The organism is Saliphagus sp. LR7 (genome assembly GCF_003344565.1).
In the GTDB taxonomy this organism is placed as follows: domain Archaea; phylum Halobacteriota; class Halobacteria; order Halobacteriales; family Natrialbaceae; genus Saliphagus; species Saliphagus infecundisoli.
In genome coordinates this window covers 166,535-222,297 of record NZ_QPND01000004.1, presented here as the reverse complement: position 1 = coordinate 222,297, position 55,763 = coordinate 166,535, and the positions used below count along the sequence as shown (strand labels likewise).

51 protein-coding genes and 2 pseudogenes (1 of these 53 cut by a window edge) are annotated in these 55,763 nt (G+C 68.9%); 20 read left to right on the top strand and 33 right to left on the bottom strand.

The window, feature by feature from the left end; genetic code table 11:
• On the bottom strand, positions 1 to 502 hold the 5' end (the start) of the coding sequence (gene hisS, locus DVH23_RS08210) for a histidine--tRNA ligase (RefSeq protein ID WP_114576952.1). Its footprint begins 797 nt before the window's first position; only the first 502 of its 1,299 coding nucleotides appear in the window; the start codon lies at positions 500 to 502; its stop codon lies beyond the left edge, outside the window.
• A 209-nt stretch (positions 503 to 711) separates the two neighbouring features.
• Here hisS and DVH23_RS08205 point away from each other — a divergent pair.
• Positions 712 to 990, top strand: a pseudogene (locus DVH23_RS08205) (PadR family transcriptional regulator); the annotation flags it as partial.
• A gap of 87 nt (positions 991 to 1,077) precedes the next feature.
• Here the strand turns inward: DVH23_RS08205 and DVH23_RS08200 are convergent.
• Genes DVH23_RS08200 through DVH23_RS08190 form a run of 3 tightly spaced genes read right to left on the bottom strand, consistent with a single transcriptional unit; the run spans position 1,078 to position 2,529 of the window.
• Positions 1,078 to 1,662, bottom strand: coding sequence for an alpha hydrolase (locus DVH23_RS08200; protein WP_114576951.1), 585 nt, complete (start codon positions 1,660 to 1,662; stop codon positions 1,078 to 1,080).
• 1 nt (position 1,663) lies between these two features.
• A complete protein-coding gene (locus DVH23_RS08195) occupies positions 1,664 to 2,020 on the bottom strand; it encodes a DNA-binding protein (RefSeq protein WP_114576950.1) in 357 nt (118 codons plus the stop codon).
• A gap of 53 nt (positions 2,021 to 2,073) precedes the next feature.
• Positions 2,074 to 2,529 (bottom strand): 30S ribosomal protein S19e, encoded by a 456-nt coding sequence (locus DVH23_RS08190; protein WP_114576949.1) that lies wholly within the window; start codon positions 2,527 to 2,529, stop codon positions 2,074 to 2,076.
• Positions 2,530 to 2,624: 95 nt separating this feature from the next.
• On the opposite strand from DVH23_RS08190, the gene thiL reads away from it, so the two are divergent.
• Complete coding sequence (thiL, locus tag DVH23_RS08185) at positions 2,625 to 3,500, top strand: thiamine-phosphate kinase (protein WP_114576948.1); 876 nt, start codon at positions 2,625 to 2,627, stop codon at positions 3,498 to 3,500.
• Here thiL and DVH23_RS08180 read toward each other — a convergent pair.
• The 3 genes from DVH23_RS08180 to DVH23_RS08170 form a co-directional block, all read right to left on the bottom strand.
• The gene (locus DVH23_RS08180; protein ID WP_114576947.1) at positions 3,497 to 4,621 is read right to left on the bottom strand and encodes a site-2 protease family protein; all 1,125 of its coding nucleotides are present in this window, start codon (positions 4,619 to 4,621) and stop codon (positions 3,497 to 3,499) included. The genes thiL and DVH23_RS08180 overlap by 4 nt on opposite strands.
• A gap of 74 nt (positions 4,622 to 4,695) precedes the next feature.
• A complete protein-coding gene (locus tag DVH23_RS08175) occupies positions 4,696 to 5,658 on the bottom strand; it encodes an electron transfer flavoprotein subunit alpha/FixB family protein (RefSeq protein ID WP_114576946.1) in 963 nt (320 codons plus the stop codon).
• A complete protein-coding gene (locus tag DVH23_RS08170; protein WP_114577062.1) occupies positions 5,655 to 6,452 on the bottom strand; it encodes an electron transfer flavoprotein subunit beta/FixA family protein in 798 nt (265 codons plus the stop codon). Before DVH23_RS08170 ends, DVH23_RS08175 begins: the two co-directional genes overlap by 4 nt.
• Positions 6,453 to 6,602: 150 nt before the next feature.
• Here DVH23_RS08170 and DVH23_RS08165 point away from each other — a divergent pair, with 150 nt between their 5' ends.
• From DVH23_RS08165 to aspS, 6 genes are all read left to right on the top strand, one after another.
• Positions 6,603 to 7,070, top strand: a complete 468-nt coding sequence (locus DVH23_RS08165; RefSeq protein ID WP_114576945.1) for a TRAM domain-containing protein — start codon at positions 6,603 to 6,605, stop codon at positions 7,068 to 7,070.
• A gap of 67 nt (positions 7,071 to 7,137) precedes the next feature.
• Complete coding sequence (locus tag DVH23_RS08160) at positions 7,138 to 8,460, top strand: DUF4129 domain-containing protein (protein WP_114576944.1); 1,323 nt, start codon at positions 7,138 to 7,140, stop codon at positions 8,458 to 8,460.
• Complete coding sequence (locus tag DVH23_RS08155; protein WP_157972361.1) at positions 8,457 to 9,185, top strand: hypothetical protein; 729 nt, start codon at positions 8,457 to 8,459, stop codon at positions 9,183 to 9,185. The genes DVH23_RS08160 and DVH23_RS08155 overlap by 4 nt, the downstream gene beginning before the upstream one ends.
• Entirely contained in the window at positions 9,179 to 10,531 is a 1,353-nt protein-coding gene (locus DVH23_RS08150) for a DUF58 domain-containing protein (RefSeq protein WP_114576942.1), read from the top strand. Before DVH23_RS08155 ends, DVH23_RS08150 begins: the two co-directional genes overlap by 7 nt.
• Entirely contained in the window at positions 10,528 to 12,174 is a 1,647-nt protein-coding gene (locus tag DVH23_RS08145) for a hypothetical protein (RefSeq protein ID WP_114576941.1), read from the top strand. Before DVH23_RS08150 ends, DVH23_RS08145 begins: the two co-directional genes overlap by 4 nt.
• A gap of 55 nt (positions 12,175 to 12,229) precedes the next feature.
• A complete protein-coding gene (gene aspS, locus DVH23_RS08140) occupies positions 12,230 to 13,540 on the top strand; it encodes an aspartate--tRNA(Asn) ligase (protein ID WP_114576940.1) in 1,311 nt (436 codons plus the stop codon).
• Positions 13,541 to 13,713: 173 nt separating this feature from the next.
• Here aspS and DVH23_RS08135 read toward each other — a convergent pair whose 3' ends face one another.
• On the bottom strand, positions 13,714 to 14,979 hold the full coding sequence (locus tag DVH23_RS08135) for an MFS transporter (protein WP_114576939.1): 1,266 nt from the start codon (positions 14,977 to 14,979) through the stop codon (positions 13,714 to 13,716).
• 142 nt (positions 14,980 to 15,121) lie between these two features.
• On the opposite strand from DVH23_RS08135, the gene DVH23_RS08130 reads away from it, so the two are divergent.
• Together DVH23_RS08130 and metX are read left to right on the top strand one after the other, a co-directional pair.
• Entirely contained in the window at positions 15,122 to 16,423 is a 1,302-nt protein-coding gene (locus tag DVH23_RS08130; RefSeq protein WP_114576938.1) for an O-acetylhomoserine aminocarboxypropyltransferase/cysteine synthase family protein, read from the top strand.
• A 117-nt stretch (positions 16,424 to 16,540) separates the two neighbouring features.
• Positions 16,541 to 17,737: a homoserine O-acetyltransferase gene (gene metX / locus DVH23_RS08125; RefSeq protein ID WP_114577061.1), complete on the top strand. Its 1,197-nt coding sequence runs from the start codon at positions 16,541 to 16,543 to the stop codon at positions 17,735 to 17,737.
• Positions 17,738 to 17,890: 153 nt separating this feature from the next.
• Here metX and DVH23_RS08120 read toward each other — a convergent pair whose 3' ends face one another.
• Positions 17,891 to 18,196, bottom strand: a complete 306-nt coding sequence (locus DVH23_RS08120; protein ID WP_114576937.1) for a non-histone chromosomal MC1 family protein — start codon at positions 18,194 to 18,196, stop codon at positions 17,891 to 17,893.
• 231 nt (positions 18,197 to 18,427) lie between these two features.
• Here DVH23_RS08120 and DVH23_RS08115 point away from each other — a divergent pair, with 231 nt between their 5' ends.
• Complete coding sequence (locus DVH23_RS08115) at positions 18,428 to 18,625, top strand: hypothetical protein (RefSeq protein WP_114576936.1); 198 nt, start codon at positions 18,428 to 18,430, stop codon at positions 18,623 to 18,625.
• Positions 18,626 to 18,640: 15 nt separating this feature from the next.
• Here DVH23_RS08115 and DVH23_RS08110 read toward each other — a convergent pair whose 3' ends face one another.
• The 3 genes from DVH23_RS08110 to DVH23_RS08100 form a co-directional block, all read right to left on the bottom strand.
• A complete protein-coding gene (locus DVH23_RS08110) occupies positions 18,641 to 20,626 on the bottom strand; it encodes a S9 family peptidase (protein WP_114576935.1) in 1,986 nt (661 codons plus the stop codon).
• Between the two features lie 73 nt (positions 20,627 to 20,699).
• The gene (locus tag DVH23_RS08105) at positions 20,700 to 21,797 is read right to left on the bottom strand and encodes a DUF373 family protein (protein ID WP_114576934.1); all 1,098 of its coding nucleotides are present in this window, start codon (positions 21,795 to 21,797) and stop codon (positions 20,700 to 20,702) included.
• Between the two features lie 92 nt (positions 21,798 to 21,889).
• The gene (locus DVH23_RS08100) at positions 21,890 to 22,105 is read right to left on the bottom strand and encodes a hypothetical protein (RefSeq protein WP_114576933.1); all 216 of its coding nucleotides are present in this window, start codon (positions 22,103 to 22,105) and stop codon (positions 21,890 to 21,892) included.
• A gap of 152 nt (positions 22,106 to 22,257) precedes the next feature.
• Between DVH23_RS08100 and DVH23_RS08095 the strand changes: the two genes are divergently transcribed.
• Positions 22,258 to 23,253, top strand: a complete 996-nt coding sequence (locus tag DVH23_RS08095) for a radical SAM protein (protein ID WP_114576932.1) — start codon at positions 22,258 to 22,260, stop codon at positions 23,251 to 23,253.
• A gap of 12 nt (positions 23,254 to 23,265) precedes the next feature.
• Here DVH23_RS08095 and DVH23_RS08090 read toward each other — a convergent pair whose 3' ends face one another.
• Both DVH23_RS08090 and DVH23_RS08085 read right to left on the bottom strand, forming a co-directional pair.
• Positions 23,266 to 25,653 carry a cation-translocating P-type ATPase gene (locus tag DVH23_RS08090; protein ID WP_114576931.1) on the bottom strand — a complete coding sequence of 796 codons (2,388 nt, stop codon included), beginning with the start codon at positions 25,651 to 25,653 and terminating at the stop codon, positions 23,266 to 23,268.
• Positions 25,654 to 25,820: 167 nt separating this feature from the next.
• Positions 25,821 to 26,576, bottom strand: coding sequence for a bifunctional 2-polyprenyl-6-hydroxyphenol methylase/3-demethylubiquinol 3-O-methyltransferase UbiG (locus tag DVH23_RS08085; protein WP_114576930.1), 756 nt, complete (start codon positions 26,574 to 26,576; stop codon positions 25,821 to 25,823).
• A 157-nt stretch (positions 26,577 to 26,733) separates the two neighbouring features.
• On the opposite strand from DVH23_RS08085, the gene DVH23_RS08080 reads away from it, so the two are divergent.
• Together DVH23_RS08080 and DVH23_RS08075 are read left to right on the top strand one after the other, a co-directional pair.
• Entirely contained in the window at positions 26,734 to 27,348 is a 615-nt protein-coding gene (locus DVH23_RS08080) for an HAD family hydrolase (protein WP_114576929.1), read from the top strand.
• Positions 27,349 to 27,424: 76 nt separating this feature from the next.
• Complete coding sequence (locus tag DVH23_RS08075) at positions 27,425 to 27,670, top strand: ferredoxin (RefSeq protein ID WP_114576928.1); 246 nt, start codon at positions 27,425 to 27,427, stop codon at positions 27,668 to 27,670.
• Here DVH23_RS08075 and DVH23_RS08070 read toward each other — a convergent pair.
• From DVH23_RS08070 to mdh, 3 genes are all read right to left on the bottom strand, one after another.
• Entirely contained in the window at positions 27,667 to 28,167 is a 501-nt protein-coding gene (locus tag DVH23_RS08070) for a GNAT family N-acetyltransferase (RefSeq protein WP_114576927.1), read from the bottom strand. The two genes, DVH23_RS08075 and DVH23_RS08070, sit on opposite strands and share 4 nt — an antisense overlap.
• A gap of 93 nt (positions 28,168 to 28,260) precedes the next feature.
• Positions 28,261 to 28,692: a GNAT family N-acetyltransferase gene (locus tag DVH23_RS08065; protein WP_114576926.1), complete on the bottom strand. Its 432-nt coding sequence runs from the start codon at positions 28,690 to 28,692 to the stop codon at positions 28,261 to 28,263.
• 129 nt (positions 28,693 to 28,821) lie between these two features.
• Positions 28,822 to 29,736 (bottom strand): malate dehydrogenase, encoded by a 915-nt coding sequence (gene mdh / locus DVH23_RS08060; RefSeq protein ID WP_114576925.1) that lies wholly within the window; start codon positions 29,734 to 29,736, stop codon positions 28,822 to 28,824.
• A gap of 166 nt (positions 29,737 to 29,902) precedes the next feature.
• Between mdh and DVH23_RS08055 the strand changes: the two genes are divergently transcribed.
• Positions 29,903 to 30,331, top strand: a complete 429-nt coding sequence (locus DVH23_RS08055) for a GNAT family N-acetyltransferase (RefSeq protein WP_114577060.1) — start codon at positions 29,903 to 29,905, stop codon at positions 30,329 to 30,331.
• Positions 30,332 to 30,453: 122 nt separating this feature from the next.
• Here DVH23_RS08055 and DVH23_RS08050 read toward each other — a convergent pair whose 3' ends face one another.
• From DVH23_RS08050 to DVH23_RS08040, 3 genes and pseudogenes are all read right to left on the bottom strand, one after another.
• Entirely contained in the window at positions 30,454 to 30,933 is a 480-nt protein-coding gene (locus DVH23_RS08050; RefSeq protein WP_114576924.1) for an RNA-binding protein, read from the bottom strand.
• Between the two features lie 446 nt (positions 30,934 to 31,379).
• Positions 31,380 to 31,790: pseudogene (locus DVH23_RS24545) on the bottom strand (AI-2E family transporter); the annotation flags it as partial.
• A gap of 429 nt (positions 31,791 to 32,219) precedes the next feature.
• On the bottom strand, positions 32,220 to 32,624 hold the full coding sequence (locus DVH23_RS08040; RefSeq protein ID WP_157972360.1) for a DUF5518 domain-containing protein: 405 nt from the start codon (positions 32,622 to 32,624) through the stop codon (positions 32,220 to 32,222).
• Between the two features lie 57 nt (positions 32,625 to 32,681).
• Between DVH23_RS08040 and DVH23_RS24980 the strand changes: the two genes are divergently transcribed.
• From DVH23_RS24980 to DVH23_RS08030, 3 genes are read left to right on the top strand one after another with little or no spacing between them, the layout of a single operon-like run.
• On the top strand, positions 32,682 to 32,816 hold the full coding sequence (locus DVH23_RS24980) for a hypothetical protein (protein WP_255565232.1): 135 nt from the start codon (positions 32,682 to 32,684) through the stop codon (positions 32,814 to 32,816).
• Positions 32,817 to 32,850: 34 nt separating this feature from the next.
• Complete coding sequence (locus DVH23_RS08035) at positions 32,851 to 33,153, top strand: hypothetical protein (RefSeq protein ID WP_114576923.1); 303 nt, start codon at positions 32,851 to 32,853, stop codon at positions 33,151 to 33,153.
• Between the two features lie 39 nt (positions 33,154 to 33,192).
• The gene (locus DVH23_RS08030; protein WP_114576922.1) at positions 33,193 to 34,479 is read left to right on the top strand and encodes a ribonuclease R family protein; all 1,287 of its coding nucleotides are present in this window, start codon (positions 33,193 to 33,195) and stop codon (positions 34,477 to 34,479) included.
• Between the two features lie 156 nt (positions 34,480 to 34,635).
• On the opposite strand, the gene DVH23_RS08025 is transcribed toward DVH23_RS08030, so the two are convergent.
• The 12 genes from DVH23_RS08025 to DVH23_RS07965 all read right to left on the bottom strand — a co-directional run bounded on the left by DVH23_RS08025 (position 34,636) and on the right by DVH23_RS07965 (position 50,224).
• Positions 34,636 to 35,076, bottom strand: coding sequence for an Hsp20/alpha crystallin family protein (locus tag DVH23_RS08025; RefSeq protein ID WP_114576921.1), 441 nt, complete (start codon positions 35,074 to 35,076; stop codon positions 34,636 to 34,638).
• A gap of 107 nt (positions 35,077 to 35,183) precedes the next feature.
• Positions 35,184 to 36,602: an NAD(P)/FAD-dependent oxidoreductase gene (locus tag DVH23_RS08020; RefSeq protein WP_114576920.1), complete on the bottom strand. Its 1,419-nt coding sequence runs from the start codon at positions 36,600 to 36,602 to the stop codon at positions 35,184 to 35,186.
• A gap of 66 nt (positions 36,603 to 36,668) precedes the next feature.
• On the bottom strand, positions 36,669 to 37,619 hold the full coding sequence (kdgK1, locus tag DVH23_RS08015; RefSeq protein ID WP_114576919.1) for a bifunctional 2-dehydro-3-deoxygluconokinase/2-dehydro-3-deoxygalactonokinase: 951 nt from the start codon (positions 37,617 to 37,619) through the stop codon (positions 36,669 to 36,671).
• Positions 37,620 to 37,707: 88 nt separating this feature from the next.
• Positions 37,708 to 38,793, bottom strand: coding sequence for an RNA 3'-terminal phosphate cyclase (gene rtcA / locus DVH23_RS08010; RefSeq protein ID WP_232833720.1), 1,086 nt, complete (start codon positions 38,791 to 38,793; stop codon positions 37,708 to 37,710).
• Entirely contained in the window at positions 38,790 to 40,931 is a 2,142-nt protein-coding gene (gene mutL, locus DVH23_RS08005; protein WP_114576917.1) for a DNA mismatch repair endonuclease MutL, read from the bottom strand. Before mutL ends, rtcA begins: the two co-directional genes overlap by 4 nt.
• A 125-nt stretch (positions 40,932 to 41,056) precedes the next feature.
• Positions 41,057 to 41,686, bottom strand: coding sequence for a heme-binding protein (locus DVH23_RS08000; RefSeq protein WP_114576916.1), 630 nt, complete (start codon positions 41,684 to 41,686; stop codon positions 41,057 to 41,059).
• 347 nt (positions 41,687 to 42,033) lie between these two features.
• A complete protein-coding gene (mutS, locus tag DVH23_RS07990; RefSeq protein ID WP_114576914.1) occupies positions 42,034 to 44,691 on the bottom strand; it encodes a DNA mismatch repair protein MutS in 2,658 nt (885 codons plus the stop codon).
• Between the two features lie 39 nt (positions 44,692 to 44,730).
• Positions 44,731 to 45,054 (bottom strand): tRNA-binding protein, encoded by a 324-nt coding sequence (locus tag DVH23_RS07985; protein ID WP_114576913.1) that lies wholly within the window; start codon positions 45,052 to 45,054, stop codon positions 44,731 to 44,733.
• Between the two features lie 473 nt (positions 45,055 to 45,527).
• On the bottom strand, positions 45,528 to 46,655 hold the full coding sequence (locus tag DVH23_RS07980; RefSeq protein WP_114576912.1) for an ABC transporter ATP-binding protein: 1,128 nt from the start codon (positions 46,653 to 46,655) through the stop codon (positions 45,528 to 45,530).
• A 10-nt stretch (positions 46,656 to 46,665) separates the two neighbouring features.
• The gene (locus DVH23_RS07975; RefSeq protein ID WP_114576911.1) at positions 46,666 to 47,502 is read right to left on the bottom strand and encodes a carbohydrate ABC transporter permease; all 837 of its coding nucleotides are present in this window, start codon (positions 47,500 to 47,502) and stop codon (positions 46,666 to 46,668) included.
• On the bottom strand, positions 47,502 to 48,689 hold the full coding sequence (locus DVH23_RS07970; protein ID WP_198667875.1) for a carbohydrate ABC transporter permease: 1,188 nt from the start codon (positions 48,687 to 48,689) through the stop codon (positions 47,502 to 47,504). Before DVH23_RS07970 ends, DVH23_RS07975 begins: the two co-directional genes overlap by 1 nt.
• 68 nt (positions 48,690 to 48,757) lie before the next feature.
• Entirely contained in the window at positions 48,758 to 50,224 is a 1,467-nt protein-coding gene (locus DVH23_RS07965; RefSeq protein WP_198667874.1) for a sugar ABC transporter substrate-binding protein, read from the bottom strand.
• A gap of 211 nt (positions 50,225 to 50,435) precedes the next feature.
• Here DVH23_RS07965 and DVH23_RS07960 point away from each other — a divergent pair, with 211 nt between their 5' ends.
• Entirely contained in the window at positions 50,436 to 53,582 is a 3,147-nt protein-coding gene (locus DVH23_RS07960; protein ID WP_114576909.1) for a glycoside hydrolase family 2 TIM barrel-domain containing protein, read from the top strand.
• 4 nt (positions 53,583 to 53,586) lie between these two features.
• On the opposite strand, the gene dgoD is transcribed toward DVH23_RS07960, so the two are convergent.
• Positions 53,587 to 54,771, bottom strand: a complete 1,185-nt coding sequence (gene dgoD / locus DVH23_RS07955) for a galactonate dehydratase (protein ID WP_114577057.1) — start codon at positions 54,769 to 54,771, stop codon at positions 53,587 to 53,589.
• A gap of 147 nt (positions 54,772 to 54,918) precedes the next feature.
• Between dgoD and DVH23_RS07950 the strand changes: the two genes are divergently transcribed.
• The gene (locus tag DVH23_RS07950; protein WP_198667873.1) at positions 54,919 to 55,677 is read left to right on the top strand and encodes an IclR family transcriptional regulator; all 759 of its coding nucleotides are present in this window, start codon (positions 54,919 to 54,921) and stop codon (positions 55,675 to 55,677) included.
• Positions 55,678 to 55,763 lie beyond the last annotated feature (86 nt).

Sequence of the window (55,763 nt, the reverse complement as noted above, 5' to 3'; positions counted from 1 at the left end):
CGCCCAGGACGTCGCGGTGGGAGACCCGGAACTCGAAGTCCTCGCCCGTCAGGCCGAGCCCGGTGAGGGCGTCGGCCGCCCAGGCGAGGATCTCGGCGTCGGCCTCGGGTTCCGCGGAGCCGAAGACGTCGACGTTAGTCTGGTAGAACTCGCGCTGGCGGCCCTGCTGGACCTGCTCGTAGCGCCAGAACGGCCGGGTCGAATACCACTTGATCGGCTTCGAGAGCTCCTGCTGTTTGGCGACGACCATCCGGGCGACCGTCGGCGTCAGCTCGGGGGTCAAAGCGACGTGGCGGCCACCCTGGTCCTCGAAGGAGTACAGCTCCTCGACGATCTCGTCGCCGCTCTTGTCGGTCCATAGCTCGGCGCGTTCGAGGGCGGGCGTGGCGATCTCCCGGAACCCGTAACGTCCGGCCGTCCCTTCCAGGACCTCGATCGCCTCCCGGCGGGCGGCCATCTCGCCGGGGTAGACGTCCCGAAAGCCCTTGATCCGGTCGTACATGCCCGCCCGTTCGGTCACGGGTCACTTCTGGCTTCCGTTCGCCCCCTCGGCGGGTTCGTCCCCGACGCCATCGCCCCACGGTCGCGCGATCCTCGCCCGATCAATCAGATACTCAGCTATCTACGATTTCGAATATGAACGGGCGAAAATCGGCGTGCCGAGCGCGTTGATCCAGTATCTTTAACGTGCTCATTGTCGTAGATGGTCCCATGTACGACCTGACCGGATTCCAGCGCGACCTGTTGTACGTGGCCGCCGGACTCACCGAGCCCCACGGGCTCGCGATCAAGGACGAACTCGAGGACTACTACGAAAAGGAGATCCATCACGGGCGGCTCTATCCCAACCTCGACACCCTGGTCGACAAGGGGCTTCTCGAAAAGGGGGAGGCGGACCGCCGGACGAACGTCTACTCGGTGACCCGCCGGGGTCGCCGCGAGATCGAGGCCCGCCGGGAGTGGGAGGCCCAGTACGTCAGCGACCTGCTCGGAGAGGACGACCTCGAAGCCGAAAGCGAGAGTGCGGACGGAAGCAGCGAGGAGGGGGAGGCGACGAGCGACGCCGGCGAGGAGTAGCTACCGGACGCCGGTGACGTGGGTCTGTTCGTGGTCGGGGAAGTACTCCCCGATCGCTCCGCCATCGTCGGCGACCAGCGCCCGGAGCTCCGCCTCGTAATCCGCGCGCGTGATTTCCGCACTCGGGCCGACGGTGACGTCCAGGTGGGCGTCGACGAGGTCGTCGACGGCGCTCCGGCCGAAGCCCGACAGCGGCGCGATGTAGTCGACGTCGTGGTGGTCCTCCAAGCTCTGGGCCTGGGCCCGCGAGACCGTCGGCACGCGGTCGTCCCGGCGGGTTCCGTCAGCGACGGCGTCGAACCCCTCCCGCGCCACGGCTTCCAGGGCGTGGCGGTGGACGTGCTCGATGCCGTGTCTGGGGAAGCCGTCCTCGCGGATCCGGTCTGCGGCCTCGCGGGCGACGTCGCGGTCGAGTTCGATCCGCTCGAAGGGGAAGTCGAGCTCGCGGGCGGTCGCCCGCGCGTGTTTCCAGTCGTCGGTCACCCCGAAGTGGGCGGTCGCGAGCGTGACGTCGTAGAACTCCGCGAGGAGCAACGCCGCCAGCGTCGAGTCCTTGCCGCCGCTGTAGAGCAGGCCCAGCCGCATCCTACCGCCGGCGGATGTCGAAGCTCTTCTCCTCGGGTTTCAGTTCGTTCAGGATCTGGCGCATCTTCTCGTCGTCGATCTTGCCCTGGATCCGCCCGCTCTGGGCTAAGGCGACGACCTGCTGTTCGACCTTCTCGCCGAAGTCGGGCTTGCTCATCTTGACCGTGTTGAGCCGCTTTCTGGCGTCGTCGGAGAGATACTGGCGCAACAGGGCCTTCTTCTGGGCCTCGGCTTGCTGCTGGGCGGCCTCGCGCTGAGCTGCGGCCTCCTCGCCGCCCTCGCCGCCGGCCTGGTCCTGGAGCTCTTCGAGTCGTTCCTCGCGGAGTTGCTCGAGTTCGTCGTCGGAGTTCTCGCTCATACGTCGGGGTTGCGCCGCCGGAGAGAAAATGATTACGGCTACCGGCGACCGGCCTACGCGTAGCGCTCGAGTTCCGGACGGTCGAGTTCCTCCAGGACCTCGCCCGCGGTGTCGTCGAGGAGGCTGCGGCCCTCGGCGGTGACCCGCCGGCCCTCGCCCTCGCCGATCTCGACCAAGCCCTCCTCCTCTAGCTGCTGGAGGATCGTCCGGATCAGGCTCCGGGAGCCGTCGGCCCGTTTGGCGGGCGCGACCTGGTAGCGGTTCGAGCCGCGTTTGGCGTTGCCGTACTCCGTCGAGAGCCGTTCGACGCCGATCGGCTCGCGGTCGGCGACCTTCCGGAGCAGGCTCGCCGCCCGGGTCGCCCAGAAGTCGGGCTGTTCGGGGGGGAGCTCGCGGCCGGCGCCGGTCTTTGCGAACTGCGCCCAGTCGGGTTCCTCGAGTCGGTCCGCAAAGTCCTCGGCGAGGGCCTCGATGAGGTCCTCGGCCGGGACGTCGTACATCGTAGCCATTGGGGTTTTCTTTCCCGTCGCGGCATTTAAGGACGTCGTTGTCGCCTCGTCTGCGGTTCCACACCGCTTTTCGCCTCCGGCCCGAAACGCCCGCCATGGACGAACGCGCCGCACTCGCGATGCTCGCGGGCGAACTCGATCCCGCGGGCGACGACGCCGCGGTCGTCGACGGGCTGGTCGTGACGACCGACATGCTCCACGAGACGACCGACTTCCCCGACGCGACCACCAGATACACCGCGGGCTGGCGGGCCGTCGGCGCTTCGCTGTCCGATATCGGCGCGATGGGAGCGGAGGCCGTCGCCGCGGTGGCGGTCTACGCCGATCGCGAGTTCGAGGAGGGGGAGCTCCGGGCGTTCGTCGGCGGCGCGAGCGACGTCTGCGAGGCGGTCGGCGCGGAGTACGTCGGCGGCGACCTCGATTCACACACCGAGTTCACGACCGCGACGACCGCCATCGGCCGCGTCCCCGAGACTGGATCGGTCCGCCGTGCGGGCGCCCGCCCCGGCGACGCCGTCTGTGTCACCGGCGAACTCGGACGGAGCGCCGCCGCCCTCGAGCTGTTCGGCCGAGGGGAGACCGAGAGAGCGAACGAGCTCTTCCGCTTCACGCCTCGAGTGGCGGCCGGCCGGGCGCTCGCCCCCCACGCGACCGCGATGATGGACGTAAGCGACGGGCTCGCCCGGTCGCTCCACCAGCTCGCCGAGGCCGGCGACTGCGGCTTCGCGGTCGACTCCGGGGCGATCCCGGTCGCCGGGGCGCTGGCGGAGGTCGCCGGGGGTCGAAAGGAGGCGCTCGAGCCGGCGACGACGTTCGGCGAGGACTTCGAGCTCGTCTTCGCGGTTCCCGAGGACCGTCTCCGGGAGCTCGAGGCGGCCACCGAGGTCGCGATCGCGAGGATCGGGACGGTCCGCGAGGAGGGAGTGGTGATGGACGGCGAGACCCTCGCCGACGAGGGGTACACCCATTAGCCGACGATCTCGACGGGTACCGGCATGAAACAGAGCGCCCCGAGGGCGAACGTGAGGAGCCCGAGGGCGATCCGGCCGGGGCCCAGCCGCTGGTCGTCGACCGGGTGGGCCGGTCCGACGCGGGCGAGCACGAGCGCGAACAGTCCCCAGAACACCCAGACGAACACCGAGTTGCCGCTGTAGTTCTCGACGTAGTAGAGGTAGCCCGCGAGGCCGAACAGCGCCAGGGGGACTAGCCCCGCGATCGTCTCCTGGTACTCGCCGGCGACCGCCCGCAGGATGTGGCCGCCGTCTAACTGGCCGACCGGAATCAGGTTGAGGAAGGTGACGAGCATCCCGACCCAGCCGCCGACGACGACGGGGTTGACGCCCGTCGCGGGATCGCCGCCGTACAGGGGCCGGTCGACCGCGGCCGCGAGCAGCTCGAGCAGCGGCGGGTAGCCCAGCTGGATCGCGATCGCGTTCGGGTCGCTTGCCAATCCCGGGGGGGCGGTCACCGGATCGAGGTGAAGCCCGATCACCGTCACGATCACGGTGGCGACCAGGCCGGCGAGCGGGCCGGCGACGCCGATGTCGAACAGCGCCTTCCGGTCGGGCATCCGGCTCTTGATCCGGATCACCGCGCCCATCGTCCCGATCAGCGTCGGCACCGGGAGGAAGTAGGGCAAGGAGGCGTCCACATCGTGATAGCGGCTCATCACGTAGTGACCCATCTCGTGGACCCCCAGGACGCCCATGATCGCGACGGTGAACGGCCAGGCCGTTAGCGCCGCTTCGGCGGGGTTCGCGATCGGATCGACGTAGTACCACTGTGATCCCACGAGCAGCGTCGAAACCACCGTCGCGAGGAAGAGGACGACGTTCGTCCACGGGATCCCCTCGATCCCCGAACTCGCCGGCTCGGCGACGATGACGTACTCGCCGTGGCGGGTCGTCAACCGCGCCTCGTAGCCCGCCTCGCGGAACTGGGGCCAGAGCCGGCGCATCAGCGGCTCAGGGGGAACCTGGGGGTCGCCGTAGTAGACCAAGGTGTCGCCCTCGGCCCGGGTCTCGTAGACCGCAAACAGCGGGTCGATCGTCTCGGGAGGGAGGCCAGCGTCGGGGACGTCCGCATCGGCCATCGTGGGCGATTGGCGCTTGCCACGTATAAATCGACTGTCCGATGGCGTCGACCGGGACCCTCGGAACTCCGGGGCTACTCGAACGCCTCGATCAGCGCGGGGACGACCTCGAACAGGTCGTCGTGGATCGCGTAGTCGGCGATGTCCATGATCGGCGCCGACGGATCGGTGTTGATCGCGACGATCGTCTCGGAGCCTTTCATTCCGGCGACGTGCTGGACGGCCCCCGAGATGCCGACGGCGATGTAGACGTCGGGGGTCACGACCTTGCCGGACTGGCCGACCTGGCGCCCCTTCTCGAGCCAGCCGGCGTCGACGATCGGCCGGGAGGCCGAGACAGTCGCACCGAGCGCGTCGGCCAGATCGTGGATCAGCTCCAGGTTCTCCTCGTCGTCGATCCCCCGACCCACGCTGACCAGCACGTCGGCTTCGGTGATGTCGACGTCGCCACCTCCGACCTCCTCGAAGCCGTTGACCGAGGAGCCGACCCGCGACTCGTCGATCTCGAGTTCGAACGGTTCGACGCTCGCGTCGCCGGTGTCGGTCGTGGCGGGCCACTCGCCGGCCCGGATCGTCAGGACGGCCCGGTCGTCCGCGACCTCGATTTCGGTTTCGACTTTCCCGCCGTACATCTCGCGGGTCGCCACCAGCTGCTCGGCCTTGATATCGACGACGTCCGTGACGAGCGGGAGGGCCAGCCGCCGGGCGACCGCGGGGACGTAGTCGAGTCCGTTGACGCTGTTGGGCGCGAGCAGGTATCGCGGGTCGACTTCCTCGACGAGGGCCTCGACGGCCTGGACGTAGACGTCGTGGTTGAACTCCTCGCCGTCGGCGACGGTGTGGACGACGTCGACGCCCTCGCGGTTTGCCTTCCGGCCGAACTCCTCGACGTCGCCGCTGACGACGGCGACGTGGAGGTCGCCGCCGGTCGCCCCCGCGAGTTCGCTACCGGCGGTCACCAGCTGGTCGCTTACGTCCCGCAGGTCCCCGCGGCGGTGTTCGGCGATCGCCAGGACGTCCGGGCTCGGGGCGCTCATCCCTCCACCCCCACGCCCCGCTCGCGGAGGACGGCGGCGAGTTCGGCGGCGCTCTCCTCGGCGCTCCCCTCGAGAACCGTCGCCTCGGACTCGACGTCGGGCTCGGCCATCCCGATCAGCCGGAGCGCCCCCTCGATCGTCGCCGGCTCGATCCCGAGTTCGCCGGGGGTCACGTGCTCTAGCTCCTTGCTCTGGGCCGAGCGGATCCCCCGAAGGCTCGCGTATCGAGGCTCGTTGATCCCGGTCTGGATCGTGAGCACGGCCGGCAGCTCCACCGTCGTGAGTTCCTCGACGCCGCCTTCCAGTTCGCGGCGGACGTCGGCCGTTCCCTCTTCGGGAGAGAGCTCGAGGTCGTTGACGACGGCGGCCCACTGGAAGCCGACGTCGGCGGCCAGCGAGACGCCGGTGGCCATGAAGCCGGCGTCGCCCGACTGGACCCCCGTGAGGACGAGGTCGGGCTCCTCGCGGGCGACGACGCCCGCGAGGAGGGCGGTCTTCGCGCCGACGTCGAGCAGGTCGGCCGCCGCGCAGTCGTCGTTCCAGACCCGTATCGCACGGTCGGCGCCTTTCGCCAGCGCCTGCCGGATCGTCTCCTCTGCCTCCTCGGGACCGACCGTCGCCGTCACGACCTCGTCGGCGACGCCGTCCTCTGCGAGCTGGACCGCCTCCTCGACGGCGTACTCGTCCCACTCGTTCATGTCGGCGCCGAGATAGCGGTCGTCGATCGCGAGCCCGTCGATCTCGAACTCGTCGTCGACGGTCGTCACCTCCGTCACCGCAACGAGAACCTTCATCATCGAACGTTCCCCTCGCCGTGCCGTAAACGTTTTCGAAAGCGTGCGCCCAGGGGTCGAGTCGGGGGTTTTCCGGCGCCTGCGAGCACAGCGATTCCGACGCCTATCCGAGTCGCAAGCTGTTTAACGCTACTCTGGCTACTGAACCCCATGGCGGACTGTCCACTCGCCGACGACTGCCCGAGCTTCGACGAGCAGATACACGGGATGGGGTGTCGCCACTACGGCGACCGGGGCGGCAAGGAGTGGTGTAACCACTACAGCCAGCCGATTCAGGACCTGAAAACCCAGCCCGTCAAGCCCGGCGAGGAGGTCGTCATCGACGTCGAGGACATGCACGAGAGCGGCGCCGGCGTCGGCCGGACCGACGACGGCTTCATCGTGATGGTCGACGGCCTCCTCCCGGAGGTTCGCGCTCGAGTCGAGATCACCCGGGTCCACAGCAACCACGCCCGCGCCGAGGAAGTAGAGCGCCTCCCGATGGAGGGCGACCTGGAGGACGCCGGCGAGGAGGGCGAGGACGCCGAGGGGAGCGAGGAAACCGAATCGGACGACGGGGGCAGGAGCGGACCGGATCGCGAGCGGCTGGGCAGCCGCGAGAACTTCTGGGGCTCGTAGAGCCCCGCCGAGTGGACTCCGCGGGCGACGACAAACTGTAAGTAGCGACTGACAGTATACCCTGGCAATGCCGAGAGACTCCCGTGCCGGGAGCCGGCTGCTCCCGGCCGTCGCCCTCCTGGTCGCCATCGGCGGACTCGCCCTCGCGGCGACGGCCCTGCCGATGCTGACGGGCGAGGCGCCGGCCGGCGGCAGCTTAGAGGACAGCGCCGACGCCGGCGGAGCCGGCGAGGAGGCGATCGAACGGACCGATCCCGAAACCGCGGGCGCGGCCGGCGGCGCCGCCGCCAGTGCCGTGGCCGACGACCCCGGCGCCGCGCCCGCGGGCGCCGACCCCGACGAGGAGAGCGTCGAGGCGATCCGCGAGGGGATCGGCGACAGCGAGGCCGGCACGGCGCTGCTGGGCGTCGCCGCGGTGTTCGCGACCGTCGGCGGCGCCGGCGAGGAGCTTCCCGCCGACGCCATCCGCGAGGAGGACGTCGAGGGCGTCGAGGACCTTGAGGGCTACGGCCAGGGCCAGCGGCGAGCCGGGGAACGCGAGGGCGACCTCGGCGTCCCGCCCGGATTGGGCTCGCTGGGCGGCGAGCTCGGCGATCTCGCGTCCGAATCCGCACCGGAGGGCGAGGGGAGCTCGGGGACCGCCCCCGACGCGGAGGATCTCGAGGGGATCGACGGCGAACTCGACGAGGGGGCGACCGAGCCAGGCGAGGACCCCGACGTCGGGGACGAGTCAGAGAGCGAGGCCGGCGACGCCGCCAGCGGGGCGGGCGCGGGCAGTTCGGGGTCCGAATCGGGCCTCTTCGAGGCGATCCCCGGTGGAGGGACGACCGTCGCCGCGGCGTTCGCCGCGCTCCTCGCGCTCGCCGTCGGGGCCGCCCTCCAGGGGGGAGCCGACGCCCGGTCGCTCCCCGGGCTGGTCGTCTCCGCCCTGCTGGGCGCGGTGGTCGCGGCCTCGCGGCGGCTCGAGGCACTGGTGGCGACCGTCGGCGACCTCCCGCTTAGGGAGCTTCCCGCCGCCCTCGCAGGGGCGGTCGCCGGGGCGCTCGCCGCGATCCGGACCCGGCTTGGCGGGCCGGGCGACTCCGGAGGCGAGTCCCCCGGAGCCCCAGCCGGGGACACCCCTGCCGGCGACGAGGCGCCCTCGGCCGCCCGCGGGCGGATCCGGGAGGCTTTCGCGGCCGTCGTCGCGGCCTCGTCGCTGTCCCGGACGCGGATCGCGACGCCGGGCGACGTCGCCCGGCGGGCGGTCGAGTCGGGGGCCCCCCGCGAGCCGGTCGCGACGATCACCGACGCCTTCCGGGACGTCGAGTACGGCGGCGGGGACGCCGAGGAGCGCGTCGAGCGGGTGAGCGAGGCGAGCGAGGAACTCGAGGGGCGAGGCGAGGAGTGACCCGGACCACGATACGTCTCGGGGCGGTGACGGTCGCGGGCCTCCTCTTGCTCGCGGCCGGGATCTTCGTCGCGACCCGCCCGGACACGGTGACCGACGAGTTCCCGGCGCTGGTCGCCGTGGGAAAGCGGGTCGATCCCGGACGGGCGCTGCTCGCCCTGATCGGGACGCTCACCGTCCTTGTTCCCCTGCTCGTCGCCGTCGGCCGGTATCGCGCGGAGAGCGCGGCGCCCCTCGGCCGGTCGGCCGTCCCGGCGGACGAGGCCGACGGCGAACACCCGGGCGACCGGGAAGGAGAGCGTCCGGTCGTCGGGGGCGGCCTCGAGGTCGCGGTCCGGCGGGCGACCGACTACGAGGCGAGGGGGGGCGCGGCGCGGTCGGCCGCCCGGGAGACGGTCGTCGAGCGCCTCCGGCCGGTCGCGGCCGACGCCTACGCCCGCCGGGAGGGCATCGGCGAGGCGGGCGCCCGGGAGGCCGTCGAACGGGGCGAGTGGACCGACGAGCCGCGGGCCGCGGCCTTCCTCGGGGAGCCCTCGCTCCCGCTTTCGGTCTGGCTCTACGACCTGTTCACCGCCGAGGACCCCTACCGGCGGAGCCTCCGGGCGACGGTGGAGGCGATCGAGGCGGTCCAGACCGAGCCGGCGGCGTTCGGGGTCCCCGAACCCGAGCCCAGTTCCCGGCCCGACCGGGAGGACGCCGACGGTGAGGGGGTATCGGCGTGGTAGTCGAGCGCGTCGGCAGACACCGGATCGGGCTCGTCGCCGCGCTGGTCGCCTGCGGGCTCGCCGTCGCCTTCGGGCGTCCCGGCTTCTTCGCGCTCGCGACGGTTTCGCTCGGGGTCGTCCTCCTGTCCTCGCTGGGTGGCGAACCCGCCGGAGAGATAGAACTCGAACGGACGCTCTCGACCGACCGGCCCAGGCCAGGCAAGCCCGTGGAGGTCACCCTCGAGATCCGGAACGCGGGCGAGCGGACCCACCCCGACGTCAGGATCGCCGACGAGCCGCCCGCTGGCGCGGCGGTCGTCTCCGGGACCCCCGCGCTCGCGACGGCGATCCGCCCCGACGAGGAGGCCGTCCACAGCTACGAGATCGCGCCCCCGCGGGGTCGTCACGCCTTCGGCGAGGCGACGGTCCGGACGCGAAACGCCGTCGCGAGCGTTCGGACGACCGAAACCGTCGAGACCGCGGGCGACGACGCCGTCACCTGCGAGACGCTGCTGGACTCGTTTCCGTTCCGCGAGCGAACCGTCCGCTTCGTCGGCCGGACGCCGACCGACGGCGGGGGCAGCGGCGTCGAGTTCTACACGACCAGGGAGTACCGCCCGGGCGACCCGATCAACCGGATCGACTGGCATCGCTTGGCCCGCACCGGCGAGCTCGCGACCGTCGAGTACCGCGAGGAGCGGGGGGTGACGACCGTCTTCGTCGTGGACGACCGGCCGGGCGTCCACCGGCGGGGGCCACGGGGCGGCCCCGACTCCTTCGATCTCTGCCTCTACGCCGCCTCTCGGGGGATCGTCGCCTCCCTCGAGGAGGGCAACCGGACCGGGTTCGCCGCCCTCGCGGGCGACCTCGCGGTCGAGCCGGGGACCGGCGGCGGGCTCCGGGAACGGACGGACGAGGCCATGGCGGACCTGGATCGGCCGGCTGCCGTCGCCGACGGCGCCGGGGAGGGAGCCAGTGCCGGCGGCAGCGACACGGACGGCCGGGACGATGGCGACGGGGACGACGACCCATCGGTGGCCGCCCTCGTCTCCGATCTCGCCGCCCGGCTCCCGGCCGACGCCCAGGTCGTCCTCTGTACCCCGCTTTCCGACGCGGGGAGCGTCGAGGTCGTCCGCCGGCTCCGCTCGCACGGGCGGGTCGTCACCGTCGTCGCGCCCGACATGACGACCGCGGTGGCCGGAATCGGCTCCGCAAGCCGAAAGGGGCTGGGCGCGAGAGTCGCCGGGCTCGAGCGCGAAAACCGGATGGCGGCCTGTCGCGCCCGCGGGGCGACCGTCGTGGACTGGGATCTCGCGGATCCCCTCGCGGTCGATCTGGCGCGGGCGCTCCGCGGGGGTGGGCGATGAGCTCCGAGCACCCGGCGGGAGGCGACGACGGCGGCCGGTCAGCGGAGGTCACGGAGCGCGTCGAGAGCGGGGCACGGGCGGGCGCGGCCGCCGGGCGACGGGCGCTCGACCGAGTGCTCGAAACGACGACGGCGAGCGAGCGCGCCGCCGCGATCCTCGCGCTCGCGGTCGCGGTCGCCGCCGGGAGCGCGCTCGTCGGCCCCCGGCTGGGCGTCGTCGCGGCCCTCTCGGGGGTCGCCTGCGTCGTCGCGGCGGTGCCCCTCGCGAGCCGGCGGCCGGTCGTCAGGGCCGTGGGCGGGGTGCTCGCGGTTCCCGCGGCGACCCTCGTCGGGATCCCGGCGACGGTCGCGCTCGCGTTCGGCGTCGGGCTCGCGGGATCCGGACTGTTCGCGGCGGTCGCGCTCTGGGCGCTGGTCTACGCGGGGTTCGGGGCGGCGGCCGTCGCCTGGCCGGCGGCGGGGAACGGCGGCGTCCGCCGGGCGGCGGTCGGTTCCGTGCTGGTGGGCGTCGGAGTTGCAGGCATCGTCGCCCTCCGGATCCTCCCGGACCCGGCGGTCCGCGAGCAGGGCTGGGTGGCCGCCCGTGCGATGCTCTCGGCGCTCTACGGCGTCCTCGTCGCGCCGACGGGGTCGTGGGCGACGCTTACCTTCCTCGCCCTCGCCGTCGTCACTGCGGTCGTCGTCGGCCGGGCGCTCGCCGCGTTCCCTCCCGAACGCGTTCTCCCGCCCGACCGCCGTGGCGCCCTCTCGGCGACCGGGGGCTCCCTCCGGACGCTCCTGCGCGCCGGCGCCTGGCTCGCGGCGCTGGCCGCGCTCGCGACCCTGCTGGTTCCCTCCGCCCTCGCCGGCGGGTTCGCCTCCCCGACTCGGCTCCAGGCCTACCTCCCGCCGGGGGTCGCCGCCGCGATCGTCGCCCTCGTCAGGGCACCCGCGCTCCGGGCGCTCCTGCTCGCGACGATCGTCCTGGGGCTGGCCGCCCTCGCGATCGCCCGGCTTCGGTCGGCGTTTCGACGGGGGCCGGCGGTCTCGCTGGCGGGGGCACTCGCCCCCGTCGCCGGCGGCGCGGCCGTGACGCTGGCGCTGGCCCGGGCGCTCGCGGACCCGGGGACCGTCGCCCGGCTCCGCGAGGCCGGAAGCGATCTGTTCCCCGCCTGGATCGTGGATGTCCTGCTCGCGATGGCGCCGTTCGCGCTCGTCTCCTTCGCCCTCGGGGTCGCATTGGTCACGCTCGTCGCGACCCTCGCGCTCGCGAGCGGGCTCCGGGCGGCCCGGGTGCTCCCCCCGCGGGCGATCGGCGCCGCCCTCGCCGCGGGTTCGGTCTTCGCGCTCGCGGCCGCCCTTATCGTCGTCTCCCGGCTCGAGGCGGCGGTGCTGACCGCCACAGCGGCGTTCGTCGTCTGGGACGCCGGGGAGTACGGGAGCGAACTCCGGACCGAACTCGGTGCGGGCGCCGCGACGCTCCGGGCGGAGCTCGTCCACGGCGGGGCGACGCTGCTGGGCGCGGGCGCGGTCGCCGGGGCGGCGATCGCGCTCCACCGGTACGCCGTCGTCGAGGCGACGCTGGGCGGCCCCCGCTTCGCGGCGGTCGCCGTCGGGATCGGCGTCGGCGCGGTCGTCCTCGTCGCCGTCGCGCTCCGCGGGTGAGAGGCCCTGACGGAGAACGGCTGCCCTTAAGTTCCGGCTGCGAGAACCGTGGGGTATGCAGGACAGAACCCATACTGCAGAGGCCGAGCCGGGCGACGAGGTCACCGTCGCCGGCTGGGTCCACGAGGTCCGCGACCTGGGCGGGATCGCCTTCCTGATCCTCCGGGACGCCACCGGGCGGATCCAGATCAAGTTCGAGAAAGACGAGATGGACGACGAGCTCGTCGAGACCGGCCTCGAGGCCGCCCGCGAGAGCGTCATCAGCGTCTCGGGAGCCGTCGAGGAGGAACCGCGCGCGCCGACGGGCGTCGAGATCACCCCCGACTCGGTCGAAGTCATCGCGCCCGCAGACCCCGAACTCCCCCTCGACCCCTCGGGGAAGGTGGACGCCGAACTCCCGACCCGGCTGGACAACCGCACGCTCGACCTCCGGAAGGCGGAGGTCCAGGCGATCTTCGAGATCCGCTCAACGATGCTTCGAGCCGTGCGCGAGGAGTTCCACGAGGTCGGCTGTACGGAGATCAACACGCCGAAGATCGTCGCCACCGGGACCGAAGGTGGGACCGAGCTGTTCCCGATCACCTACTTCGGCCGCGAGGCCTTCATGAACCAGAGCCCCCAGCTGTTCAAACAGCTGACCGCGGGCTCGAACCTGGAGCGGGTGTTCGAGATCGGCCCGATCTTCCGGGCCGAGGAGCACAACACGCCCCGCCATCTCAACGAGGCGACCTCGATCGACTTCGAGGGTGCCTTCTGTGACCACCACGACGCGATGGACGTCGTCGAGGGCGTCGTGAAGGCCGCCTACGAGGCCGTGAGCGAGGAGTCGGCCGACGAACTCGAGACGCTCGGGCTCGGCGAGGAGGGCGACAGCGAGTTTTCGGTTCCCGACGGCGAGTTCCCCCGCCTCTCCTACGAGGAGGCGATCGAGCGGGTCAACGCGACGGGCGAACTCGACGACCAGCTGGTGTGGGGCGACGACCTCTCGACGGAGGCCGAGAAGGCGCTAGGGAGCGACGTCGGCGGCCACTACTTCGTCACCGACTGGCCCAGCGAGATCAAGCCCTTCTACATCATGGACCAGGACGACGACCTCTCGACGGGGTTCGACCTGATGCACCCCCGGATGGAGCTCGTTTCCGGTGGACAGCGCGAACACCGCTACGAGAACTTAGTGGAGGGGTTCGAACAGCAGGGCCTCGACCCCGCCCAGTTCGAGTACTACACGAAGATGTTCAAGTACGGGATGCCCCCCCACGCCGGCTGGGGCCTCGGTGGCGAGCGCCTGCTGATGACGATGCTCGACCTCGACAACATCCGGGAGGCCGTTCTCTTCCCGCGAGACCGGCAGAGACTGAGTCCGTAGGACGAGGTCTCTGAGAGCCAGCGAGGCGAGTGAAACGAGTCTCGCCGGACCGGCAGCGTTTGTCGCCGTAGGCGAGGACGCGACCGGTTGGAGCGTCCTCAAAACTGCGAGCGGGAGCGAAGCGACACGCGAGCGGCGACGACTCGTCCGTCGAGTGGGAGCCAGAGACCCTTTCAAGAGTCGTCGGCCCGCGAGAGAAAGCGGCTCCCGTCCTCGATCGAGAGTCGGAGCAGGACCGGGGCGGCGATGACCGCGATGGCAACCTCTAAGCCGCCGACGACGAGGAAAGCCAGCCCGTAGCCGTAGGCCTCGGCGACGGTCCCCCCGATCAGGAAGCCCGCGAGGAAGCCGAGGCTGCCGGCGACGTTGAAGCCGGCCATCGCGATCCCCCGTTCGTCGTTGGCCGCGAGATCGGTGACCAGCGCCATCGTCGCGGGAGAGACCATCGCGCCGAGGACGCCGACGACGACCATCGCCGCGGCTGCGAGCCCGACCGTGGGCGCGGCGCCGACCGCGAGGATGCCGACGCCGTAGCAGACCGAGCCGACGACGATCGGGGGCACCCGTCCGATCCGATCGGAGAGGGCTCCCATCGGGTACTGGAGCAGGGCGAAGGGGGCGAAAAAACAGGCGAGCAAGAGCCCCGTCGTCGCGGGGCCGACGTCGAACGTGGCCTGGAAGTAGAGGGTGCCGACGAGCGCGAAAAAGCCCGCGGTGAGTCGGTCGATCAGACCGAAGGCGTAGGGAAGGAGGAGCTGAGGGGTTCGCCGGACCCCCGCGACGACCGCCTGCGGGGTGCGCCGGGAACCGGGTGATCGGTCGGGGACGCGGGTGACGAGCCCGCCCACGCAGACGAGCAGGGCGGCGGCGACCGCGAGCGGGGCGATCGGATCGACCTCCGTGAGCGCGCCGCCCATCGGCGCGCCGAGGGCGGCGCCCAGTCCGATGGCGATCCCCGCCGCACCCATGTTCCGGCCGTGACCGCCCTCTAGGTCCATCAGCATCGTCATCGTCAGCGAGAACGGGCCGATGGTCATCGCACCCTGGCAGATTCGCAGGAGGAGGACGGCCTCGAAGGGGAGAGATCCGACCGCGGGGACGGCTGCGAGCGCGGCGTAGCCGGCCGCGCCCGCGAGCGCCCCGGCGACGATGAAGGGGGTCCGGCGGCCGGCGGCGTCGCTCGCGACGCCCCAGACGCCGACGAACGCGACGTAGCCGACGAACTCCGCGACGACGAACCACATGCTCGCCTCGAGGGCCGTCCCCATCAAGGCCGAGGCGCCGGGATCCGCGCCGAGGGCCTCGACGAGCGTCGAGACGCCGGGATACAACAGGAGCTGGGAGAAGAGGACGGCGAAGACGACCGCCGCCAGCAGGGCACGGTCGCGGTCGTTTCGTTCCCTCGAGTACACGTCCGTCGGTTGGGCTCGGAGCGACATGAAGGCGTCCGTTCATCTTCGGCGCGGCCGTGGTCCGCGTCGGTCCGAGGACACACCGGGCGGCGTGAAGGATCGACCCGCGGCCGGTCAACGTTGCCGTTACTGGCAGTCATATGAGTGTCCGGGAGTATGCGTCCAAAACATGAGCGACGACCCGGAGGACGACGGCGATTCCGATCGGTTCGGTACTCGAAGCGTCCACGCCGGCCAACGGCCGGATCCGGCGACCGGCGCGGTGGCGCCGCCGATCCACCAGACGACCTCCTACCGCTTCGAGGACGCCGCGAGCGCCGCGGAACTCTACGCCCTCGAGGGCGAGGGCCACATCTACTCGCGGATCTCGAACCCGACCGTCGAAGTCCTGGAGGACCGACTGGCCTCCCTCGAGGGTGCTCCGGGGGCGGTCGCGACCGCCTCGGGGATGGCCGCCCTCGACTCGGCGACGCTGATCCTCGCCGCCGGCGGCGACAACGTCGTCTGCTCGACGGACACCTACGGCGGAACGACCGCCTACTTCGCGAAGACCGCCACCCGCCGGGAGATCGAGACGCGGTTCGTCCCGACCCTCGAGTACGACGCCTACGAGGCGGCGATCGATGCGGATACGGCGTTCGTCCACGTCGAAACGGTGGGAAACCCCTCGCTCGTGACGCCGGACTTCGAACGGGTCGCCGAGATCGCCCACAGCCACGGGGTTCCCCTCGTCGTGGACAACACGTTCGCGACGCCCGCGCTCTGTCGCCCCCTAGAGCACGGTGCGGACGTCGTCTGGGAATCGACGACGAAGTGGATCCACGGTTCCGGCACGACGGTCGGCGGCATCCTCGTCGACGGCGGCTCCTTTCCCTGGGGCGATCACGGCTACGGGGAGATCGCGGGCCAGAACCCCGCCTACCACGACGTCGACTTCTCGCGGGACTTCGCGGAGGCACCCTTCGCCGCCGCGGTCCGTTTCCGGTCGCTCCGCAGTCTCGGCAACCAGCAGTCGCCGTTCGACGCCTGGCAGACCCTCCAGGGGCTGGAAACCCTCCCGCTCAGAATGCGCCAGCACTGCGAGAACGCCGCAGTCGTCGCCGACTACCTCGCCGACCACGACGAGGTGGCGTGGGTGACCTATCCCGGACTCGAGGGTCACCCGACCCACGACAATGCCACGGAGTACCTCGCCGACTACGGCGGGATGATCGCGTTCGGTCTCGACGGCGGGTACGATGCCGGCAAGCGGTTCTGCGAGGAGGTCGAGGTCGCCCAGTTCCTCGCGAACATCGGCGACGCGAAAACGCTCGTGATCCACCCCGCGAGCACGACCCACGGCCAGCTCACCCCCGAGGAACAGGAGGAAGCGGGGGTCACACCCGACCTCGTCAGACTCTCGGTCGGGATCGAGGACCCGGCGGATATTCTGGCCGACTTGGAGCGGGCGATCTCGGCGGCGACGGAGTGACGGTCGGAGCAGAACTTACCGTAACTACGGGTTATATTGTCACCGAGTTCTATGCACATCACGTATGAGTGTGCGGGACCAGCGACGCGCGGGGCGGTCCGGGGAGCGGGGGGAACCGTGACGACGCGGGACGCCGTCTCCCTCGGCGCGTTCACCTTCGAGTGTGGGGAGTCGATCCCCGAACTCGAGGTCGCCTACGAGAGCTACGGCGAGTTCGACGGCGAGAACGCGGTGCTTGCCTGTCACGCCCTCACGGGGAGTGCCCACGTCGCGCGCCGTCCCGACGCGGGCGACGAAACCGCGGGCCAGGCCCGCGCCTGGTGGGGCGACGTCGTCGGCCCCGGGAAGGCCATCGACACGACCGAGTACTACGTCGTCTGTGCGAACGTTCCCGGCTCCTGTTACGGCACGACGGGGCCCGCAAGCGAGAACCCCGAGACGGGCGAACCGTACGGCACCGACTTCCCGCCCGTCACCGTCGGCGACTGGACCCGCGCCCAGCGAAAGCTGCTCGACGAGCTCGGCGTCGGCCGGCTCCACGCCGTCGTCGGCGGGAGCGTCGGCGCGATGAACGTCTTAGACTGGCTCCGGCGGTATCCCGACGACGTCGAGCGAGCGGCGTCGGTGGCGGGGGCCGCCCGACTCGACGCCCAGTGTCTCGGTCTCGACGCCATCGCCCGGCGGGCGATCACGAGCGACCCCGACTGGAACGGCGGCCACTATTATGGGGGCCCGGAACCCGAGGCGGGACTGGCGCGGGCCCGCCAGATCGGCCACCTGATGTACCTCTCGAAGGCCTCGATGGACCGGAAGTTCGGCCGCCGGTCGGCGGGCAGGGACGCCACGCGCGAGGACCCCCCCGACCCCGCGGCGGCCTTCTTTCCCTACCGTGAGGTCGAGTCCTATCTCGACTATCAGGCCGAGAGCTTCACGGATCGGTTCGACGCCAACAGCTACCTCTACCTGACGCGGGCGATGGACGACTTCGACCTCTCGGCGGGCTACGAGTCGGATGCCGACGCGCTGGCGGCGTTCGACGGCGAACTGCTCTGTCTGTCCTTTACCGGCGACTGGCACTTTACGGTCGCCCAATCGGACGCCCTGGCCGACGCCTGTCGCGAGGCCGGCGTCTCGGTCGCCCACCACGTGGTCGACTCCGACCACGGTCACGACGCCTTCCTCGTCGAACCCGAGAAGGTCGGCCCGCCGCTTTCGGCGTTGCTCGCCGAGGGACTGGCCGGCCGGGCGATCACGGACGTCCGCGACCCCGACGACGAGTTCGCGCCCGTCCACACGAGTCTCTTTTCGGACTGATAGGGTCGGAGACCAGTCAGTGCGCCGTCCGTCGCGACACGGTACCACGACCGAACGATAAATCGTCGTCTCCGACCCTATGATAGAAGACGGCACTGTCGCGAGCCGAGGGCTCGCGAGCCGGGCACCGCACCCGACCGACGACGGGACGGGCTACTCCTCTAGGTGTTCGATTCCCTTCTTCGAGACGTTGGCCTCGGTGATGTCCTCGGGCATCCAGTCGGGTTTGTCGTCGGGAGCCGTCTCCTCCCAGGCCCAGCCGTCGTAGATGTGGACCTTGTCGGTGCCTTTCTCCCGGAGCCGCAGTTCGGTCCGGTCGGCGGCGTCCTCGCTCGAGCCGGGCTCGAGCCGCCGGGCCGCCTTGAGGGCGGCCTGTCGGGGCGTGTTCCCGGAGAACACGCTCGATTCGTCGTCGGACTCGCGCAGCGCGAAGTTTCGCTTGCCGTCTTCTCGTACCATGGTTTTGCCTCCGTGCCAATTCAGCACACGATATGACATAAAGATATCCCCGGAAACCGGCCGCCGGCGCCGGTATCTTTAAGTATATCGTGCCGCCGGTCCTTGCCGGAGACGCGCCGGTCGAACCGCGACACCCGTCGGTGATCGGACCGGTACGTGATCGAGTCAGTCGCCAGTGGGTAGAAAACACTTAAGTGTATCCTACGGCGAGGGTCGGGATAGAACACCGCGATGGTACGGAAAAAGAAGTTGAGCCCGAGCGGGGCGAAAGACGAGGACGGCGACTACCACAACGTCCACCTCAACCTCCACGAGGACGAACTTGCCGTCGCGGGGATGGACATCGGCGACGAGGTCTTCGTTCGCGTCCGGGAGGACAAGATCATCATCCAGAAAGCCGACAAGGACCAGGTCGAACACGAGTTCTAGGCGTTCTCCCGATTCCTACGCCGATGGCTCGCCGCTCTCGACGGCTACGTTTCGACGGGCGAGCGCGGCGAGTGTCCGCTCTCGGTCGCACGTCCTGACGACGTCAAACGCGGTGAGCTCCGGTCGGAACGGGGGGTTTCGATCAGTCGCCATCTCAGCGAAGCTCGGGCCCATGTCTCGAAGGGCGACCCGGTCTACGTCCCGGGCAGCGGCCGCAGCGTACAGCGCGTGGGTCGCGCCGGTCCCCTCGCCGACGAAGGAGACGCGGTCGCCGCCGGTTTCTTGGCAGAGGAACTCTGCGGCCCGGATGACGTCGTAGACCCGCATCCCGAGCAGGGAGGTCCCGAGCAGCAAGGCGTCGTAGGCGAGTTTGAACTCGGTGCCGTAGATCCCGTAGTAGTCCTCGACCCAGGTCGGGATCGGAATCTCTCGGTTCCGAACCGCGCCGACCCCACGAGGATCGAAGACCAGAACCGCCCCGTACTCCGCCGCGAGAGCCGCGACGTCGTCGCTCCGGGCGGGGAGTTCCTCCGTCCCACCCTCGTAGAGGACCACTGCGGGACCGTCGGCCGCCGATCGCGGATCGGAGACGAGGACACCCGCCACGACGGCGTCTGGATCACGCTCGGTCTTGAACCAGAGCCGTTCGACGTCCAGCCCCTTGACGGTGGTTCGCTCGACGACCCGCGGCGAGAGTTCACAGCCCTCGCGGTCGAGGTCGAACGTCTCGATCACGGCGTCTCGCATCCCCGAGGGATCCGATTCGACGCCGTCGTCCGATCCCGTTCCACCCGGCGTCGTTTCCGCGACGTACTCCCGGATCAGGTCGTCGATCATCCGCTCGTCGGGGTAGGCCTCGCGGACGCTTCCCGCAGGCGTACACCGCAGTTCGGTCCGGTCGGCGATAGGGACGTCCTCGTGGGGGGTGTACTCGTCGTCGCCCAGACGTTCACAGAGCCACTCGAGGACGCCGTCGCCGAGTTCGTACACCGAGCAGTGGGGACGGTCGGCGACGACGAAGTTCACCCGTTCCCCGGCGCCGTACAGGTCGTAGATCCGGCGGGTGCGATCGACCGCTTCCCGGCTGCCCTCGATCGGAAAATACTCGTCCGAGGCGGCGGCGCCAACGCAGACCGGCCGTGGTGCCATCCTCGTGAGCAGGTCGTCGTAGTCGATTCCTCGGGGGATCGCGGCGGGGATCGACTGTTCGGCGTCGATCCGCTTGCCCGTCTTCAGCCACTCCCTGCGCGTGGTGACCGAACAACACGGCGCAGCAGCGGCGACCCGGTCGTCGAGGGCGGCGAGGTACAGCGTCTGGATCCCGCCGCCGGAGGAACCGGTGGCGCCGATCCGGTCGCCGTCGACGTCGGCTCGCGCCTCGAGGTAGTCGAGCCCGCACCGGGCATCATGGATCATGTACCGGGCGAGGTTTGCCCCGGCGTAGAAACACTTCTGGCCCACATAGCAGTGGGCGAACACCCCGCCGCCGCCCGCGACAATAGCCTCGCCGGTCTCTGGATCGCGGTACTGGAGGCGCTCGCCCTGAGCGATTGGGTCGACGATGAGAACGACGAACCCGTTGCGCGCCAGTTCGATGCAGGCCCGCTGGTTGTACGGATCCGCCTTCGGGTCGTCGACGTGGCCACAGAGAAAGAGAACTGCGGGATGTGGCCCCCGGCCGTCGGGAACGTAACAGTTTGCAGTCACGTGAAAGTCCGGCCGACTCTCGAAGACGACCGATTCGATCGCGTACCCTGTCCGGTCGAGCCGGCCCGTCGTCTCGATCGACGGGTCCGCCATCCGGTCGGGGAGCCCGCCGATGCTTGAGCGAAAGGCCGCTCGGACGTCCTCGCGGCGCCGTTCGAACTCCTCGCGGCTATCGATCGAGCGCTTTTCGGCCCGCGCGTCCGCGAACTGCTCTTCCGCCCGGGCCAGGACGTATCGCGCCATTCCGTCCTCAACGTCGACGTAGCCGTCGATGGCGTCGCCGAACCCCTCCATACCCCCGGAAGAGTCGACAGCGATCCATAAGTACTGTGGACGCCGGAGTCCGTGATCGGGTCTCTGCGACCGTTCAGGCGCCCTCGACGCGCCGCCCCCCCTCCGAGAGCCGGGACTCGGCGACGGCGAAGGCGAGCGTGCTCACGATTCCGAGTACGGTGCCCGCCGTGAGCGCCGTCGCCAGGTACGACGTCGAGGCCAGATCGAGGAAGTACGCGCTCACCGCGTGGAGGACGACCGCGATCGCGATCACGTAGAAGGGCGCGTTGAGGTAGCGCCACTCGAGGCGGTCGGCGATGTACTCGTCGGTGATCTGGCCCAGGCTGGTCGTGACGCCGGCGGCGGCGACCCACTGGACGGCGCCGTAGACGAACGCCGCGAGCGCCACCGGGGCGTCGGCGGCGCCTGCCGACGCCCCCACGTCCGAGACCGCGTTCATCCCGTTTACGCCCCCCAGAATCAGCAGGGCGACGGCGACGACGTAGGCGATCAGGGTCATCCGACCGGCGTACAGCGACCGGCGGGCGCCCTCGGCGGCCTCGTCGATCCGGTCGCCGAGCGCGAGGCCCCGCGAGATGAGGTACAGTCCCAGGAGGGCGGCCGTCGATCCGATCACGAGCCCCGGGAGGCTGAAGACGGCGCCGACGAGCGCGAGCGGGTAGATCAAGAGGAGGATGCCCATCGGGATCAGGATCGTCCCCCGGGTCTCGGGGTCCGCGAGGACCTGCTTCATCGTGTAGTAGATCGACTCCAGGTTCTGGGCCTGGCGGACGACGACGCGGCGGACGCCGTCGATGGGCACCCGAGAACGGATCACCGGCAGGACGGACTCGTCCTGGGCGCCGTCGGTGATGACGAGCGCGGTGACGTCCTCCCCGGTTTGGAGGCTCGCGAGGACGGTGTCTACCTCGTCGCCGACCTCGCGGTTGGCGGCGACGTCGCCCTCCTCGTTGCCGGTGACGGCGGCGACCTCGACGCTCTCGCCCTCGCTCGCGAGGTCGTCGTAGACGTGGACCCCCTGGAAGAGGACGTTGACGTCGCTGTCCTCGGGGTCCTCGGTCGCGAGCGCGACCGCGGCCTCCTCGACTGCCTCGCGGCCGATGACCGGCGTCGAGAAGCCGGTCTTGCGGCCGAGGTCGTCGTCGAGGTCGACACAGAGGATCAGCAGCATCGGTCGGGGGTAGACGACGGACGGATAAGGACCTTCGGGCGCGTCGGGCGGGTGTCAGTTCCGGTCGGGCGCGGCCTGAGCGAGTGCTCGGGTTACGACGCCGATCGGCTCTCGACGGCCGAGAGGACGAGCAGGTAACCCACGAGCAACGGGAGAGCCACGAACCCGCCGACCGTACCCCCCGAAAGGAGTGACGCCCCGATCGGAGTCCCCGAGAGGGCCATCCCGCCGGTACCGAGGAGAACGGGGCCAAAAAACAGCACTCGAAGAGTCCAGAGCTCCGATTGGGAGAGCGGGAACAACGCCATACGTCAGCGTATAATGCGTATCAACTTATGTTTTTAGGCGGTATCGGTTCGTGCGGAGGCACGACGCCGACCCCTCGATCCGCGCCGGCGGGCGCTCCGGGGATCGACCGGGATCGGTCGGCTTTTGTGGACGGGGACGGTATAACCCGTGAATGATCTCGGAGGGCTGTGAGCAGTGCGCCAAAGGTGGGAAGATGGTCATGTTCGTCTACGGCTACTGCGACCAGCGCGACTGCTTTTACTGTCCCCTCGGCGAGAACCGAAAGAACGTCACCGACGTCTACGCCAACGAGCGCCTCGTCGAGGACGACGAGGACGTGCTCACGGAGGCCCACCGGATGGACGCGCTGGGAACCTCCATTACGGGCGGGGAGCCCCAGGAGGCCCTCGATCGGACCTGTCACTATCTCTCTCTCCTCAAAGACGAGTTCGGGGAGGACCACCACACCCACCTCTACACCGGAATCACGGGCGGCCGCGAGAACATGCGCCGGCTCTCCGAAGCAGGGTTGGACGAGATCCGCTTTCACCCGCCCCTCGAGCTCTGGGGGGAGATGCACGGCACCGAGTGGGAGGAAATTCTGTACATCGCCCGCGAGGAGGGGCTGACGCCGGCCTTCGAGATCCCCGGCATCCGCCCCGAGGAGGAGTTCCTCGACTTTCTGGACGAGGGCGCCGCCGACTTCTGTAACGTCAACGAGTTCGAGATGAGCGACGGAAACTATCGGAGGATGCAGGAGGCGGGCTTCGAACTTCAGGAGGGCCACATGAGCGCCGTCGAGGGCTCCCGCGAGGGGATCCTCGAGGTCATGGGCGACCACGAGAAGGTCTACTTCTGCACCTCGGTGTTCAAGGACGCCGCCCAGCACCGCCGCCGCCTGAAGCGGATGGCCCGCAACGTCCGCCGGGAGTTCGACGACGTCACCGACGACGGCACCCTCGTCTACGGAAAGACCTGGATCGATCCCGACCGGCTCGAGTACCTGGGGGTTCCCGAGGAGTTCTACACCGTCAAGTCCGACCACGTCGAGGTCGCCTGGTGGCTCCTAGAGGAGATGGTAGCGGAAGGCGACCTCGCCGAGGGCGAGATCGTCGAGCAGTATCCGACCTACGACGGCCAGGTCGTCGAGCGGACGCCGCTGGCCTGAACGTGGCGCCGGTCAGTCGCGCGGGTCGGCGTCGGGAAGTTCCGGCGCGATCCGCGAGAGGCGCATCGCGTTGCCGGTGACGCCGACGGTCATCCCGGCGTCGCCCGCGAGGACTGCCAGCCAGATGGGGACGTAGCCGAAGGGGACGGCGAGCGAGAGGCCGGCCTTGACGGCGAGGCTTGCCCAGACGTTCTGGCGGATGACCCCGTTTGCGTCGGCCGCGAGTTCGTACAGGTACGGGAGCTTCGCGAGGTCGTCGCCCATCAAGGCGATGTCGGCCGTCTCCAGTGCGGTGTCGGTTCCGGCCGCGCCCATCGCCACGCCGACGGTCGCCGTGGCGAGGGCGGGCGCGTCGTTGATCCCGTCGCCGACCATCGCGACGCCGTCGGAGGTAGCGACGAGGCCGTCGATGGCGTCGACTTTCTCCTCGGGGAGCAGTTCCGCCCGGAACTCGTCGACCCCGACGCGGTCGGCGATTGCGCGTGCGGTCCGCTCGTTGTCGCCCGTGAGCATCACCGTCCGCTCGACGCCGAGATCCTTCAGGCGCTTGACGGCCCGCTTCGCCTCGGGTCTGACCTCGTCGGCGACGGCGATGACCCCCTCGAGTGCGTCGTCGGTCCCGACGAGGACGACGGTCTTGCCCTCCGACTGGAGGGCGGGCACCGTCTCCTCGAGCAGGTCGAGACAGTCGTTTCGCTCACAGAGGTCCCGTGCGGTAGAGGTGACGGCCCCGCCATCGGTCGTCGCGTGGACGTGCGAGAGGTCGAAGCCGAGTTCCTCGAAGAACGCGGGCTTGCCCGCGAAGTGGGGGGTCCCGTCGAGCTCCGCCCGGACGCCCTTGCCGGTGATGGCCTCGAAGCCGTCGATCTCGCGGCCGGCGACGCCCGCGGCGCTGGCCTCCGCGACGATCGCCTCCCCGATGGGGTGTTCGCTGCGCGTCTCGAGCCCGCGGGCACACCGGAGGACGTCGTCCTCGCTGTTCCCGTTCACCGCGACGACGTCGGTAACGACGAGTTCGCCCCCCGTGAGTGTGCCCGTCTTGTCGAAGGCGACGACGTCGACCGCGCCCATCGCCTCGAGATGGGTGCCGCCCTTGACGAGGACCCCGTTTCTCGCAGCGCTCGTGATCCCCGAGACGACCGAGACGGGCGTCGAGATGACGAACGCACAGGGACAGGCGAGCACGAGCAGCGTCAGGCCGTAGACGACGGCCGTGGGCCACGTCGTCCCGAGAACCGAGGGGCTAGCGATCGTGACGAGGACGGCGAAGGCGACGACGACCGGGGTGTAGTAGGCCGCGAAACGGTCGACGAACTGCTCGCGTTCGGTCCTGTCGGCCCGGGCGTCCTCGACCATCCCGACGATCCGCGAGAGGGTGTCGTCGCCCGCCGCCGAGGTGACCTCCACCTCGAGGTAGCCCTCCTCGTTGATCGTGCCGGCGTACACTTCGTCCCCGGTCGTTTTGTCGACGGGCACGCTCTCGCCGGTGATCGGGGCCTGGTTCACCGCGCTCTCGCCGTCGACGACCGTCCCATCGGTCGGGACCTTCTCGCCGGGCCGGACGACGACGACGTCGCCGACAGCGACCTCCTCGACCGAAACCGTCTCCTCGCCGTCCTCTCGCTTGACGGTGGCCTCCTCGGGCGAGAGTTCCATCAGCTCTCGGAGCGAGTTGCGGGCGCGATCCATCGAGTAGCGCTCGAGGAGTTCGGCGACGCTGAAGAGGACGGCGAGGGTGGCGGCCTCGAAGTAGAGGGCCTCGCCGAAGGCGAGACTCGCCGTCAGCGCGCCGAGGATCGCCGTCGACATCAGGAAGTCGATGTCGAGAGAGCGGTTTCGCGCCGAGTAGTAGCCGTTCCGGAGGATCTCCTGGCCGCCGACGGCGACGGCGACGACGAACAGGACGTCCGCGACGAACAGCTCGCTCCCGACGACGGTCGCCGCCCGGACGTTCCAGCCCCCGAGGACGAACTCGAGGAGGAGCCCGAGCGAGACGACCCCGCCGCCGAGCCACGTCTTGATCGCCCGCGGGCTCGTCCAGATGTCGTCCTGGCCGTCGACACCACCGCCGCTGTTCCCGTCGGTGGCGCCCGTGACCTCGTAGCCCGCGCGCTCGATGGCGCCGACGAGTGCGCCCTCGGAAACGGCCGACGGGTCGTATCCGACGGAGACGGTCCCGGTCGTCGGCCGGGGATTGACCGTCGAGACGCCGTTGACGCCGCCGACGGCGGTCTCGACCTTGCCGGCACACGAGGGACAGTCCATGTCGGGGACCGAGAACCGCACGACGTTGCCGGCGTCGTGCTCGGACCGATCGCCGTGGCCGTGGCTGTGACCGAGATCGGCACGGTCGTTGGCGTGCGTGCCGGACCCATCGGCCGATGGGTCGGTGGAAGTCATCGAGGGACGCTACGCCCCCCCGGATTATTAAACTAGCTGCTATATATCGGGGTTTAAGCGGTTATCATTGATAAAATTCTCTGCTTTGTCTAGTAACTTCGGCTCGAGGCGGGCGCGCCATCCTTCGCTCGGCGATCGCCCCCCGGAACGGAAATCGCCGCCGGCGGCTACTCCTTTTCGAGGAGGGCGACGTACGTGTTCCCCCCGGCATAGACGTCGGCCACCGTCCACGGCGTGCCGCCGGCGGCGTCGGCCAGCCTGTCGGGGCCAAAGAGGAGGAACTGGAGCGTCCGGCCCACTACTCGGCCCCCCGATCCGGGCGGCTCGTACTCGAAGTGAAACGAGCGGTGGGCGATTCCCTTCCTGGGGTCCGAGCGGTAGCCGAGCAGGTCGCCCTCCAGGGTATCGGGATCGTAGTTGTGGATAGCGGCCAGCCCGTTCTCGTCGGTGACCCGGGCGAACTCGGCGAGGAGTTCGCCGACGCCCGCGAGCGACCGGCCGAGCCCGATCTGGGTCCCTAGGGCGTAGAGGGTCCGGAACCGATCGGGATGGAAGGCGAGATCGAACATGTCCATCGTGGAGGCGTCCGCGACGCCGCGCGCACTGGCGGCCCGGACGGCCCCGGGACTGACGTCGACCGCAGTGACCGCCAGGCCCCGGTGCTGAAACCACAGCGCGTGCTGGCCCGCGCCACAGCCGACGTCCAGAAACGGGCCGCCGTGGGCGGCGAGGCGCTCGAGTAGCCCCACGGTACCGTCGTCCCACTCCGAGCGGGGCTCGAAGTAGTAGTCGGCGACGTGGCCCTCGCGCGTTCGCTCGCCGTCGCGGTAGACGAGCGAGCCCGGCTCGCCGCGCTGGTGGTCGAACATCGCCCGCCCGAGCGGGTCCGGTCGCCCGCCGATTTCTCGTGGCTCATCGGCCATATCGGCTCCGACGCGCTCCGGGGTAATTACTGTGTGTTGAGATATGATCTCGAGTAACGTGTGACACGGCAACAAGAGTTAGAAGACCAGTCCCGACGCGCGCGGTAGACCCACACGGCGGGGAAACGGCTTTCTCCGAACCCGCCCTCCGAGAGGTATGCAGGCCGTCTACGTCGATCTCGACGGGACGCTGATCGAGTACGCCGAACCCTTCCCGCGGATCTACGCCGATGCCCTCTGCTCTCTCGGCGTCGAACCTCGGGAACTGGAGGCCTATAGCGAGGCGTTCTTCGACCTCCTGGGCGAGGCCGACGACCCGTTTTCGGCCGCGATCGCGAAAACCGACGTTCCAGTCGATCCCGACGCGTTCAGCGATGCGATGGTCGACCGGGAGGTCGAGGCCGTCCGGGCGGTCCCCGGCGCGGACGACCTTCTCGAGACGCTCGCTGGCGATCATCAACTGGGGGTGCTCACCAACGGCGTCGGTTCCCTCCAGCGCGCCAAACTCGAGGCGGTCGGGCTCGCCGACCGCGTCGAGACCGTCGTCGTCTCGAGGGAGGTCGGGGTCGAAAAGCCCGATCCCGAAATCTACCGGATCGCCGAGGAGCGCCTGCCCGCCGACTCGTACGCGTTCGTCGCCGACGACGTCGAGCGGGACCTCCGGCCGGCGGTCGAACGGGACTGGCATGGGGTGTACGTCGGCGAGGACGACCCCGGTGGCGAGGGCGTGGCGGTCGCCCGCTCGCTCGCCGCGGTGCCAGACCTGCTGTGAGGGGGCGGGTTTCCGAGCAGGGGGAGCAGGCGAGGGCACCGCTACCGATTTAGGGCGCCCCGGTCAATCTCCGCCCATGCGCGTCGAGTTCGACGAGGACACCTGTATCGGGATGTACCAGTGCGTCGCGGAGTGGGACGCCTTCAGCGAGGACAAGTCCGCAGGGAAAGCGGTTCTGGAGGGCGGCGAGGAGGTCGAAGACGGGATCTTCGCCCGCGAGGTGCCCGCCGAGGCCGAACTCGATGCGAAGTTCGCCGCCCGGACCTGTCCCGTCGACGCCATCGCGATCTACGACGACGACGGCGAGCAGTTGATTCCCTAAAGGCGTTTCCAGTAGACGAACAGCTCGAACGCTTCCGAGAATTCCTCGATATCGGCCCGTTCCACGGGATCGTATCCGCGTTTCTCGTAGAACCGGCGGGCGGCGGTCTGACGCCCGGTCGTGTGGAGTATGATCCCCTCTGAGTCCGCGTTCCGAGCGCACGCCTCGAGTTCGTCGTAGATCCGACCCCCGTAGCCCCGCCGCTGGTACTCGGGGGCCACGTTGAACCGTTTCAGCTGGACCGCCTTCTCGGAGACGTCGGCGACCGACCGGATCATCTCGCCGGGGTCGCGGTAGGCGATCGAGGCAACGATTCGACCTCCTCTCTCCCCGACCAGGAACTCTCCGTCGGGGAAATACTCGTCATCGAGTCCGTCGAAATCGTCGCCGACGTCCTCGAAATAGGCTCCCGCGTCGCGGTGGGCCGCCTCCATCAGCTCGCGCAATCGTGGGACGTCGTCCTCTCGAGCCCGTCGGATCGACAGATCGTCCACCATACACGATGGACCGATCCCCTCAGTCTTCAATGGGCCGGCAGCGTTGAAGCTCGTGACTGGCTGCGTGGACCCATTTCACTTCGATCGTTGAGATCATCCTTCCCGGCGGTAGGTCATCCGCACCAGTTCCTCGCTCTCGCCCTCGGGCACCTCGATCTCGGGATCGAAGCACTCGAAGCCGACCGACTCGTAGTAAGGAACCAGTCCGCGCCGACAGAGCAAGGAGAGTCCCACGACCTCCGCGAGGTCGGGGTGGTCGACTAGCGTTTCGAGGAGTGTCCGGCCGAACCCTTCGCCGCGGCGCTCGGACGCAACGATCACGTCGAAGACGTTCGCGTAATAAACCCCGTCGGTCAGCACCCGCGCGGCGGCGACGAGTTCGTCACCCTCCTCGATCCCGACGGCGACCTCGGTTCCCGAGAGGGCGCGGCGAACCTCCTCTACGTCGCGGTCGGCCCACCACTCGTAGTCGCCGTAGAGATCGGTCAACGCCGGTGCGTCGGCGGGCGTGAGGTCCCTGGCCATCGGTCGCTCCGTCGCTCGCCGAGAGAAAACGGTTTGGGGTGGTCTGGGACTGCGGGACGAGCGCGACCCCGTCGTCTCACTGGCCGAATACGGTGCGTCGAAGATGACGAAGGACCCTGACGAACAGACTCAGGCGATCTCGTCGTACTGCTCGGCGAGCTTCTCGGCGGCCTCGCCCAGCTGATTTCGCTCGAACTCCGTCAGGTCCCATTCGACGATCTCCTCGACTCCGTCGGAGCCGAGCCGGACGGGGACGCCGAAGGCGGTGTCCTCGTGGCCGTACTCGCCTTCCAGGGCGACGCTCGCGGGGAGGATCTCGCCCGTGTCGCGGAGGACGGCCTCGACCATGTGGCCGACGCCGGTCGCCGGGCCCCACTCGGTGGCACCCTTCTTCTCGATGACCTCCATCGCGGAGGTCTGGAGCTCCTCGAGGATCTCCTCGCGTTCCTCGTCAGTAAACTCGAGGTCGCGGCCGTCGACGCGGACCTTCGAGAACGCGGGGACCTGGGCGTCGCCGTGCTCGCCGAGGATGGTGGCCTCGACGTTGCCGACGGGGACGTCGTAACGCTGGGCGAGCACGTACCGAAAGCGCGCGGAGTCCAGACGGCCGCCGAAGCCGATCACCTGCTCGCGGGCGCGGTCACCGCTCTCGTAGAGGTGACGGTTCAGGAGGTCGACGGGGTTCGAGGTCGTGATCGAGACGTAGTCGTCGTTGTGCTCGTCGAGCGAGGACTGGATGTCGGCCATGATCGGGGCGTTGTCGCCCGCGAGGTCGATCCTGGTCTGGCCCGGCTGGCGGGGGATCCCCGCCGTGATGACGACGACGTCCGAGCCCGCGGTCTCGGCGTAGTCGCCCTGCCTGACGGTGGTGTTCGAGTCGTAGGCCACGCCGTGGTTGGCGTCGGCGGCCTGGCCGACCGTGTCTTCTTCCTTGTCGGGGATGTCCACGAAGACGAGTTCGTCACAGACGTCCCGGAGCGCGATGTTGTAGCCCGCGGCGGCTCCGACCGTGCCGGCCGCGCCGACCACGCTAACTTTCGTCATACCACGTACTCCTGGGCCAGTGATCGCGTTAAATCCGTCGAAACCCCCCGGTTCGCGTGATATGACGTCGGAACTGACGTCGATCGTCGAACACCCGCGCGGACGGCGGCGCGTTCCGCGCTCGGGCGACCGGCATCCCTTTTTCACCGGCCTGCCACCGATCGTCATGGCCGAGCGAGACGCGAGCGAGGCGTACACGATCCGCGAGGAACTCCCCGATCCGGAGACGTTCGCCGGGCTCCGGGCGGCCGCCGATCTTCCGGCTCGATCGCCGGAGGGTCTCGAGCGCGGGCTCCCGAACTCGCTGTACGGGGTCGTCGCCCTCTACGAACCGACCGGCGAGGTCGTCGGCATGGGCCGAATCGTCGGCGACGACGGCACCGTCTACCATATCTGTGATATGGCCGTCCACCCCGATCACCAGCGCCAGGGGCTCGGGACGCAGGTCATGGAGGCCCTCGAGGGCTACATCGAGGAGACGGCACCCCCGGATGCGTACGTCAACCTCATCGCCGACGTCGAGGGCTTTTACGAGGACTTCGGCTACGAGGAGGTCGGGCCCGCCTCGCAGGGGATGTACCGTCGGACGGAGTGAGCGGGGTGGTCTTCCGGCAGACGGTTCGCCGGTGCGCTCGAACCGCCCGAGGCCCATCCGAGAGGGCGCGGTTCGAGGCCGTCCGCCCGGTCGCCGAACCCCGTGCTCGGCGCCGTCGTCGATCAGCCGGCGAACTCGTAGAGGTCGTCGCCGACGTGGTGCAGCGAGTCGACGACCTTTCCCTCGTCGCCGACCATCTCGGAGCCCTCAACGCGGGCCCGCCCGACCCCCAGGACCTTGCCGTGGGACTCCTCGGCGATGATCACCAGATCGCCCTCACTCACGTCGCCTCTGACCTCGGTAATCCCCGGACGCATCACGTCGGCGCCGTCGCTGACGAACGACACCGCGCCAGCATCGACGACGACCACCCGGTCCTCTGGCTCGTAGGCGTTTGCCCCCCGGACGGTGAGGAAGTCCTCGCCGTCGAAGGCCGCTACCTGTGGCTTTCCGTCCACCAGGACGACCTCCCAGTCGCTGTCCTCGAACTCGACGTGTTCGTAGGCGTCGCCCGCGAGGGAGACGCCGAGTTTCGTCCGAACGGCGTCCTCGAGTTCCGAGACGGCGTCGCTGCGGAGGTGGTGGCGGGATTTGACCTGCATACCCGCGCTACCTTCCGGACGCATTTAACAGATGAGGTTCCCCGGGCGAGCGGATCGGTTCGACGCCGCGACCGGACGGCGAGCCCGTCCGAGCGCGGGTACCGGACGACACCGGTGAAACTTATCGCTTCTCGTCGTTCGGACCGGTATGTGACTTTGGATCCTGGTCGCGTTCGACGGCTCGACTCAGGCGAACTTCGCGCTACGGTATGCGTTGGCCACGTACGCCGGCGAGGAGATAGGCGTTCTCTACGTAGATACTTCCAGGAACGGGCGTAGGACGGCAGCGATGAAGGCGATTCGGCGTCCAACGGGCGCACGACCGTGGCCGCCGATGACGTACTCCAGAGAGCCGGAGTCGCGGCCCTGGACGAGACGACCGCGGGAACCGGCCGACCGACGAGGAACAGGGAGACCGAGGCCGGCGCCCAGACGATCGAGGCACCGACGAGCGGAACCATCGCCGCGATGAACGTCGTGACGATCCAGAACACGACGTTCCCGAGGCCGAGAACGAGAAACACGGCGCCGAGCAAGACGGCTTGTGCGCCGGCGACGGCGACGGTGCCGACCAGCGAGTTGTGGAGCAACAGATGGGTCCCCTCGAACAGTTCGTCCTGGACCGCCGGTTCGAGGGGCAACACCGTCCGAACCCACTCGAGGGTCCGGTCGCCGCTTCGGAGCAACTGAAACAGGACGAAAAAGAGCACCGTGAACCCGATGAAGAGTTCGGGAAGGCCACCGATGATGCTGAAGAGGTTGCCGGCAAGACCCCGTACGCCCGTTTTGACGGCGCTGCTGAACGCATCCTGGAGGGCCGCGAGATCAACCCGCGTTCCGAGTCGCGCCGCGGTCAGCTCGTCGAGCTGGGAGACGTCTCCGGGCTGAAGGTCCGCGAAGAGTCGGCTGGCCTAGTTCGCCGCGACGACCAGGATGGCCACGACCGGAAGGACGATCATAAAGAGTCCGACGAGTATCGACAGGCCGGCGGCCAGCTCCGGTCCGACCCGCGTCCCGAGCCGGTCGTTGACTGGGCCGAGAGCGTACGCGAGGATCACGGCGACGACGATCCAGATGAGAAAGGGCAGGACGATCAGGACCGAGAGCACGCCGACGAGAAGGCCGATGAGGAGGAGAAATCGGTTCGAACGCATCGGTTCTTCGCTCATACGGTCGGGAACGGTTCCACCTCGAACGTCTTAATGGACGGTTCGCGATATCGATGACACTCACCGGTCGATGCCGGTCGACTCTAATCGAGGGAGAAGGTGGGTTCGGGTACTTTCTCAGGTCCGCGCGCCCACCTGCTCGGGTGCGGCCCGGCGGTGTTTCGCCCACGAGCCGAGCGCCCCGCCGACGGCACCGGGGATGGCGTAGAACGCCAGCATCAGGATGCCCAGGACGAGCACGCTGAACGAGGCGACGAGCCCCCCGAACAGGAGGGTCGTGAACGTCGCGATGGCTAACAACACCAGCGACCCGAAGACGGTCGCGACCGCGCCGTGGACCGCTCCGGTGCTCACCCGTCCGCCGACGATGTACCCGGCAGTGAGCCCGCCGAGGAGTCCGATTCCGCCCCAGTACAGGAGCACGACCGAGGCCTCAGATCCCACGTAGACGAGGCCGCTGATGAACCCCAGCACGAGGGTCATGACGAATCCGGTTACCACAGCTGTCCAGTTCATGTTCATGATCACATATTAGTACGCTGTCAACGATCATAAAGCCCGTTCCAGGGGAGACGGACAGTGCAACCGGCAGACCGGATGGCTCGTCGACTCGTTGCCTCGGAGTCCCCTGGGACCGACAGAGAGGACGAGCGCCGGCGTGACGATCGAGACGCCACGGACGGCCACGTTCCCTCGCTGCCCGACCGACCGTGACAACCGCTAAGTAGCCACGCGTCGAACTCCGGATATGGTCTCGTGGCCCCCCTGGCGGGCCGACCGCGTGACGTGTATCGCCTGTGGCACGTCCCTTCCGCGTGCGGACGCCCGCGAGTACGACAAACACGGCGACCGGTGGGATCGCGGCGAGAAGGAGTTCGAACACCTGTGTAAACCCTGCGACCGGGAACTCTCCCGGTGTCCACGGGACGGGGTCGAGGACCTCCTCTGTGAACTCGGCGACGGCCTCGACCAGGCGGAGTTCTGTGCGCGATACATGGCGGCCGTCGGGGACCGGCGGCGCGAACTCGAGGGCCACGGGCGCCGCGAGTAGCGACGACACGCCTTTGACCCTCTCGCCCGAACGCAACCCATGAGCGATCAGCAGGGAGACGCCCAGGCCGAGGCTGGAACGGCCGAGGGCCAGGGACCCGTCGAGATAAGCGAGGAGCTCGCGCGCCACATCGAGAACAAACGCGAGGAGCTCTTCGAGAAGTTCGAGATCCGCGACGAGTTCCCCGAGACCGTCATCGAGGAGGCCGAGGTCCGCACCGAGGACGTCGGCTCGGAGATCGAATCGGAGGTCGACGAGCGCCGGGACCTCCGGGAACTGACGACCTGGACGACCGACCCCGTAGACGCCCAGGACTTCGACGACGCCATCTCGATCGAAGAACGCGAGGAGGAGTACGTCCTCTGGGTCCACATCGCCGACGTCACCCACTACGTCAACCCCGAGACTGCGATGTGGGACGAGGCCGTCGAGCGCGGAAACACGGTCTACCTCCCCGGTTATACGATCCATATGCTGCCGCCGGTCCTCGCCGAGACGGTCTGCTCGCTGGTGCCCGAGGAGGACCGGCTGGCCCACACCGTCGAGATGCATCTGGACAAGGAGACCCTGGGCTACGAGGAGATCGAGATCTACAAGTCCGTCATCCGGTCGGACGAACGGCTCACCTACAGCCAGGCCGAAACCCGGCTCGAGGACCCCGACCTCCCGCTCCACGAGGAGAACGTCCTGGTTCACGACCTCGCGGATCGGATGCACGAGCAGCGAAAGGAGGACGGCTCCCTGGTTCTGAACCCGAGTCGCGACCGCGCCCACACCATCATCGAGGAGTGCATGCTGAAGGCGAACAAGGCGGTGACCCACACCCTGATGTGGGATCGGGGCGTCGAGGCGATGTACCGCGTCCACCCCCAACCGAGCCCCGACGAGTGGTCGGAAGCCCTCCGGGAGATCCAGGATCTCGACGGCGTGTCGATCCCCGGCGACAAATGGGACGACCCCCGGAAGGCCGTCAACGCGACCCTAGAGGAGGCACCCGGTCGCCAACTCGACAAGATCCAGTGGGCCGTGATGAAGGTGATGCCCCGCGCTCGCTACATGAACGACCCCTTCGGGGGCCACCACGCGCTGAACTTCGAGATCTACGGCCACTTCACGAGCCCCATTCGCCGGCTCTCGGACCTCATCAATCACTGGATCGTCCACGAGAACGACGTTCCCGTGAACCTCGTGGAACTCTGTGATCGGGCCAGCGACAAACAGAAGGCCGCAGAACAGTGCGAACGCGAGTACAAGAACTTCCTCCAGGAGGTCGGACTCGACCCGATGGCGGTCAACAATCGCGGGATCGAGGTCGTCGAGGACTGATAGGGTCGGAGACCCGATGAGCCGGGGACGTCAATACAGGCGAAAAGAGCCGGGTATCGAGAGACGAGCCGCTCGCCCCGACAGGGCGCCACGACTCCACAGCGACCGGCCGGCCGATCCACAACCCTCCCGGAACCGGGTCCGAGCGCGATCGGCTTACTCGATCTCGATGTGGTGGCCGCTCTCCCGGCCGTCCTCGACGGGAAGGCGGACCTCGAGGACGCCGTTGCGGTAGGAGGCGCTGATCCCCTCCTCGCCGACGCGTCCGGGGATCGAGACCGAGCGCGCGATCCGTCGCGAGCGCATCGCGTGGTGGCCCTCCGCGTCCTCCTCGACGTCGTGGCTGGCGTCGATGGAGAGGGTGCCGTCCTCGAAGGTGAGATCGATCTCCTCGCGCTCGAAGCCGGGGAGGTCCATCACGAAGACGTACTCGCCGTCCTCCTCGTGGAGGACGGACCCGTCGGCCTCCGTCCCCCAGGCACCGGTATCGGCGCCCGGCTCGAGGGCGGGCATCCCGTGTCGCCGTCCCGTCCGGAACTCCTCGAAGGTGCGGTTCATCTCGTCGAACAGCCTGTCCATGTCGTCGAAGGATCTCATCGGTGATCGAATATACATACGTTATCGAGTATAATAACTATTATGAGAAGTGAGCTATCACGCGTTCGGAAGCCGACGTCCGGCGAGTCGGTCGGCCCCACGCAGTGCTAGCGGTCGCCGAGTTCAGTACGGGCCTCCCGGAACAGTCCGTCGAGGATCTCGGGCGTCGTCGGGTGGTAGGCCCGCTTTGGAACTTCGCGGACGTCCAGGCCCATCTCGACGGCCACCTGCATCGTCTTGGCCATCACGTCGGCCTGGTAGTGAAGACCCTGGTAGCCGAGCACGGTTCCGTCCTCGCCGACGACGAGCGTCGCCCGCCCCTCCGGATGTCCCTTCACGGCGAACACGCCGTCCGAGGAAGCTTCCCGCGAGACGACGACCGCGTCCATCCCCAGCTCCGCGACCGTCTCCGGCGTGTGGCCGATCCGGGCAAAGGGGTAGACCCCGAGCCCCGAGAAGATCACGTGGTGAGGGACGTTCGCGTAGGGCTCGAGCTCCGCCCCGCGAGCGTGTCGAACGATGTTTTCTCCGGTCGCGAACCCCTGTTCTTTCGCGACGTGGAGAATCGGCTCGCGGCCGTTGGCGTCGCCGACGACGAACACGCGGTCGTCGCCCGTCGCCTGCATCGTCGATTCCACCCAGTTCTCGCCGGGTTCGAGGGACGTGTTCTCGAGTCCCAGCCCCTCCAGGTTCGGCTCCCGGCCCGTGAAGGCACAGAGCCGGTCGGCCTCGATCGCCTCCTCGTCGCCCTCCCGCTCGACGTGGAGCCGAACGCCGCCCTCGGTGGCCTCCACGCGTCGCTCGTCGGTCTCGACCAGAATGTCGATTCCGAACTGCTCGCGGTAGAGCTCGAGGAGCGTGTCGCCGAACTCGTCTTCCATATCGTCGAGAGGTCTCTCTTCGTGTTCGATGACAGTTATATCGACGCCGCCGACCTCGGCGAGGTAGGGTGCGAGCTCGAGACCGACGTAGCCAAAGCCCATCACGACCGCGCTGTCGGGGAACCGGGTCGCGTCGAGGACGTCGCTACTGGTCAGCGGTTCGACCGCCTCCATGCCGGGAAGGTCGGGGATCGAGGGGCGGGAGCCGGTCGCGACGACGACGTAGTCGGGTTTGAGTTCGCGAGAGCCGACGGCAAGGGTGCGGTCGGCGACGAACCGCGCGCGCTCGTGGAGGAACTCGACGTCCTCTCGTTCGGCGAGGTCGTGAACGTGCTCGCGGCGGTGTTCGGCGAAGTTCGAGACGTGGTCGTCCTTGCGGGCGACGACGGCCTCGGGATCGACCGTCGGCGTCCCCGAGAGCCGGTCGTCGTGGCGAACGCGATACCGGTCCTCGGCCGCCGAGAGGACGTCCTTGGATGGCATACAGCCCCTGAGGATGCAGAGCCCGCCGCCGGGATCGCCGTCGTCGATCAGCGTCAGCTCGAGGTCGTCGATCCCGCCGTCGTCCGCGCGGTCTACCAGCTCGTCGGCGGCGGCGACCCCGGCGCTGCCGTAGGCGCCGACGATCGCGACGTGGAGAGACATGGGCGGCGGTACGGCGGACTGCCGGATAGCGTTTCGGGGTCCGTGTGCCGTCCTCGAGCGACCCCCCTATCGGGATATCTCCCCGCTCTCGTCGGCGATGACCGCCTCGACCTCCTCGCGGGTGACCAGGGCGATATCCCCCGGAATCGTCCGCTTGAGCGCGGCGGTCGCGGCGCCGTACTCGAGAGCGGTCGGAACGTCGTCGCCGGCGAGCCGGCGGGCGAGGAAGGCGCCGGTGAAGGCGTCGCCGGTGCCGATCGGGTCCACGGTATCGGTCTCGTAGGCGTCGTGGTCGTGGACGACGCTGTCGTGCCAGGCCAGCGCGCCCCGCGCGCCGCGAGTGACGACGACCGTGTCGAACTCGTAGGCCGAGCCCAACTTGTGGGCGATCTGGCGGGGGTCACCCTCGTAGCCGAGCACCTCCCGGGCGTCCCGGGCGGCGATCACGAGGAGGTCGATCCCGCCGAACAGCGCGGTCAGCGTCTCCTCGGCCTCCGCCTCCGACCAGAGCTTCCCCCGGTAGTTGAAGTCGAAGGCCGTCGCCGTCCCCGCGCGCTTTGCGGCCTGGAGCAGTTTGCCGGTCGTCTCCCGGAGCGTCGGCGAGAGCGCGGGCGTGATCCCCGTCGTGAAGAAACAGTCCGCCTCGCCGATCAGGTCGTGGTCGAACTCCTCGGCACGGGCGGTCGTCACCGCCGCGTCCGCCCGGTCGTAGACGACGTTCGTCCCGCGGGGCTTGCCGGCGTGCTCGAGGTAGTAGGTGCCCTGGCGGCCCTCCCCGAGGATCACGTCGGTCCCGATCCCGTACTGATTGAGTTCGCCGACGACCCGCCGTCCCAGCGGCGAGTCGGGCAGTTTCGAGGTCCAGGTCGCCTCGGCGCCCAGCCGGGAGGCGGCGACGGCGACGTTGCTCTCGGCGCCCGCCGCACGCACCTCGAACTCGTCGGTGGACTCGATGCGCTCGTTGTCCGGCGGCGAGAGCCGGAGCATCGTCTCGCCGAAGGTGACGAGGTCGGTCATCGGTCCCGCCTCGTGGCCTCCCGTCCGATCCCGTCGGCCCGCCGGATCGGGTCGCGGTCGTTCATACGGGATCGGACGACCGGGCGTGCTATAAGTCGTCCCCTCGCGGTCGGTCCCCAGGCTTATCGTCCGCCCCCGAGACCACCGCGCCGCCGGCGTCGATCGAGACCGAGACATCGTACCCGAGATCCGCGAGCAGTCCGGCGGCCGATTCGAGGTGGTCGGTGACCGCCGGCGTCCGGTAGCGCCCGCCGGCGAGCGCGAGGGTGGGGAGGAGCTGATCGGCCAGGCGGGGGTCGACCGCCGGCGGTCCGTCCTCGGCGTCGCGCTCGAGAAAGCGGTTCGCCCCGTCGGCGGCCGCCTCGCCGACGCGCTCGGCGAGCTTCCCGGGTTCGCCCAGCGCGGTAAAGCCCGCCCGCGGGAGCCCGCCGTCGGCGAGCACGACCACGATCGCCGACCCCGGTCCCGGGCTCTCCGCGGTCGTCTCGACGCGCTCGTCGATCGCCCGGTCCAGCCGTTCCGTCGCTGCTCCGGCCTGGCGTTTCGCGACGTCGCTGTCGGCGAGGGCGGCGGCCTCCGTCGAGTGGATCCGAACCGAGTCGATGCCTCCCGGGTTCGCGCCGTCGGTCGCGCTCCCGTCGAGGGCGATCGGCTCGAGCGCCGAGGGAAACAGGTGGAGGGTCACCCGGCCGCCTCCTGCAGGGTAGAACCCCCGGCGATCGACCTCGACGGTCGCCGCGAGCCCGAACGCCCGGAGCAGCGGCAGTTTCACGTGCCGCTGGTAGTCCATCGGCGGCGACCACGCGACGTCGGTGCCGCCGGTCGCGGTCACGGAGAGGGGTTCTTCGAGAGCGACCGCCAGCGGGAGGAGGGCGTCGAACAGCAGTGTCAGGCTCCCGGCGGTCCCGATCTCGACCGCATACTCCCCGCCCGAGACGGGGCCGGGATCGAACGCGACCGTCCCCGCGCCGAGTTCCGCCCCCTCGCGGTCGGCGCCCGTGATCGCCGACAGCGTCTCGAGGACGGCGAGGTGTTGGGCCTTCAGTCCGGGGTCGTCGCGTCCGCCCCGGACCTGTTCGATCCGAACGGGCTCGCCCTCGAGGGCGGCGACGGCGAGGGCAGTCCGGAGGAACTGGCCGCCGCCGCCCGATCCGTCGAGTTCCCGCACGGTCAGGCGTGGCCCGGGTAGTCCCGTTCGAATCGCTCACCGATCTCGTCGCCGTCGATCGAGATGATCACCGGCCGGCCGTGCGGGCAGGCGTAGGGGTTGGTGCAGTCGTCGAGCGCCGAGAGGAGATCAACGACGGAGCCCTCCCGCAGCGAGGTGTTGCCTTTGATCGCGGGATGGCAGGCGAGATCCGCGAGGAAGTCGTCCGCGAGGGCGTCTACGGTTTCGGCGCCCGCCTCACGGTCGCCGGCGACGACCGAGTCGAGGACGTTCCGGAGCCCCTCGGGCGCCATGACCTCCCCGACGACGGCGGGGACGGTCGTCACCGACACGGTGTGGTCGCCGGTTCGGTCCGCGTGAAAACCCAGCCGCGAGAGCGCCTCCCGGTAGCCCGAAAACGCTTCGGCTTCGGCGGCGGTCACCTCGAGTTCCACGGGCGAGGCGAGGGTCTGTGCGGCCGGGTCGTCCGCGAACTCCTCCCGGAGGCGCTCGTAGTGGACCCGCTCGTCTGCGGCGTGCTGGTCGATCAGGACGAGCCCGTCCTCGCCCTCACAGACGAGATAGGTGTCCTCGAGCTGGCCGAGCACCCGCAGCGAGGGCAGGGAATCGAACTCCCGGTCCGTGCTCGCGGCCTCTCCGCCGAGAGTCCGCTGTTCGCCGGCTTCGAACGCTCGCGCCGGCGAGGGGCCCGGGTCGCTCGAAGCGTCGGCGGGTTCGCTTCCGGACGGCGCCGGCGGGGCGTCTTCGTCGGGCGGCGCCGACGTTCGGTCCGGCGGTGATCGAGTGCTGACAGGGTCCTGGGGGGCTTCGCCAGCGTCGGTTTCGTCCGCGCTGGCGGCATCAGTCGCGGCGGCGGTCGCGGCGTCGCCTGCCGAATCCGTCCCGGAATCGCGCGCTCGGTGGCCCTTGCGGGCTGTACCGGCGCGGGCGGACTCGGCGACCTCGGCATCATCCGCCCCCTCCGTCTGCGCCGATCCGGGTTCCCGGTCGGAATCCGGCCGACTGCTCGATGGGGAGACGCTCGTTTGCTCGGGAGCGGACCGACCACGGGGGGCGGTCGAGCGCAGCAAGCCGTGGTCGAGCAGCGCCGCCTCGACGGCCGAGTCGACGCTCCGGCGGACGGCGTCGTCGTCGTCGAAGCGGACCTCGCGCTTGCGGGGGTGGACGTTGACGTCCACCGCGTCGCCGGGCACCGATAGAAAGAGGACGACGAATGGGTAGCGATCGCCGAGTTGACCCTCGTAGGCGCCCATGATCCCCTCGCGGATCGCAGGGGAGGTGACCGCGCGGCCGTTGACGTACGTCGCGAGGTACTCCCGCGAGGAGCGGTTGGTCTCGGGGTGAGAGACGAGTCCGGAAACCGACTCGAGGGGGCCTGCGGGAAGCTCTTCTCCCTCGCTCTCGACGGGGATCATCGCGCTCGCGACCTCGCGACCGTACACCGACAGCACCGCCGCCTGGAGGTCGCCCTGGCCGGTCGTCGAAAAGACTTCGCGGCCGTCGTGGGTCAGAGAGACGGCGACGTCGGGGTTCGCGAGCGCGTAGCGGGTGACCACGCGGTTGACGTGGGCGAACTCCGTCGCGGTCGCCTTCAGGAACTTCCGGCGGGCTGGCGTGTTAAAAAAGAGGTCCTCGACGGTCACCGCAGTGCCCTCGGGACAGCCCGTCGGCTCGACGGAGCGGACCTCGCCGCCCTCGGAGACGAGTTCGGTGCCCGCACCCTCCGTGCCCCGCGCTTTCGTCTCGATCCGGAGCCGGGAGACGGAGCCGATCGTGTGTAAGGCCTCGCCCCGAAACCCGAGTGTCGAAACCCCCGAATCGAGGTCGGTGACGTCGCCGATCTTGCTGGTCGTGTGCTCGCGGACGGCCGCGCGGACGTCGGCTTCGGTCATCCCGCGGCCGTCGTCGGAGACCCGGATCGACTCGGTCCCCCCTTCCGAGACCGCGACCGAGAGACGCGAGGCGCCGGCGTCGAGAGCGTTCTCGACGAGCTCTTTCACCGCGCTCGCGGGCCGCTCGACGACCTCGCCGGCGGCGATCCGGGCGACGGTGTCGTCGTCGAGCCGGCGGATCTCGGTCCCCGCCTCGTCCGCCGTCCCCTCTCCGGACTCCGCCTCCCCTCCGGGCTCCGTCTCGTCGCTCATCTGATCGGCGGGGCTACGACCTCCCGCCACAAGTGTCCCCCGGTGGCGCGGGCCGGTGATCTCCCGGGACCGGCGTTGCCCTCCGCTCCCGACGGACGATCGGAACCGGGCGGGGTCGGTTCCCCCTACCCGACCGTCACCGCGACCTCGTTTCGACGCATGAACGGCGGCGTCCACGGGTCGTTGTACTGCAACAGGGCCGGCTCCCCCCGAACCTCGAGACCGCGCTCGGCGACGGCCGCGACCAGCGCCCGGCGCCGCGCCTCGACGCGCCGGTCGGTCGCGAGCCAGGAGAACCGACGGACGGCGACCGTCCGCGGCGGCTCGACGACGAGCCGAACGTCCGGATCCGTCGGAACCGGGGCCGACGTCTTCGAGTACGACGGCGGAAGGTAGAACGCCATCGTGACCGGCCCGTCGCCCCGGTCGGCGGTTCGGACGGGTGCCGTCATCGCCACCGACTCGCCCTCTCCCCTGCCCGTTCGCACCGGCGCGGTCATCGCAACTTCATCGCTCGCGGCGTTCTCGCCGTCGATGTACCGGAACAGACGCCGAAACGCGTCGGTTCCGTCGTCGTCCGTCGTCTCGACCAGTACGGTTTCGGGGTAACGCCGGAGTTCGAATCCGTCGCCCGACTCGAGGACGTCGTAGGGAACGCGTTCGGTCGTCTTGGCGCTGTAGACGCCCCAGCCGATCCAGCCGGCGAGGAGGGTCCCGGTGGTGGCGGCGACGACGGTGGCGAGACGAGATCGCATGGCCCGGCTACGCCGCCGGCGACCAAAAACCCATAACCCCCACTCGGGAGTAGTGTCGGTACCACGCCATCCCGACCATCCATCGGCTGCACGCGAGGAGTACGGCCAGCAGGAGTCGGAGCATACACGCCCAACAGCAGTCCTCCATCCGGCCGTAATAACAGCCCACCCGATACCGCGGGACGTGCAGCCGGCCCCGGTCGTCCCTCTCTAACATGAGTATGGTTCACACTGGCCGGCAATAAGGGATTCTGTGGACCGACCTCCGCGAGACGCACTCGGAGCGGTTCCCCGATTCCAGAGACGGGTGGGGCGGATCCGGCCGCCACGCCACACGCCGTCGCTGCCTACCGGTCCTCGAGGGTCCGCTGCCACTCGCTGACCTTCGAGAGCAGTTCGATCGGCGCCGTCTCCGCTACGTCGATCCCCTCGAGGTCCTCGAGCACCCGTTTCGCGTCGGGATCGAGACCCTCCGTGGACTCGCCGCCGTCGGACGACTCCGGCGAGGATCGCGACTCAGCGGGTCGCTCGCCGCCGTCGGCGTTCGCGGGGCCACGAAAGCTCCCGCTGCCGACGTCGAAGACGGTCTGGACCGGCTCGTCGTCTCCCCCGCCCCTGGCCTCGATCGCCTTCTCATCGCGCAGGCGGTCGAGGACCTCCCGGGAGCGCGAGACGACCGGACCGGGCACCCCCGCGAGGTCGGCGACATGGATGCCGTAGGATCGGTCCGTGGGACCCTCGCGGATCGTCCGGAGGAAGGTGACCTCGCCCTCTCGCTCCTCGGCGGCGACGTGGACGTTGCCGACCCGCGGGAGGTGGTCGGCCAGCCCCGTCAGTTCGTGGTAGTGGGTCGCAAAGAGCGTCTTCGCGCCGACCTCGTTGTGCAGATACTCGGTCGCGGCCCACGCGATCGAGATCCCGTCGTAGGTCGCCGTCCCGCGGCCGACCTCGTCCAGGATCACCAGCGAGTCCTCGGTCGCCGAATGGAGGATGTTCGAGAGTTCGCTCATCTCGACCATGAACGTCGAGCGCCCGCCCGCGAGTTCGTCGAGCGCCCCGACCCGGGTGAAGATGCCGTCGACGAGCCCGATTTCGGCCTCGCGGGCGGGGACGAAGCTGCCGATCTGGGCCAGGAGGACGATGCAGGCGACCTGGCGCATGTACGTCGACTTCCCGGACATGTTCGGCCCGGTGACGATCAGGAAGCGCCGGTCGTCGTCTAAGGCGACGTCGTTGGGCACGAACTCGGTGGTGCCCTCGACGACCGGATGCCTACCTGCCTGGATCGACAGGCCCTCGCCGGCGTGCAGGTCGGGCCGGATCCAGCGGTTCTCGGCGGCGTGGGTCGCGAGCCCGGCGAGAACGTCCACCTCCGCCAGGGTTCGGCCGACGTCCTGGAGGAGTTCGGCGCGTTCGCCCACCCGGTCGCGCAGTTCGGCGAAGAGGTCGTACTCGAGCTCCCCCCGCTGCTCTTCCAATCCGAGCAGTTCCCGCTCTTTCTCCTCTAGCTCGTCGGTCGTGAACCGCTTCGAGTTCTTCAGCGTCTTGATCTCGTCGTACTCCTCGGGAACGCCGTCGGCCGCCGACTTCCCGACCTGGACGTAGTAGCCGTCGGTCGTGTTGCGGTCGACGGTCACGTGCGAAAGGCCGTGGCGGCGCTTCTCGCGGTCGGCTAACCCGTCGAACCACGCCTGGACCGCCTCGTGTCGCTCGATCACCTCGTCCAGGTCGGGGTCGTATCCCCGCCGGAGGAGTTCGCCCTGGGTCACCGTCGAGGGCGGGTCCTCGGCGATGGCTTCCTCGAGTTCCCGGCACAACGCGCCGGCGGCCTCTCGATCGGGTTCCTCGAGGCGGTCTGTGAGGGGCGAGTCGGCGAGATCGGGGGTCGACGAAACGACGTCGGCGACCGCGGGGAGGACGGCGAGGGTCTCCTGAACGGCCACCAGATCCCGGGCGTCGGCGCTACCGTGGGTCGCCCGCGAGGCCAGCCGCTCCAGGTCGTAGGCCTCGCCCAGTCGGTCGCGGAGCTCCTCGCGGGCCATCGCCGCCGTCGAGAGCCCCTCGACGCAGGCGAGACGCTCCTCCAACAGCGCAGGCGACCGGCGGGGACGACAGAGCCACTCCTTTAACAACCGGCCGCCCGCACTCGTCTCGGTGTGGTCGATCGTCGAAAACAGCGAGCCCTCGCTCTCTCCGTGCATCGTCTCGGTGAGTTCGAGGTTTCGCTGGGTGGTCGCGTCGAGGGTGACGTGGTCGTCGCCGTGGTGGGCACCGATCCGGGTCATCGACGCCAGCACGCCCGCGCCGGTTTCCTCGACGTACGCGAGGACCGCGCCGGCAGCCGCGATCGCTTCCCGGGAGACGTCGAGGCGATCGACCGTCTCCCGGCCGAACTGCTCACCGACGGCGTGGGCGGCGCGTTTGGGCGCGAATGCCTCCGTTTCGTGGAGGGTGAGCGTCCCGTCCAGCTCCGAGAGGAGGTCGTCGTCGGTCCTGACCTCGGGGCCGGGGAGGGTCTCGACCGGCGAGAACCGGTAGAGTTCGGTGAGGGCTTCTCCCCGATCCTCGGCGTCGGCGACGAGAAACCGGCCGGTGGTGACGTCGGCGAAGGCGAGGCCGTACCCCTCGCCGGCGACGACCGCCGCGAGGTACTGGGCGTCGGCGTCGCTCGTCTCGAGGAGGGTCCCCGGCGTCACCACGCGGACGACCTCGCGGGCGTGGCCGCCGTCGTCGGTGTCGTACTGGTCCGCGACCGCGACGCGGTAGCCGCGTTCGACCAGCGCCTTCAGATACGGCGTGAGGTCGTCGACGGGGACGCCCGCCATCGGGTACGACGAGCCATGGGAGGACTTCTGGGAGACCTTCAAGTCGAGTTCCTCGGCGACGAGTTCGGCGTCCTCGGCGAAGAACTCGTAGAAGTCCCCACACTGCATCGCGAGCAGGTCGGCGTCGGCCTCCTCCCGGAGAGAGAGGAACTCCCCGACGATCCCCGTCGCCTCTGGCATACCCGAAGGCACTCGGCCCACCGCTAAAGACCTGCGGGTTCAGTAGAGCGATCCCCCGAGCGGGACGTCCTCGTCGGGCGTCACGAGCACCGGGTGGCCCTCCTCGTCGGGGACGCCAAGGGTCAGTGCCTCCGAGTCGAATCCCGCGATCGGAACGGTGCCCAGGTCGGTCGCACAGATCACCTGCCGACCCGGCAGTGCTTCGGGATCGTGACGGTACCCCAACTGGGCGGCCGACTGGACGGTTTCCTCGCCCAGATCGATCCACAGCTTCACCATCTCCGGCTTGTCGGTCTCGGGGAACGCCTCCGCGCGCTCGACCCGACCGACGCGAACCGTCGTCTCGAACGGACTCTCGACCATGGCGCCACCAGACCGCGGCGAGTCAAAAAGCCCTTGGCCACGGCCTCCCCCCGGAACTTCCGCCCACAACTAACCATTTTGGATTTCATAAATCTTTTTCTATAATTCGATGGTCCCCGATCCGCCCGTCAGCCCCTTTCGATTCGATCAGAACACGAGCGGATCGCGTCGTGTGCGTCAAAATCCCGTTCTTCGCTCTCTTTCCCAGCTTCCCAGCGTCGATCCAGAAGCATCGTCACGACCGGTCGAGAGGGACGGTCTCGAGTATCAGTTCAAAACTACGATTTCGAACGTCACACTTCTCGAACAGTCTCCCCCGTCTCGATCGTGGACTCCTCGTCGAGGACCGGCTGGCGGTCCAGCCAGTCGTCGGCGTTGGTCCCCGACAGCGAGCGCTCGAGGACGAGCAGGTCGACCGACTCCGAGCGGACCTGGGCGCGGACGTGGTGGTCGCCCGAAGAAAGGAGGGGTCGTCAGTGACTCGGCTGGACGTACTGGTCGTAGTCGACGTCGGTCTCCCCGGTTTTCGTCTTTACCGCCTCGGTCGTCTCCGCGTCGAAGAGGTAGAGGTCCTCCTCGGCGAACCCGAACGTGACCGTCTTGCCCGCCTCGGGATGGATCACGCTCTCGATCCGGGCGGTGATGTCGATATCGCCCATCACCCCGTAGAGGAAGTTCTCGTTACCCATCTCCTCGACAACCGTGACCTCGCTTGGCATGCCCCCGTCGGGGTCGAGTTCCAGGTCCTCCGGGCGGATCCCGACGCGGACCCGATCGCGGCCCTCGACCAGCGAGGTATCCTCCAACTCGTAGGTGAATCCGCCCGGTCCGCGGAGGGTTCCGCCGTCGACGTCTGCCGTAAGGAGATTGATGCTCGGGCTGCCGATGAAACCCGCGACGAACTCGTTTTCTGGCGCCCGATAGACCTCGCTTGCGGTGCCGACCTGCTGGAGCTCCCCGTCGTTCATCACCGCGATCCGGTCGCCCATCGCCATCGCTTCGGTCTGGTCGTGAGTGACGTAGGCGGTCGTTACGCCGAGTTCGCTCTGGAGCTCCTGGAGTTCGGTGCGCATCGTCGACCGGAGTTTCGCGTCCAGGTTCGACAGCGGCTCGTCCATCAGGAACAGCTGGGGATCCCGGATGATCGCCCGGCCGAGGGCGACCCGCTGTTGTTGGCCCCCCGAGAGCTCCCGCGGTTTCTGGTCGAGCAGCGTCTCGATACCGAGCATGGAGGCGATCGCCTCGACCTCGTCGTCGATCTCGTCGGTCGACTTCTTCGTCGAGAGCCGCAGCGGGAACCCGATGTTCTTTCGCACGGTCATGTGGGGGTACAGCGCGTAGTTCTGGAACACCATCGCCACGTCCCGATCCCTGGCGCGCCGGTCGGTCACGTCCTCGCCGTCGAACGTGATCGTTCCCTCCGTGACGTCTTCGAGCCCCGCGATACATCGCAGGGTCGTCGTCTTCCCACAGCCCGACGGGCCGACGAAGACGAGGAACTCGCCGTCCTTGATCGTCAGGTCGAAGTCCTCGACCGCGACGATCCGCTCGTTTCCGTCACCGAACTCCTTTCGCAGATTCGTGATGTCGATTGTTGCCATGGTGAGTATCTTACTGTTTGACGGATCCCGAGAGGATCCCCTTGATGAAGTACTGTTGCATCGTGAGGAACACGATGAAGATGGGCGTCACCGCCAGCGACGTCGCGACCATGATCTGGTCGAAGTAGACCCGCTGTTGGCCGACGAGGTCGGCCAGCGCGAGCGGAATCGTGTACATCTGTGGGTCCTGGAGGATCACCAGCGGGTAGAGAAACGCCTGCCACTGATTGAGAAAGAGGATGATCGCCAGCGCCGCCAGCGACGGCAGCATCGTCGGCAGCGCGATCTTATAATACAACTGGAACTCCGTCGCGCCGTCCATGCGAGCGGACTCGAGCAGCGAGTCGGGGATCGCCTTCATGTTCTGGCGCATTAGGAAGATCCCCAGCGGGTTCGCCGCCCACGGCAGGATCACCGCGAGATACGAGTTCGTCCACCCGATCTGGACCATGAGCAAGAACAGCGGGATGATCAGCAACTGGATCGGTAAGACGAGCGTCGCGAGGATGAAGTAAAACAGCGGCTCCTTGAACCGGAACTCGTACTTGGCGAACGCAAAGCCCGCCATCGAACAGAGCACGAGCGACAGCGCGGTGTAGGACACGGCGATGATGACGCTGTTGCCCATGCTCCTGAGGAAGTTGACGTTCTCCTGGAGCGCCTCGAAGTTCGCGAGCCACTGCGTGCCGGGGATCAGCCGCGGGGGCCACGTGAAGAACTCCGACTGGGGGATCGTCGCCGCGACGATCATCCAGTAGAGGGGAATCATCACGAGGACGGTGATCGTCAACAGGAAGATGTAGGCACCGAACTTCCAGAGGCCCTCTTTTTTGGTATCCGATCGCATTACGAGTCACCACCGCCGTACTGGATCTGAATGATTGACATGATGCTCACGATTACGACGAGGAGAACCGACACCGCGCTGGCGTAGCCGAGGTTGAGTTGGAGGAACGCCTGGTTGTAGATGTACTGGACGACGGTGATCGTCGCGTTCGAGGGGCCGCCGCCGGTGATGACGTACGGCTCGGCGAAGATCTGGAAGGTGCCGATCGTCGAGGAGACGACGACGAACAGCAGGACGGGACGGATCTGTGGGAGCGTGACGAACCGGAACTTCTCCCACCGGGAGGCGCCGTCGATCTCGGCGGCCTCGTACAGCTGCTGGGGCACGGTCTGGAGGCCCGCCAGCAGGATGATCATGTTGTAGCCGAGCCAGCGCCACGTGACGGCGATCACGAGCGTGATCCGCGCCCAGAAACCGTCGCCGAGCCACGGGATCGCCGTCAGCCCGACGCTCTCGAGGACGTAGTTGATCAGCCCGACCTCGCCGTTGAACAACAACAGGAAGATCGTCGAGTACGCGACCAGTCCCGTCGCAACCGGCAGCGCGATCAGCGTCCGGAACAGACCCTTCGCTCGGATGAACTTCGCGTCGAGGACGAGCGCGGTCGCCAGTCCCAGGATCACCATCAACGGCACCTGGACGACGAAGATGAACGTCGTATTGAGCAGCGACCGGTGGAACAGCGAGTCCCTGAAGATCAGGCGTTCGTAGTGCGAAAGACCGACGAACTCGAGGTTCGCGATCCGCGGGAGCGACACTTCCATTGGCCCCATCGTCACCGTCAACAGGACCTCGTTGGAGACGCCGACGTAGTCGAAAAAGGAGAGATACAGCGTGTACGCCGTCGGGAACAGCAGGAAGACCCCGAAGAGGATGAAAAACGGCGAGATGTAGGCGTAGGGAAGGCCGGGAATCTCCGGGACGATCCGAGAGACGTCCTGGCGGGTGTAGCGGACGCCGTCGGACACCTGCTTGTAGGCAGCCGACGACCGGATACGAGACTGGATGGCAGCGAGGACCATCGGGCTATGGCCCCCAATCTGCTCGGTCGTCCGACGCCTTCCCGGGGGTCGCTCGCGGCCGGACTGGGGGGGCGTCGGGGTCGGTTCCGTCCGGGCGGCGGTTCCGGACGCTCGCTCGAACGCCCGCTGCGCCCGGTCGAATCGACGGGCGTGGCAGACGTCCATGTGCGGACGTGGGTCGTTCGCTCATGCGCTGTGGGATCATGAAACTCGACGGTACGTGAAAGCCTCGATTACTCCGAGGCCAGATCGCGATCGGTCCGGTCTGCGACGGTCTCGGCGGCGTCGGTGACGGCTTCCTCGGGCGATTTGTTCCCGTCGAGCATGTTCCCGAGTTCGGTCTCGATGGCGTCCTGGACCTCCGGGGTGTCGGTAGTGTAGCGGTAGGGTTCGATCTCCTCGGCGACGTCCGCGAACAGCCGGAACACCGGCTGGCCGCCGTAGAAGTCGAGTTCCTCGTCGTAGATGTCGGCGTCGTACGCCGACGTCAGCGACGGGAAGAGCCCGTAGTCCTCGAGCATCGTGTTCTGGACCTCGGGGGTCGACATCGCCCACATGCAGTAGTCGGCCGCGCGGTTGATCGCCGCCTCCTCCTCGATCTGGGACGGGATCGCCATGTTCGAGCCACCGCGGTTCGACGCGCGGGTGCCTCCCTCCTCGAACGCGGGGAGTTTGTAGACGCCCCAGTTGCCCTCCGTATCCGGCAGTTCGGCCCGGAGGGTTCCGTCCATCCACGCCGCGGTCGCGACCGAGGCGAGCGTCCCCTCGGAAAACGCGGTGAACCAGCCGCCCGACCACGTCTCGATCCGCGTCGTGATCCCGGCGTCGCTCATGTCCTGGATGAGCTGTGCCACCTGGACGCTCTCCTCGCTGTTGACGCTGACGGCGCCCTCTTCGGTGAACGCCTGGCCGCCCAGTTGACGGAGCAGCATGCGCCACAGGCTCGACATGTCCTGGGGCGGGAGGTTGATCATCGAGACATCGTCGGGAAGCTGCCCTCCGGCCTCGATGAAGTCGTCCCAGGTCTCGATCGAGTCGACATCAATGCCGGCCTCCTCGTACCGGTCGCGCTTGTAGAAGACGCCGGTCGGGCCGATGTCCCACGGGATCGCGTAGTCGGCACCGTCGTAGTTGACCGTCTGCCACTTGCCCTCGACGATGTCCTCTCGGATCCCCGCCTCGTCGATCCGGTCGGTGAGGTCCATGAGGCCGTCGATGCTCGCGTAGTTGGTCACGTCGTAGTTCTGGACGACCGAGAAGTCGGGCGCGCCCTCGCCGCTCGTGATCGCGGTCTGGAAACGCTGTTCCCACGCGTCGCCCCCGAGTTCCTCGACCTCGACGGAGGTGCCGTTCTCCTCGTTGTAGGTCTCGGCGGCGTCCTGGAGCGACTGGGCCGCGATGTTCCAGCCCCACCCCTGGGAGGAGTCCGCCATCTCTCCGCCGGAGCCGCCGCTCGTGCTTTCGTTTCCGCTCTCGTTGCCGTTTCCGCTGCTGTTGCCGTTGCCGTTTCCGCCAGTTCCGTTTCCGCCATTACCGTTACCACCATTTCCGTTCCCGTTACCCCCGTTTCCGTTTCCACCGTTGCCGTTTCCGCCGTCGCCCCCGAAGCTGACACAGCCGGCGAGGCCGGCGGCGCCGGCGATACCGAGCGACCGCAGTAGCTGTCGACGGCGCGCACTAGGACCAGTAGACCCTGACATGGATGTTCACTCCCACATTGGATCTTGGGTATATTAACATTTGGATTCGTGCGTTCACACCACACGGACGGGAAAGCCCACGGAGCCCTTCCGTTCCTCCGGAGGCGCTCGTGGAGGAGACCGGTCGAGTTCGCAGGGCCGCCGCGGGAGGTCGTCGCCCCGGGTTGCAGGCGTCCGAAAGAGTAAACATCGCGGGCTCGTCCCATCCGGCATGGACGACTGGATCGATCCGGAGACGGTCGGCCGAAACCGACTCGAACCGCACGCCGACGTCCTCCCTTACCCTGACTGCGGGACGGCCCTGGCCGGCGAGCGGGCCGACTCGCTCTGGATCACCTCCCTGAACGGGACCTGGAAGTTCGATCTCGCGCCCACGCCATCCGAGGCGCCCGAGGGAGCTGCCGACCCCGACTTCGATACGGAGGGCTGGGACGACATCGAGGTACCCCTGAACTGGCAACTCGCCGGCTACGGCACGCCCCACTACACGAACGTCGTCTACCCGTTCCCGGTCGATCCGCCGCGGGTCCCGACCGAGAACCCGACGGCCACCTACCGGCGGACGTTCCGGGTCGACGGAGAGTGGGACGGTCGGCAGGTCCGGCTTCGCTTTGCGGGCGTCGACTCGGCGTTTCACCTCTCGGTCAACGGGCAGCGGGTCGGCTACAGCGAGGGCGCGCGCCTCCCCGCGGAGTTCGACGTCACCGACCACGTCGAACCGGGCGAGAACACGGTCGCCGTCCGGGTCTACAAGTGGTCGAACGGGAGCTACCTCGAGGACCAGGACATGTGGTGGCTCAGCGGGATCTTCCGGGACGTCTACGCCTACGCCCTCCCCGAGAGCCACGTCTCGGACGTCGACGTCCGCGCGGAACTCGACGACGAGTACGAGGACGGTCGGTTCCGGGCGACCGTCGACGTGACCAACGCGGGCGGCGCCGCGACCGAGACGGCCGTGGAGGCGATGCTGCTGGACCCGGAGGGGGAAACGGTGGCGGAGTTCGAGCGGAGCGTGGACGTCGCTCCAGGGGAGACCGCGTCGGCGACGGTCGAGACGACCGTCGAGGAGCCGGAGCAGTGGACCGCCGAGACCCCGGCGCTGTACGCGCTCGTCCTCTCGGTTCCCGGCGGGACGGTCGTCGCCGAGACCCTCGGTTTCCGTGAGGTCGAGATCGCGGACGGCCACCTGCTTGTCAACGGCGAGGCCGTCACGATCCGGGGGGTGAACCGCCACGACTTCGACCCCGACCGCGGGCGCCACGTCCCCCTCGAACGGATGCGCGAGGACGTCGAGATGATGAAGCGTCACAACGTCAACGCCGTCCGGACCGCCCACTACCCCAACGACACCCGGTTTTACGACCTCTGTGACGAGTACGGCCTCTACGTCGTCGACGAGACCGACCTCGAGTGCCACGGGATGGAGTTCGCCCCCGAAACGCCCCACCCGAGCGACGATCCCGCGTGGACGGACGCCTACGTAGACCGGATGGTCCGGATGGTCGAACGCGACAAGAACCACCCGAGCGTGATCCTCTGGTCGCTCGGCAACGAGTCCGACTTCGGCTCGAACCACGTCGCGATGGCCGAGGAAACGCGAGAACGAGATCCGACGCGCCCCATCCACTACGAACCCGACGAGGACCAGGAGGTCTCGGACGTCGTCGGCCCGATGTACCCGCCCTGGGAACAGCTCGAGGCGTGGGCGAGCGAGGCCGAATACGATCACCCGGTGATCCTCTGTGAGTACGCCCATGCGATGGGCAACGGCCCCGGAAACCTCGCGGAGTACTGGGAACTGTTCGAGGCGAACGACCGCATCCAGGGCGGGTTCGTCTGGGACTGGATCGACCAGGGGATTCGGGCCGTCGAGACCGATGAGGGGGCGGTCGTCGCCCGCGCGGCCGACGCGACGGGCGCGGACGGCCCGGAGTTCTTCGCCTACGGCGGGGACTTCGGCGACGAACCGAACGACAGGAACTTCAACATCAACGGGCTCGTCCTCCCCGACCGCGAACCCTCCCCCGGGCTGGTCGAACACAAGAAGGTCGTCGAGCCGGTCGCCCTCTCGGCGGGCCCCGAGGCGGGCGAGTTGACCGTCGAGAACCGCTACGACTTCCGCTCGCTTTCGGACCTCCGGGCGACCTGGCGTCTCGAGGCCGACGGCCGGGCCGTCGAGAGCGGCTCCCTGGAGCTCCCCGACCCGGACCCGGGCGAGTGCGCCGCCGTCGAGCTCCCGGTTGATCCCGATGCGCTCTCCGAGGACGCCGAACGCCTGCTGACGGTCGAGGTCGAACTTGGCAAGTGGACTCGCTTTGCCCCCGCCGGCCACACCGTCGCGACCGGCCAGTTCGAACTGGGCGGCTCCCCCGGATCGCCGCCGTCCGCGGAGTCGGCGCCGCTCTCGTGTGACCGGACCGACGACGGCATCGTCGTCTCGAACGCCCACGTCGAGGTCGCGTTCGACGAGACTCGGGGAATCATCGACTCGCTGACCTACCGGGGCCGGGAGCTGCTCGCCTCGGGGCCCGAACTCGGCCTCTGGCGGGCGCCGACCGACAACGACGGGGGCCTCCCGCTCTCGCGGACGTTCCTCTCGCGGATGTCCGAGATCGCCCGCGACGAGGGTCGCCTCTCGGAGACCGAGGTCCGAACGGTGGGGTTCGCACAGCTCTGGCGCGAGTACGGCATGGACGAACTCGGCTTCCGGGCCGACGACGTCGAGTACGCCACCCGGGACGACGAGGTGGCGGTCACGGTCGAGGGACGGCTCGCGCCGCCGATCTTCGACCACGGGTTCGCCGTCGAACAGGTGTACACCGTCTCGGCGGACGGGAGCGTCGGGATCGACACGCGACTCGAACCGGAGGGCGATCTCTCGGGGCTCCCCTCGCTTCCGCGGGTCGGCCTCGACCTCGTCCTTCCGGGAGAGTTCGACCGGGTCGCCTGGTACGGCCGCGGCCCCGGCGAGTCCTACGCCGACAGCAAGCAGGCGGCGCTCGTCGGCCGCTACGAGCACCGGGTCGAGGAGCTACACACGCCCTACGTCCGTCCCCAGGCGAACGGCAACCGGACGGGCGTCCGATGGGCGACGGTCACCGACGACGGCGGCGTCGGGCTCTCGGTCTCGGGGGACGACCTCCTGAATCTCGCGGCTCATCGCTACACGACCGCCGAACTCGAGGCCGCGGCCCACCCCCACGAGCTTCCCCGCCGCGAGGAGGTGTCGCTCTCGATCGATCACGCCCACTGCGGGCTCGGGACGGGAAGCTGTGGCCCGGCGACGCTCGAGTCCTACCGCGTTCTCCCGGAATCGATCGAGTTCGGCGTCGAACTCCGGCCGTTCGCACGGGACTGACCGCTCACCACTCGGCGACGCTGCCGTCCTCGTGGCGCCAGACGGGGTTGTGCCAGTCGACGGTCTTCTCTGCTTGCTCGCGGACGTACGCCTCGTTGACGTCGATCCCGAGGCCGGGTCCGTCGGGAATCTGGACGAACCCCTCCTCGTAGTCGAACACGGAGGGGTCCGCGAGGTAGTCGAGGACGTCACTGGTCTCGTTGTAGTGGATGTTCAAACTCTGTTCCTGGATGAGCGCGTTCGGCGAGCAGGCGTCGACCTGGAGACACGAGGCCAGCGCGATCGGCCCCAGCGGACAGTGGGGCGCGACGGCGACGTCGTAGGCTTCGGCCATCGCGGCGATCTTCTTGACTTCGGTGATCCCGCCGGCGTGGGAGAGATCGGGCTGGATGACGTCGACGCTGCCGTCCTCGAAGATTTCCTTGAAGTCCCATCTCGAGTACATCCGCTCGCCGGTCGCGATCGGGGTCGTCGTGTGGGCCGCGATCGTCCCCAGCGCGTCGTTGTGCTCGGGGAGGACCGGTTCCTCGACGAACATCGGTTCGTACGGTTCCAGAGCCGCCGCGAGGCGCTTGGCCATCGGCTTCGTGACCCGGCCGTGGAAATCGACGCCGACGTCGACGTCGGGACCGACGGCCTCGCGGACCTCCGCGAGGCGGTCGACGGCGGCCGCGACGCTCGCGGGGTCGTCCACCCGCTGGAGTTCCGAGGTCGCGTTCATCTTGAGCGCGCTGAAGCCGCTCTCGACCTTCTGGCGGGCCTCGTCGGCCACCTCGCTGGGCCGATCGCCGCCGATCCACTGGTAGACCCGAATCCGGTCTCTGGCCTTCCCGCCGAGCAACTCGTGGATCGGCGCGCCGAAGCGCTTGCCCTTGATGTCCCACAGCGCCTGGTCGATACCGGCGATGGCGCTCATCAGGACCGGCCCGCCCCGGTAGAACCCGCCGCGATACATCGTCTGCCAGTGGTCCTCGATGTCGGCGGGGTCCTCCCCGAGGAGGTAGCTCTCGAGGAGTTCCTCGACGGCCGCTCGCACGGTGTGGGCCCGGCCCTCGACGATCGGTTCGCCCCAGCCGACGACCCCGTCGGCGGTCTCGAGGCGGAGCACCAGCCACCGTGGCGGGACCTCGAACAGTTCGTAGTCGGCGATCCGGCTCGATCCGGTCGTCTCGGCGTTGCCCGAACTCATGACCCGACCGACGGACCGATCCGGCATAAACGCGACGCCTCCCGCCGTCCGGCGATCGGCCGTACACGTCCCGTCTCCGCCCGTCCGCGAACCACTCCCGTTCACGGTATGAGAACGCTTTTGCTCGCCGGGGCCCACCGCCCATACATGAGCGACACGGGACGCGGCGTGAAGACGACCGAAACCAGCTTCCGGATCGTCGAGGCGATCCGCGACGAGCCCGGCCTCGGGATCAGTGCCCTCGGGCGGGAGGTCGGCCTCTCGAAAGGTGCGGTCTCCAAACACGTGCACACGCTCACCGACCTCGGCTACCTCGTCCGCGAGGGCGACGGCTACTACCTGAGCAATCGGTTTCTCTCCCTGGGGATCCAGGCCAGAGAGCGATTCCCGATCGAACACGTCCGCCCGGTCGTCTCCGACCTGGCCGAGACCACCGGCCACGTCGCGAACTTCATCGCCCGCGAGGACGACAGGGGCATCTACGCGCTCCGGATCAGACCCGACGGGAGCGAGGATGGAGACATCGCGGAGGGCGACGTCGCCCCGCTACACGCGACCGCGGGCGGGAAGGCCATCCTCGCACATCTTCCGGCCGACGAGAAACGCGCCCTGCTCGCAGACTCGAGCCTGCCGGCCTATACCGAAAAGACGCTCACCGACCGGGCCGACCTCGAGCGCGAACTCCGCTCGGTCCGCGACCGGCGGGTCGCCTTCGACCGCGAGGAGTACCGGAAGGGCCACCAGTGTGTCGCCTCCCCGATCATCGGGAGCGAGGGGACGGCGATCGACGCGATCAGCGTCACGGGCAGCGACTACCACATGTCGGGCAAGCGCCTGGAGGAGGACGCCGTGGGGCTGGTGACCAGCGCCGCGAAGTCCGTCGAGAACGCCCTCCTCTCGCGGTAGTCGTTCACTCATCGTGAACGCCTGGGCGGCGCCCACTCCTGATGCGGGAGCTCGCCGGCCGAGACTGACACCCATACGCGTGTAAT

Coding starts and splice junctions, on each gene's coding strand:
- DVH23_RS08035 (WP_114576923.1), top strand. CDS start 32,851: ATGGTCTCGTGGCCCCCCTGGCGGGCCGACCGCGTGACGTGTATCGCC.
- DVH23_RS08190 (WP_114576949.1), bottom strand. CDS start 2,529: ATGGCTACGATGTACGACGTCCCGGCCGAGGACCTCATCGAGGCCCTC.
- dgoD (WP_114577057.1), bottom strand. CDS start 54,771: ATGAGTTCGGGCAACGCCGAGACGACCGGATCGAGCCGGATCGCCGAC.
- DVH23_RS08025 (WP_114576921.1), bottom strand. CDS start 35,076: ATGAGATCCTTCGACGACATGGACAGGCTGTTCGACGAGATGAACCGC.
- DVH23_RS08175 (WP_114576946.1), bottom strand. CDS start 5,658: ATGAGCGCCCCGAGCCCGGACGTCCTGGCGATCGCCGAACACCGCCGC.
- DVH23_RS08030 (WP_114576922.1), top strand. CDS start 33,193: ATGAGCGATCAGCAGGGAGACGCCCAGGCCGAGGCTGGAACGGCCGAG.
- mutS (WP_114576914.1), bottom strand. CDS start 44,691: ATGCCAGAGGCGACGGGGATCGTCGGGGAGTTCCTCTCTCTCCGGGAG.
- DVH23_RS08065 (WP_114576926.1), bottom strand. CDS start 28,692: ATGGCCAGGGACCTCACGCCCGCCGACGCACCGGCGTTGACCGATCTC.
- DVH23_RS08000 (WP_114576916.1), bottom strand. CDS start 41,686: ATGCGATCTCGTCTCGCCACCGTCGTCGCCGCCACCACCGGGACCCTC.
- DVH23_RS08050 (WP_114576924.1), bottom strand. CDS start 30,933: ATGCAGGTCAAATCCCGCCACCACCTCCGCAGCGACGCCGTCTCGGAA.
- DVH23_RS08080 (WP_114576929.1), top strand. CDS start 26,734: ATGCAGGCCGTCTACGTCGATCTCGACGGGACGCTGATCGAGTACGCC.
- DVH23_RS08055 (WP_114577060.1), top strand. CDS start 29,903: ATGGCCGAGCGAGACGCGAGCGAGGCGTACACGATCCGCGAGGAACTC.
- DVH23_RS08130 (WP_114576938.1), top strand. CDS start 15,122: ATGAGCGACGACCCGGAGGACGACGGCGATTCCGATCGGTTCGGTACT.
- DVH23_RS07985 (WP_114576913.1), bottom strand. CDS start 45,054: ATGGTCGAGAGTCCGTTCGAGACGACGGTTCGCGTCGGTCGGGTCGAG.
- mutL (WP_114576917.1), bottom strand. CDS start 40,931: ATGAGCGACGAGACGGAGCCCGGAGGGGAGGCGGAGTCCGGAGAGGGG.
- DVH23_RS07965 (WP_198667874.1), bottom strand. CDS start 50,224: ATGTCAGGGTCTACTGGTCCTAGTGCGCGCCGTCGACAGCTACTGCGG.
- DVH23_RS08040 (WP_157972360.1), bottom strand. CDS start 32,624: ATGAACATGAACTGGACAGCTGTGGTAACCGGATTCGTCATGACCCTC.
- DVH23_RS08075 (WP_114576928.1), top strand. CDS start 27,425: ATGCGCGTCGAGTTCGACGAGGACACCTGTATCGGGATGTACCAGTGC.
- DVH23_RS08085 (WP_114576930.1), bottom strand. CDS start 26,576: ATGGCCGATGAGCCACGAGAAATCGGCGGGCGACCGGACCCGCTCGGG.
- DVH23_RS08160 (WP_114576944.1), top strand. CDS start 7,138: ATGCCGAGAGACTCCCGTGCCGGGAGCCGGCTGCTCCCGGCCGTCGCC.
- DVH23_RS08110 (WP_114576935.1), bottom strand. CDS start 20,626: ATGGAGGGGTTCGGCGACGCCATCGACGGCTACGTCGACGTTGAGGAC.
- kdgK1 (WP_114576919.1), bottom strand. CDS start 37,619: ATGACCGACCTCGTCACCTTCGGCGAGACGATGCTCCGGCTCTCGCCG.
- DVH23_RS08095 (WP_114576932.1), top strand. CDS start 22,258: ATGATCTCGGAGGGCTGTGAGCAGTGCGCCAAAGGTGGGAAGATGGTC.
- DVH23_RS07975 (WP_114576911.1), bottom strand. CDS start 47,502: ATGCGATCGGATACCAAAAAAGAGGGCCTCTGGAAGTTCGGTGCCTAC.
- DVH23_RS08195 (WP_114576950.1), bottom strand. CDS start 2,020: ATGAGCGAGAACTCCGACGACGAACTCGAGCAACTCCGCGAGGAACGA.
- DVH23_RS07970 (WP_198667875.1), bottom strand. CDS start 48,689: ATGGACGTCTGCCACGCCCGTCGATTCGACCGGGCGCAGCGGGCGTTC.
- DVH23_RS08165 (WP_114576945.1), top strand. CDS start 6,603: ATGGCGGACTGTCCACTCGCCGACGACTGCCCGAGCTTCGACGAGCAG.
- mdh (WP_114576925.1), bottom strand. CDS start 29,736: ATGACGAAAGTTAGCGTGGTCGGCGCGGCCGGCACGGTCGGAGCCGCC.
- DVH23_RS08070 (WP_114576927.1), bottom strand. CDS start 28,167: ATGGTGGACGATCTGTCGATCCGACGGGCTCGAGAGGACGACGTCCCA.
- DVH23_RS08145 (WP_114576941.1), top strand. CDS start 10,528: ATGAGCTCCGAGCACCCGGCGGGAGGCGACGACGGCGGCCGGTCAGCG.
- DVH23_RS08135 (WP_114576939.1), bottom strand. CDS start 14,979: ATGTCGCTCCGAGCCCAACCGACGGACGTGTACTCGAGGGAACGAAAC.
- DVH23_RS08020 (WP_114576920.1), bottom strand. CDS start 36,602: ATGTCTCTCCACGTCGCGATCGTCGGCGCCTACGGCAGCGCCGGGGTC.
- thiL (WP_114576948.1), top strand. CDS start 2,625: ATGGACGAACGCGCCGCACTCGCGATGCTCGCGGGCGAACTCGATCCC.
- DVH23_RS07980 (WP_114576912.1), bottom strand. CDS start 46,655: ATGGCAACAATCGACATCACGAATCTGCGAAAGGAGTTCGGTGACGGA.
- DVH23_RS07960 (WP_114576909.1), top strand. CDS start 50,436: ATGGACGACTGGATCGATCCGGAGACGGTCGGCCGAAACCGACTCGAA.
- DVH23_RS08120 (WP_114576937.1), bottom strand. CDS start 18,196: ATGGTACGAGAAGACGGCAAGCGAAACTTCGCGCTGCGCGAGTCCGAC.
- DVH23_RS08200 (WP_114576951.1), bottom strand. CDS start 1,662: ATGCGGCTGGGCCTGCTCTACAGCGGCGGCAAGGACTCGACGCTGGCG.
- DVH23_RS08170 (WP_114577062.1), bottom strand. CDS start 6,452: ATGAAGGTTCTCGTTGCGGTGACGGAGGTGACGACCGTCGACGACGAG.
- aspS (WP_114576940.1), top strand. CDS start 12,230: ATGCAGGACAGAACCCATACTGCAGAGGCCGAGCCGGGCGACGAGGTC.
- DVH23_RS07950 (WP_198667873.1), top strand. CDS start 54,919: ATGAGCGACACGGGACGCGGCGTGAAGACGACCGAAACCAGCTTCCGG.
- DVH23_RS08115 (WP_114576936.1), top strand. CDS start 18,428: ATGGTACGGAAAAAGAAGTTGAGCCCGAGCGGGGCGAAAGACGAGGAC.
- DVH23_RS08090 (WP_114576931.1), bottom strand. CDS start 25,653: ATGACTTCCACCGACCCATCGGCCGATGGGTCCGGCACGCACGCCAAC.
- DVH23_RS08180 (WP_114576947.1), bottom strand. CDS start 4,621: ATGGCCGATGCGGACGTCCCCGACGCTGGCCTCCCTCCCGAGACGATC.
- DVH23_RS08100 (WP_114576933.1), bottom strand. CDS start 22,105: ATGGCGTTGTTCCCGCTCTCCCAATCGGAGCTCTGGACTCTTCGAGTG.
- DVH23_RS08105 (WP_114576934.1), bottom strand. CDS start 21,797: ATGCTGCTGATCCTCTGTGTCGACCTCGACGACGACCTCGGCCGCAAG.